This window comes from Actinacidiphila oryziradicis (assembly GCF_005047355.1).
GTDB lineage: Bacteria > Actinomycetota > Actinomycetes > Streptomycetales > Streptomycetaceae > Actinacidiphila > Actinacidiphila oryziradicis.
Genome location: NZ_SUMC01000035.1, coordinates 1 through 57,671, shown reverse-complemented (window position 1 = coordinate 57,671; position 57,671 = coordinate 1). Strand labels below are relative to the sequence as shown.

Annotated in this window: 45 protein-coding genes and 3 pseudogenes (1 of these 48 running past the window's edge); 27 read left to right on the top strand and 21 right to left on the bottom strand. The window is 70.1% G+C overall.

Annotation, left to right across the window (positions count from 1 at the left end; all coding sequences use genetic code 11):
* Both FCI23_RS30375 and FCI23_RS56800 read right to left on the bottom strand, forming a co-directional pair.
* A protein-coding gene (locus tag FCI23_RS30375; RefSeq protein ID WP_246144195.1) for an ABC transporter ATP-binding protein crosses the window boundary here: on the bottom strand, positions 1-759 show its start. The gene continues 1,089 nt to the left of window position 1, outside the view; 759 of the gene's 1,848 nt are visible here — the first part of the coding sequence; its start codon is at positions 757-759; its stop codon lies beyond the left edge, outside the window.
* Positions 760-883: 124 nt separating this feature from the next.
* Positions 884-1,045, bottom strand: a complete 162-nt coding sequence (locus tag FCI23_RS56800) for a hypothetical protein (RefSeq protein ID WP_169317003.1) — start codon at positions 1,043-1,045, stop codon at positions 884-886.
* A gap of 331 nt (positions 1,046-1,376) precedes the next feature.
* On the opposite strand from FCI23_RS56800, the gene FCI23_RS30370 reads away from it, so the two are divergent.
* From FCI23_RS30370 to FCI23_RS30345, 6 genes are all read left to right on the top strand, one after another.
* The gene (locus FCI23_RS30370) at positions 1,377-2,729 is read left to right on the top strand and encodes a DUF1996 domain-containing protein (RefSeq protein WP_136727150.1); all 1,353 of its coding nucleotides are present in this window, start codon (positions 1,377-1,379) and stop codon (positions 2,727-2,729) included.
* Between the two features lie 256 nt (positions 2,730-2,985).
* Complete coding sequence (locus tag FCI23_RS30365; RefSeq protein WP_136727149.1) at positions 2,986-3,156, top strand: hydrophobic protein; 171 nt, start codon at positions 2,986-2,988, stop codon at positions 3,154-3,156.
* Between the two features lie 115 nt (positions 3,157-3,271).
* A complete protein-coding gene (locus FCI23_RS30360) occupies positions 3,272-3,622 on the top strand; it encodes a PRC-barrel domain-containing protein (protein WP_136727148.1) in 351 nt (116 codons plus the stop codon).
* Between the two features lie 232 nt (positions 3,623-3,854).
* Positions 3,855-5,237: a diacylglycerol/lipid kinase family protein gene (locus FCI23_RS30355; protein ID WP_136727147.1), complete on the top strand. Its 1,383-nt coding sequence runs from the start codon at positions 3,855-3,857 to the stop codon at positions 5,235-5,237.
* Positions 5,238-5,298: 61 nt separating this feature from the next.
* Positions 5,299-6,720, top strand: a complete 1,422-nt coding sequence (locus tag FCI23_RS30350) for an NADP-dependent succinic semialdehyde dehydrogenase (RefSeq protein WP_136727146.1) — start codon at positions 5,299-5,301, stop codon at positions 6,718-6,720.
* Positions 6,721-6,790: 70 nt separating this feature from the next.
* On the top strand, positions 6,791-7,033 hold the full coding sequence (locus FCI23_RS30345; RefSeq protein WP_136727145.1) for a DUF5133 domain-containing protein: 243 nt from the start codon (positions 6,791-6,793) through the stop codon (positions 7,031-7,033).
* A gap of 16 nt (positions 7,034-7,049) precedes the next feature.
* On the opposite strand, the gene FCI23_RS30340 is transcribed toward FCI23_RS30345, so the two are convergent.
* On the bottom strand, positions 7,050-9,374 hold the full coding sequence (locus tag FCI23_RS30340; RefSeq protein WP_136727144.1) for a SpoIIE family protein phosphatase: 2,325 nt from the start codon (positions 9,372-9,374) through the stop codon (positions 7,050-7,052).
* Positions 9,371-13,678 carry a HAMP domain-containing protein gene (locus FCI23_RS30335; RefSeq protein ID WP_136727143.1) on the bottom strand — a complete coding sequence of 1,436 codons (4,308 nt, stop codon included), beginning with the start codon at positions 13,676-13,678 and terminating at the stop codon, positions 9,371-9,373. Before FCI23_RS30335 ends, FCI23_RS30340 begins: the two co-directional genes overlap by 4 nt.
* A gap of 349 nt (positions 13,679-14,027) precedes the next feature.
* Between FCI23_RS30335 and FCI23_RS30330 the strand changes: the two genes are divergently transcribed.
* On the top strand, positions 14,028-15,290 hold the full coding sequence (locus FCI23_RS30330) for a hypothetical protein (protein ID WP_136727142.1): 1,263 nt from the start codon (positions 14,028-14,030) through the stop codon (positions 15,288-15,290).
* Here the strand turns inward: FCI23_RS30330 and FCI23_RS30325 are convergent.
* Both FCI23_RS30325 and FCI23_RS30320 read right to left on the bottom strand, forming a co-directional pair.
* Positions 15,262-16,371: a PP2C family protein-serine/threonine phosphatase gene (locus FCI23_RS30325; RefSeq protein WP_136727141.1), complete on the bottom strand. Its 1,110-nt coding sequence runs from the start codon at positions 16,369-16,371 to the stop codon at positions 15,262-15,264. The two genes, FCI23_RS30330 and FCI23_RS30325, sit on opposite strands and share 29 nt — an antisense overlap.
* Positions 16,372-16,497: 126 nt before the next feature.
* Complete coding sequence (locus FCI23_RS30320) at positions 16,498-16,821, bottom strand: 4a-hydroxytetrahydrobiopterin dehydratase (protein ID WP_136727140.1); 324 nt, start codon at positions 16,819-16,821, stop codon at positions 16,498-16,500.
* A gap of 650 nt (positions 16,822-17,471) precedes the next feature.
* On the opposite strand from FCI23_RS30320, the gene FCI23_RS60275 reads away from it, so the two are divergent.
* The 4 genes from FCI23_RS60275 (at position 17,472) to FCI23_RS30295 (ending at position 21,197) form a co-directional block, all read left to right on the top strand.
* Positions 17,472-17,873 carry a BlaI/MecI/CopY family transcriptional regulator gene (locus FCI23_RS60275; RefSeq protein ID WP_246144193.1) on the top strand — a complete coding sequence of 134 codons (402 nt, stop codon included), beginning with the start codon at positions 17,472-17,474 and terminating at the stop codon, positions 17,871-17,873.
* A 3-nt stretch (positions 17,874-17,876) separates the two neighbouring features.
* The gene (locus FCI23_RS30305; RefSeq protein ID WP_136727139.1) at positions 17,877-18,890 is read left to right on the top strand and encodes a M56 family metallopeptidase; all 1,014 of its coding nucleotides are present in this window, start codon (positions 17,877-17,879) and stop codon (positions 18,888-18,890) included.
* A gap of 105 nt (positions 18,891-18,995) precedes the next feature.
* Positions 18,996-19,637 (top strand): DedA family protein, encoded by a 642-nt coding sequence (locus tag FCI23_RS30300; protein ID WP_136727138.1) that lies wholly within the window; start codon positions 18,996-18,998, stop codon positions 19,635-19,637.
* 195 nt (positions 19,638-19,832) lie between these two features.
* Positions 19,833-21,197, top strand: coding sequence for an MGDG synthase family glycosyltransferase (locus tag FCI23_RS30295; RefSeq protein ID WP_246144191.1), 1,365 nt, complete (start codon positions 19,833-19,835; stop codon positions 21,195-21,197).
* Positions 21,198-21,746: 549 nt separating this feature from the next.
* Here the strand turns inward: FCI23_RS30295 and FCI23_RS30290 are convergent.
* Positions 21,747-23,018, bottom strand: a complete 1,272-nt coding sequence (locus tag FCI23_RS30290) for an MFS transporter (RefSeq protein ID WP_136727137.1) — start codon at positions 23,016-23,018, stop codon at positions 21,747-21,749.
* Positions 23,019-23,180: 162 nt separating this feature from the next.
* Between FCI23_RS30290 and FCI23_RS30285 the strand changes: the two genes are divergently transcribed.
* From FCI23_RS30285 to FCI23_RS30270, 4 genes are read left to right on the top strand one after another with little or no spacing between them, the layout of a single operon-like run.
* Complete coding sequence (locus tag FCI23_RS30285; RefSeq protein WP_136727136.1) at positions 23,181-23,798, top strand: hypothetical protein; 618 nt, start codon at positions 23,181-23,183, stop codon at positions 23,796-23,798.
* Positions 23,798-24,481, top strand: coding sequence for an ABC transporter ATP-binding protein (locus FCI23_RS30280; protein ID WP_136727135.1), 684 nt, complete (start codon positions 23,798-23,800; stop codon positions 24,479-24,481). Before FCI23_RS30285 ends, FCI23_RS30280 begins: the two co-directional genes overlap by 1 nt.
* Complete coding sequence (locus FCI23_RS30275) at positions 24,481-25,230, top strand: ABC transporter ATP-binding protein (protein WP_136727134.1); 750 nt, start codon at positions 24,481-24,483, stop codon at positions 25,228-25,230. The genes FCI23_RS30280 and FCI23_RS30275 overlap by 1 nt, the downstream gene beginning before the upstream one ends.
* Entirely contained in the window at positions 25,227-27,869 is a 2,643-nt protein-coding gene (locus FCI23_RS30270) for an FtsX-like permease family protein (RefSeq protein ID WP_136727133.1), read from the top strand. Before FCI23_RS30275 ends, FCI23_RS30270 begins: the two co-directional genes overlap by 4 nt.
* 489 nt (positions 27,870-28,358) lie before the next feature.
* On the opposite strand, the gene FCI23_RS30265 is transcribed toward FCI23_RS30270, so the two are convergent.
* Positions 28,359-29,645 carry a HAMP domain-containing sensor histidine kinase gene (locus tag FCI23_RS30265; RefSeq protein ID WP_169317002.1) on the bottom strand — a complete coding sequence of 429 codons (1,287 nt, stop codon included), beginning with the start codon at positions 29,643-29,645 and terminating at the stop codon, positions 28,359-28,361.
* Position 29,646: 1 nt separating this feature from the next.
* Positions 29,647-30,342: a response regulator transcription factor gene (locus FCI23_RS30260; RefSeq protein WP_136727131.1), complete on the bottom strand. Its 696-nt coding sequence runs from the start codon at positions 30,340-30,342 to the stop codon at positions 29,647-29,649.
* Positions 30,343-30,465: 123 nt separating this feature from the next.
* Between FCI23_RS30260 and FCI23_RS30255 the strand changes: the two genes are divergently transcribed.
* Positions 30,466-31,134: a response regulator transcription factor gene (locus tag FCI23_RS30255; RefSeq protein WP_136727130.1), complete on the top strand. Its 669-nt coding sequence runs from the start codon at positions 30,466-30,468 to the stop codon at positions 31,132-31,134.
* Between the two features lie 7 nt (positions 31,135-31,141).
* Positions 31,142-32,554 carry an ATP-binding protein gene (locus FCI23_RS30250; RefSeq protein WP_246144186.1) on the top strand — a complete coding sequence of 471 codons (1,413 nt, stop codon included), beginning with the start codon at positions 31,142-31,144 and terminating at the stop codon, positions 32,552-32,554.
* A gap of 507 nt (positions 32,555-33,061) precedes the next feature.
* Here the strand turns inward: FCI23_RS30250 and FCI23_RS30245 are convergent.
* Complete coding sequence (locus FCI23_RS30245; protein WP_136727129.1) at positions 33,062-33,718, bottom strand: DedA family protein; 657 nt, start codon at positions 33,716-33,718, stop codon at positions 33,062-33,064.
* A gap of 68 nt (positions 33,719-33,786) precedes the next feature.
* Entirely contained in the window at positions 33,787-34,596 is an 810-nt protein-coding gene (locus tag FCI23_RS30240) for a COG4705 family protein (protein ID WP_136727128.1), read from the bottom strand.
* 274 nt (positions 34,597-34,870) lie between these two features.
* On the opposite strand from FCI23_RS30240, the gene FCI23_RS30235 reads away from it, so the two are divergent.
* The 3 genes from FCI23_RS30235 to FCI23_RS60270 all read left to right on the top strand — a co-directional run bounded on the left by FCI23_RS30235 (position 34,871) and on the right by FCI23_RS60270 (position 36,996).
* Positions 34,871-35,692 carry a hypothetical protein gene (locus FCI23_RS30235; protein ID WP_136727127.1) on the top strand — a complete coding sequence of 274 codons (822 nt, stop codon included), beginning with the start codon at positions 34,871-34,873 and terminating at the stop codon, positions 35,690-35,692.
* Positions 35,689-36,120, top strand: a complete 432-nt coding sequence (locus FCI23_RS56795; RefSeq protein WP_169317000.1) for a hypothetical protein — start codon at positions 35,689-35,691, stop codon at positions 36,118-36,120. The genes FCI23_RS30235 and FCI23_RS56795 overlap by 4 nt, the downstream gene beginning before the upstream one ends.
* Positions 36,121-36,219: 99 nt before the next feature.
* The gene (locus tag FCI23_RS60270) at positions 36,220-36,996 is read left to right on the top strand and encodes a polysaccharide lyase (protein WP_246144184.1); all 777 of its coding nucleotides are present in this window, start codon (positions 36,220-36,222) and stop codon (positions 36,994-36,996) included.
* On the opposite strand, the pseudogene FCI23_RS30225 reads toward FCI23_RS60270, so the two are convergent.
* Positions 36,948-37,655 (bottom strand): annotated as a pseudogene (locus FCI23_RS30225) (TerD family protein); the annotation flags it as partial. The gene FCI23_RS60270 and the pseudogene FCI23_RS30225 sit on opposite strands and share 49 nt — an antisense overlap.
* Before the next feature lie 120 nt (positions 37,656-37,775).
* Positions 37,776-37,922 (bottom strand): annotated as a pseudogene (locus FCI23_RS64640) (IS256 family transposase); the annotation flags it as partial.
* Between the two features lie 557 nt (positions 37,923-38,479).
* On the opposite strand from FCI23_RS64640, the gene FCI23_RS30215 reads away from it, so the two are divergent.
* Complete coding sequence (locus tag FCI23_RS30215) at positions 38,480-39,277, top strand: serine hydrolase (protein ID WP_246144183.1); 798 nt, start codon at positions 38,480-38,482, stop codon at positions 39,275-39,277.
* Positions 39,278-39,385: 108 nt separating this feature from the next.
* On the opposite strand, the gene FCI23_RS30205 is transcribed toward FCI23_RS30215, so the two are convergent.
* The 3 genes from FCI23_RS30205 to FCI23_RS30195 all read right to left on the bottom strand — a co-directional run bounded on the left by FCI23_RS30205 (position 39,386) and on the right by FCI23_RS30195 (position 45,041).
* On the bottom strand, positions 39,386-39,916 hold the full coding sequence (locus FCI23_RS30205; RefSeq protein WP_136727124.1) for a hypothetical protein: 531 nt from the start codon (positions 39,914-39,916) through the stop codon (positions 39,386-39,388).
* 118 nt (positions 39,917-40,034) lie between these two features.
* The gene (locus FCI23_RS30200; RefSeq protein WP_136727123.1) at positions 40,035-43,040 is read right to left on the bottom strand and encodes an SdrD B-like domain-containing protein; all 3,006 of its coding nucleotides are present in this window, start codon (positions 43,038-43,040) and stop codon (positions 40,035-40,037) included.
* Between the two features lie 228 nt (positions 43,041-43,268).
* Positions 43,269-45,041 (bottom strand): MFS transporter, encoded by a 1,773-nt coding sequence (locus tag FCI23_RS30195; RefSeq protein ID WP_136727122.1) that lies wholly within the window; start codon positions 45,039-45,041, stop codon positions 43,269-43,271.
* A gap of 348 nt (positions 45,042-45,389) precedes the next feature.
* Here FCI23_RS30195 and FCI23_RS30190 point away from each other — a divergent pair, with 348 nt between their 5' ends.
* From FCI23_RS30190 to FCI23_RS30165, 6 genes are all read left to right on the top strand, one after another.
* Positions 45,390-46,484 (top strand): alpha/beta hydrolase, encoded by a 1,095-nt coding sequence (locus FCI23_RS30190; protein ID WP_136727121.1) that lies wholly within the window; start codon positions 45,390-45,392, stop codon positions 46,482-46,484.
* A gap of 277 nt (positions 46,485-46,761) precedes the next feature.
* On the top strand, positions 46,762-47,340 hold the full coding sequence (locus tag FCI23_RS30185; RefSeq protein ID WP_136727120.1) for a YncE family protein: 579 nt from the start codon (positions 46,762-46,764) through the stop codon (positions 47,338-47,340).
* Between the two features lie 29 nt (positions 47,341-47,369).
* Positions 47,370-47,576, top strand: coding sequence for a hypothetical protein (locus FCI23_RS30180; RefSeq protein ID WP_136727119.1), 207 nt, complete (start codon positions 47,370-47,372; stop codon positions 47,574-47,576).
* 66 nt (positions 47,577-47,642) lie between these two features.
* Entirely contained in the window at positions 47,643-48,194 is a 552-nt protein-coding gene (locus FCI23_RS30175; RefSeq protein ID WP_136727118.1) for a hypothetical protein, read from the top strand.
* Positions 48,194-48,364, top strand: coding sequence for a hypothetical protein (locus tag FCI23_RS30170; protein ID WP_246144182.1), 171 nt, complete (start codon positions 48,194-48,196; stop codon positions 48,362-48,364). Before FCI23_RS30175 ends, FCI23_RS30170 begins: the two co-directional genes overlap by 1 nt.
* Before the next feature lie 81 nt (positions 48,365-48,445).
* Entirely contained in the window at positions 48,446-48,853 is a 408-nt protein-coding gene (locus FCI23_RS30165; RefSeq protein WP_136727117.1) for an FAD-dependent oxidoreductase, read from the top strand.
* Here the strand turns inward: FCI23_RS30165 and FCI23_RS30160 are convergent.
* The 5 genes and pseudogenes from FCI23_RS30160 to FCI23_RS56780 form a co-directional block, all read right to left on the bottom strand.
* Entirely contained in the window at positions 48,847-49,254 is a 408-nt protein-coding gene (locus FCI23_RS30160; RefSeq protein WP_136727116.1) for a transposase domain-containing protein, read from the bottom strand. The genes FCI23_RS30165 and FCI23_RS30160 overlap by 7 nt on opposite strands.
* 293 nt (positions 49,255-49,547) lie before the next feature.
* A pseudogene (locus FCI23_RS56785) lies at positions 49,548-49,697 on the bottom strand (IS3-like element ISMyma3 family transposase); the annotation flags it as partial.
* Positions 49,698-49,914: 217 nt separating this feature from the next.
* The gene (locus FCI23_RS30155) at positions 49,915-50,199 is read right to left on the bottom strand and encodes a hypothetical protein (protein WP_136727115.1); all 285 of its coding nucleotides are present in this window, start codon (positions 50,197-50,199) and stop codon (positions 49,915-49,917) included.
* Between the two features lie 99 nt (positions 50,200-50,298).
* The gene (locus FCI23_RS30150) at positions 50,299-56,133 is read right to left on the bottom strand and encodes an RHS repeat-associated core domain-containing protein (RefSeq protein ID WP_246144205.1); all 5,835 of its coding nucleotides are present in this window, start codon (positions 56,131-56,133) and stop codon (positions 50,299-50,301) included.
* A 1,343-nt stretch (positions 56,134-57,476) separates the two neighbouring features.
* Positions 57,477-57,671 (bottom strand): hypothetical protein (locus FCI23_RS56780; protein ID WP_169316996.1); only part of this gene is annotated, 195 nt, incomplete at its 5' end.

The following is a 57,671-nucleotide window of genomic DNA, read 5'->3' as shown; positions in this document are numbered from 1 at the left end:
CTGGAACCGGCTGTGTTCCCATTCCTGGCGGTTGTACGCCTGCACCAGGGCGATGTTGCCGAGCACCTCCTCGCTGATCGCGCTGATCGAGCCGGTGCGGCGCCGTCGCTCCCGTGACACGGCCTTGATCAGCCGGGAGAAATGCCGCGCCGCGAACCAGAACATCGGCGCGATGACAAGCGCGAGGAGGGTCAGGTCCCACCGCAGGTAGAAGAGCAGACCGACGAAGATGCCCAGCCGCATCACGTAGTAGAGCGCGTCCGCCACCCCGGAGAGGAGGAACGTCTCGACGGCGTCGACATCGCCGGTCACACGGGAGAGCACATCGCCCAACCGCCGCCGTTCGAAGAAGCCGAGCGAGAGTCCCTGGACGTGCCGGAACACTTCCGACCGCAGAGCCAGCAGGAAACGCTCACTGACCCACGTGGACGTCACGCTGTCGGCGAAGTTGAGAATGCCGGAGCCAAGGGTGAGCCCGACATACGCGAGGGCGATCGGCAGGAAGAGGCTCAGGTCACGCGGGACGAGCACGTCATCGATCACGAGCTTGAAAAGCCAGATCTCAGCGGCGTCGAAGGCCGGCCCGACCACGCTGAAAACGGCGATCAGCACCAGCCAGCGCCGACCACCGCGGGTGTAGGGCCAGAAGCGCCGGAACACCTCCTTCAGAGGGACCGGCGGCGCGGCGGCGACAACGGCGTCGGGGTCCTCGGCAACAGACAGCAACCGACGCAGCGCGGACCGCAAGGTACGCGTCATCTCAGGCGTCCTTACCGCTCACGGGATGACATGGCTTAGAGGCCGCGAGAACAGGTGGGGCGGCGTCTTGGATTTGACCGGGCCTGGAACCCGATCCCGGGCCCGGTCGGACCGACGAGCGCGGTCAGCGGTGGGAGTGGTGGTGGTGGTGGTGACCGTGGTGGCCGTGATGACCGTGGTGACCGTAACCGCCGTGACGCTCCCTGTCCCTCTCGTCACGCGACCTGTTGTCCCGCTTGTCGCCGTGGCCGCTGCGCGCGGGAACGACGTGGCTGAAGATTGCCATGGTTCTCCCCTTTCAGAGGAAGCGACTAGTCAAGATACGTTTCGAACCGGTAAATAGATGGGCGTTCCGGGAGATTTCTCGCACTGCGGCAGGGTCGGGCTCCACGCACAGTAATCACACTGGCGACGCAAAGTTTCCTGACCGGAAACGGACAGGCCCTCACGCCAGAAATCTTGAATTCGGTTGAGCAACGCCGCCTCCTCCGCACGTACGCGTGAGAGGTGGCCCGGGTGATCAAGCCGGGCCGCCTGTGCCCCACCGGATGTCCGCGCTCCCCGGCAACCCGGAGGCTCCGACCAAGCCCACCGTGGCCCGCAGAGAAGGATGTGTCATGTACACAGAGCACCGTCGCGGTCGCACCCGCAGAAACGCTCTCATTGCTGTCGCTGCGATCGCCGTAGGAGGTGGTGGCATCATCGTCGTCAATGTCGCCGCCAACGCGGCCAACTCGACGCCATCTGCTGCCCAGACCATCACCTGCCCAGCCGTGGAAGGCAGCCTGCCGGCGATCCCCTCGCAGGCACAGGCAGAGGTCACCAGCAATCTGCAGCTGCTGCAGACGCAGATCGCAGAGGCCAACAAGCGCCTGGCCTCCTCCGCCGGCCAGGGTGGCCCCAATTTCGTCAACAACGCGATCCTCGGTCCGCTGAAGGACAAGCGGGTCGCCACTCTCAACCGCATCGCCACCGCCATCGGCCGTAATGCCGCACGGCCGCAGGGCCTTGACGCTCTGGCCCCCTGCGCCCTCACCAATGCCGCACAGGCGTCCGCCAGCGCCTCCGCCACCTCCGGTGCCGGCGCGGCCAACGGCGCGCGCGCCAACGGCCCCGTCGCTGCCGACTTCGTCGACATCAAGTCCGTCACGCCCAACGTGGTGAAGCCACCGAACCAGGGCGGTGCCTCCAAGGGCTCGTTCATCGCCCGCTGTGGGCGCAACCAGAACAAGCACTTCAACCCCGACAACTTCATCGTGGCGCCCGGCGTCTCCAACGGCGCCCAGCACACCCACGACTACGTCGGCAACCTCACCACCAACGGCTTCTCCACCAACCAGACACTCGCCGCCGGCGGCACCACCTGCGCCAACAACGACAAGTCGGCGTACTTCTGGCCGGTGCTGCGCAACCTGAGCGCCAACGACAAGCCCGGCGCCGACAACAACACCGGAACGATCCTCACGGCGAGCAGCGTCACCATAAAGTTCAAGGGCAGCACCGTCTCCAAGGTCACGGCGATGCCCTCGACCCTGAAGATCATCACGGGTGACGCCAAGGCCCTCACGAACGGCACCGGCAACGCCAAGGCCTCCTGGAGCTGCACCGGCTTCGAGAACAAGGTCCAGCTGACCGACAAGTACCCGCTGTGCCCGAGCGGCAGCAAGGTCGTCCGTACCCTGGACTTCCCCAGCTGCTGGGACGGCGTCAACACCGACAGCGCCAACCACCGCACCCACGTCGTCTTCCCCGACGGCGCGGGCCAGTGCCAGGTGGGCTTTAAGGCCATTCCGAAGCTGGAGTACCGGCTCACCTACAAGGTGGCCTCCGGCGCGAACTTCGCGGTCGACAGCTTCCCGGACCAGAACCACAAGCCGGTCACCGACCACGCGGACTTCGCCAACTTCATGCCGGCGAAGCTGATGAACAAGGTCGTCAGCTGCATCAACACCGGCAGGAACTGCGGCTGACAGCTGCAGGCCGCACCGTCAGCGTTCGCCGGACGGGCCGGGTCGCCCCGGCCCGTCCGGCTTCGCGCCGGATGCGGTTGCTTCATGCGGACGGTCCCGCACGTACACCCGGCATTCCCCGTGGATCATACGGACCGTCATGAATCCGTATTCCCCCCGAACCGCCGATCCATAAGAGACGGACTCCCAAAAATCTGGTTCCGGGATGCGTGAGTGCCTTCGAGCGGGGCAGACGGATGCCAGGAGGTTGATAGATATGGTTCCCCTGCTTCTCGTTCTGCTTCTGGCCCTGCTGCTTTTCGGTGCGGGCTTCGCCCTCAAGATTCTGTGGTGGGTGGCAGTCGTCGTGCTTGTCGTATGGCTGCTGGGATTTGTCGCCCGCTCGGTGGACTCCGGTGGCAGGCGCGGACGCTGGTACCGCTGGTAGAAAGCTGTCCAGCCACGTCCAGCGTGTGGGGGCCCGACCAGGAAGTACTGGTCGGGCCCCCACACGCACGCTTGCGATGTATCCAGGGAAAAGCGCTGAAACGAAGGGCTTTACTGTGACGGACAACATATGGAGTTTCCGGCCGTCGTCGGGTCACCGAGGCGGTACCGATCTGAGCGGCTTCAAGGTCCAGGCCACTGACGGTCATATCGGCAAGGTGGACAAACACTCCGACGAAGTCGGTGCGGCATATCTCGTCGTCGAGACCGGCGTATGGATCCTCGGTAAGCACGTCCTGCTGCCTTCCGGCACGATCGCCCAGATCGACGCGGCGGCAAAGACGCTCTATATCAACCGCACCAAGGACGAGATCAAGAACGCCCCGGAGTTCGACAAGGAAAAGCACGCAGCCGACCCGGGATACCACCAGCGGATCGGCAACTACTACGGCTACCCACACACTTGAGGAGCCGCGCGAGCCTCCCGATGCCGGGCCGGGGCATCTCGGTACGACTGTCCACGGGCCCCCGCCTACCCGGAGGGCCCAAGCCGTAATCGAACGCCTCTGCCGTCCGGCTCGTGCCGGTCCGGCGGCAGGGGCCCGGGCGGCAGGGGCCCGGCGTGTGGGACACCGTCAGATGCCCCCGCCTGTCTCGTATCGACAGAGTGTTCGCCCCCGCGCCGGGTAGTCGGGCGGCATGGCACAACTCCGCGAACTCGATGTGCGACTGCTGGAACCGGTCGGCCGCGCCGCCGACTACGGCGCGCTGTGGCTCACCGGCGCGGCCGTACTGGGCCTGTCCCGCAACCGCGCCGCGCGCCGCGCCGCCCTACGCGGCCTCGGCTCGCTGGCCCTGGCCTCCGCCGCCGCCCATCTCGCGGCCACGCCGCTCCCCGGCGCCCGCCGAGCCTCCCGACGGCCCGTCAGGAGCCCTTCCAGGTACGGTGGCTCGGCCGCGGCTGCGGCCTTCGCGACCGCCGCCACCCTGGAGTCGCCCTGGCTGGGGGCCGCTCTCGTCCCCGTCGCCGCAGCAGTCACCGCCGCGCGGGTCCGCACCGGCTCGCGCTCCCCCCGGGATGTCCTGGTGGGCGTCGCGGCCGGCGCCGGCATCGCGGCGGCGACCTGTCGCTGGTGGCCGCTGCGGGTGGATGAGCCCGCCGAGTCCGCCAGGCCGAGCGTCCCCGTCCCGGCGCTGCCCGCCGGGGAAGGGCTGATCGCGGTCATCAACAGCGGCGCGGGCAGCGCCGAAGGCGTCGAAGCCGAGCTGCGCACCCTCCTGCCGGCGGCCGAACTGCGGATCTGCGAGACGGGCGACGACCTGCCGGAAGTGCTCGGCCAGGCCGCCAAGGACGTCCTCGACCGTGGCGGCGCGCTCGGCGTCGCGGGCGGCGACGGGACGGTCAACGCGGCAGCGGTACTGGCCGCCGAAGGAGGCCTGCCGCTGGCGGTCTTCCCCGCCGGCACCCTCAACCACTTCGCCGCCGACCTCGGGATACTGACCCTCAAGTCCACCGCCGACGCCGTGGAGGCGGGCTGCGGCGGAGGCGTCGACCTCGGCCGGGTCACCGGCGACGGCCCCAGCACGTACTTCCTCAACACCTTCAGCATCGGCGTCTACCCCGAGCTCGTCCGGGTCCGCGAAGCCCTGGAGGCACGGCTCGGAAAGTGGCCCGCGCTCGCCGTCGGCCTGGTGCGCGTGCTCGCCGACGGCAAACCCAGGAAGGTCACCGTCGACGGACAGCCGCGAAGGCTCTGGTTGCTCTTCGCCGGGAACAGCCGCTATGACCCGCCCGGCTTCGCCCCTTCCTACCGCCGCAGCCTCGACGACGGGCTGCTCGACATCCGCGCCGTCGACGGCAGCTCTCCCTTAGCCCGCACCCGGCTCATCGCGGCCTTCCTCACCGGGACCCTCGCCCGCTCCCGCGTCTACCAGGCCGCCACCGTGACCCGGCTGCGCATCGACGGGGTCGGCGAGGAGGGGGACTACGCCCGCGACGGGGAGGTGAGCCCCGCCGCCGACACGCTCGTCCTCGACAAGGCGCCGCACCTGCTCACGGTCTACCTGCCGCCGCCGTCATGACACATCAATGGCATCGCACGGGGCAGGCGAGGGGTGTCGTCAACCGGAGGGAATGACTCAGATGCCCATCGCGACCGTCAACCCGGCTACCGGGGAGACGCTGACAACGTTCGACGAGTTCGATCACAAGGAGATCGACAGCCGCCTCGCCCGTGCGAGGTGGGCCTTCCTCGATCACCGCAAGACCACGTATGCGTACCGGGCGGAACGGATGCGCCGGGCAGCGGATCTGCTGGACGCCGAGCGGGACAGCATCGCCGCGACCATGACCACGGAGATGGGCAAGACACTGGCCGCCGCGCGTGCGGAGGCCGCGAAGTGCGCCAAGGCCATGCGCTGGTACGCCGAGCACGCCGAGGAGCTGCTGGCCGACGAGCATCCGTCGGCGGCCGACATCGAGGACTCCGGCGGGACGGCGGCCTTCGTGCGCTACCGGCCGCTGGGCCCGGTACTGGCGGTAATGCCGTGGAATTTCCCGCTCTGGCAGGTCGTGCGCTTCGCGGCTCCCGCGCTGATGGCGGGTAATACGGCGCTGCTGAAGCACGCCTCGAACGTCCCGCAGACGGCCCTGTACCTGGAGGACCTGTTCCGCAGGGCGGGCTTCCCGGAAGGCTGTTTCCAGACGCTGCTGGTCGGCTCGGCCGCCATCGAAGGCATCCTGCGCGATCCCCGCGTCGTGGCGGCGACACTGACCGGCAGCGAGCCGGCCGGCCGGTCGGTCGCCGCCATCGCCGGTGACGAGATCAAGAAGACGGTGCTGGAACTCGGCGGCAGCGACCCGTTCGTGGTCATGCCGTCGGCCGATGTGGCCAGGGCCGCCGAGGTGGCGGTCACCGCCCGGGTGCAGAACAACGGGCAGTCCTGTATCGCGGCGAAACGGTTCATCGTGCACGCCGACATCTTTGAGGACTTCGCCGCCCGGTTCACGGAGGGCATGAAGGCGCTGCGGGTCGGCGACCCGATGGAGGAGACCACCGACGTCGGACCGCTCGCCAGCAAGCAGGGCCGCGCCGACCTGGAGAGGCTCGTCGACGAGGCGGTGGCCAGCGGAGCGACCGTGCTCTGCGGCGGTGAGCGGCCACGGCACCTGCGCGCCGGGTGGTTCTACGAGCCCACGGTGCTCGCGGACGTCACCCCCGAGATGCTCATCCACCGGGAGGAGACCTTCGGCCCGGTGGCCACGCTCTACCGGGTCGACAGCCTGGGCGCGGCGATCGAGCTCGCCAACGACGTCCCGTTCGGCCTCAGCTCCAACGCCTGGACCGAGGACCAGGAGGAGCAGGAACGATTCATCCGCGACGTGGAGGCCGGAGGCGTCTACTTCAACGGCATGACCGCCTCGCATCCGGCGATGCCGTTCGGCGGTATCAAGCGCTCCGGGTACGGGCGCGAGCTCGCCGGGCACGGCATACGCGAATTCTGCAACGTCACCACGGTCTGGTACGGCGCGAAGCCCGGCGACGGCGGACCGGCCGCCAAATAGGTGTGCATGCCCCGGCAAGAACGGGGCAGACGAGGCCTCGACCTGGTAGCCGACTCAAAGGAGTACGTAGATGCTGATGGCGCACCCCGCAGTCCTGCGCGGCCTGCTTCAGCGGTACGAGGCCCTCCAAGCACTCGCTCACGACCAGAGCGCCGACCCACACGCCCACCGCCAGCTCCAGGACACGGCCTACACGCTGTGCGTATCCACCGGCACACGGGACATCGAGGCAGCGCTGAAAGCGGCCCGGGAACAGCTGGAGCGGAGCTTCGCCGACGCCGACCCCGCGCTCCGGACCGCCACCGCGGCGTGACATCGCCGACGCGGGGTCAGTACAGATGAATGCCGATGAGGCAGGTGTCGTCGTCGGTGTCGGACCGGCTCTGGGCCAGCAGGTGGTCCAGCTGCTCGTCCAGGTCGGGCAGCGGGCCGCCGGCCGAGGCGAGGAGCTGTTCCAGGGAGCGTTCGACGGAGACGCCGCGGCGCTCGACCAGACCGTCGGTGTACATCAGCAACCGGTCGCCGGACACGAGGGTGAGCCGCTGCTCCTCGTAGGCCGCCTCGGCGATCGCCCCGAGGAGGATGCCGCGGGGCAGCGGCAAGGACCGGGCCTCGCCGTCGCGGATCAGCAGCGGCGGCGGATGGCCGGCCCGCGCCCAGCGCAGGACACCGGTCTCCGGGTCGTACAGGCCGCAGACGGCGGTCGCGGTGACCTGCTCGGTGAGGTGGTGGGCGACGGTGTTGAGCCAGCCCAGCAGCTCCGCGGGCCCGGCACCGGTGGTGGCCAGCCCGCGCAGGGCGTTGCGCAGGACGACCATGCCGGTGGCGGCCTCGATGCCGTGCCCGGCGATGTCACCGACCGCGAGCAGTACCTGCTTGGTCGGCAGGACGACCGCGTCGTACCAGTCGCCGCCCACCAGGTGTTCCTTCTCGGCGGGCCGGTAGCGCACGGCCGCCCGCAGACCGGCGGCGTCGATCGGGGCCGGGGCGGGCGGCATGATGGCCTGCTGGAGCTGGAGAGCCAGGCGGTTGCGTTCGGCGGCCCGCTCCTCGGTGTCGGCGAGCCGGTCGCGGGTCGCGGCGAGGGCGACCTCGGTCCAGTGCTGCGACGACACGTCCTGGAAGACGCCCCTGACGGCGAGCAGGTCACCGGCGGGATCGGTGACCGGTTCGGCGATGACGCGGATGTGCCGGACGATGCCGTCGGCGCGCTGGAGCCGGAAAGCCGTCGACCCGCCGCGGTGGCGGCGCAGCAGGGTGCTCTGGAAACGCCGGACGGCGGTGGAGTCGTCCGGGTGCGCGTGCCGGTGCAGCCGCTCCAGCGGGACCGGGGAGGACGTGGGCGTAAGCCCGTAGAGGGCGAACAGCTCGCTGCTCCAGGCGATGTCGCCGGTGACGAGGTTCTCCTCGAAGCCGCCGATACGGCCCAGGCGCTGGACGTGGTCCATGAGGGCGGCCAGCCGGGTCGCCTCGTCCTCGGTGCGCCAGCTGAGCAGCACCTCCTCGCCGTACCGGCCGATGCTCACCGCCGCGACGGCGGTGAGCGGTACCGAGCCGACCAGCGCGGCCAGGGTCATCCGCTCGGTGCGGAACGGCTCTCCGGTGGTGTACACCCGGAGTATCTGGTCATACAGGTCGTCGTCACGGGCGGCCAGCGGATAGGCCTCCAGCAGCCGCATGCCGATGAGGGAGACGCGGGCCAGGTCCGCCCGGCCGTCGAGGTGCTCGTTGACGTGCGTGATCAGGAAGTCGCAGACCTCCTCCCGGCCGTCGAAGAGCGGCTGGAGCACCAGCGCGGGATCGGGCAGTGCGTCGGCGAGACCGGCGAGGGGACCGGGGCCGCCGTCCGGTGCCGCGGCGAAGCCGGAGGCGTCCGCCGGAGCGGTGGCGAAGGTGTACGCGCACAGGTCGGCGAGCGCTTCGAGCTGACGGTGTTCGGCCGCGTCCAGCGGCGGCCTGGGGCCGGGCCAGCACATTTCCAGCACGCCGAGGACCCGGCCGCCGAGCCGGGCGAGCAGGACCGCGCGCGCTCCGCCGGTGCCGTCGCGTCTGCCGATTCCGGGTACCGCCGACGGCAGCGTTCCGTACCAGTTGGACCGGCCTTCGCCCAAGGCCCGCTGCGGCAGGGTGCCGACGCCGGGCGGCACATGTCTCCACTGTCCGGCTTCTGTGGCGGTGAAGCCCGCCTGGCCGGCGAGGCTCAGCGAGCCGTCCGGGGCGGCACGCCACACGGCGAGCGCGGTGCCGCCGAGCGGGGAGAGCGCCTGGGCCAGCAGTGCCTCGGCCGCCGTCTGCGGATCGGCGGACAGGGCGCCGGCCTCGGCCGTGCGCAGCCGCAGTACCGACGCGGAGTGCCGCCGGTCGCCGCCGGGCTCGGGCGCCCTGGCGGGCAGCGCCTCGGAGAGGCTGTCGTGGGCGGTGGCGTGCACGATGTCGGCGGCGACCTCCTGCAGTGGCAGTCCGGCCGTGTCGGCCAGCTCCCGCAGATACCGGGCGGCTTCGGCGGGGCCGCCGTGGCCGCGCTCGACCAGGATGCCGGTCGCGACGTCGGCCAGGGCGCGGGCGTCGGCGGACTCCTGGACGCGTCTCAGCTCGGTGCGCAACTGTTCGATCGTGATGGCCAGCGCGTCGACGCCGTGCCGGTCACCGCTCACAGATTGAGCCAGTGGTGCATACGGCCGACGAGTGCGTCTATGTCAACGGGCTTGGTGATGTAGTCATTGGCACCGGCGGCGAGGCACTTCTCCCGGTCACCCTCCATGGCCTTGGCCGTGACCGCGATGATCGGCAGGCCGGTGAACTCTGGCATGGCCCGGATGGCGGCGGTGGCGGCGTACCCGTCCATTTCGGGCATCATAATGTCCATGAGGATCAGGTCTATGTCCCTGTGGCGGGAGAGCGTCTCGATGCCCTGGCGGCCGTTGTCGGCGTGCAGGACGCGCATTCCGTGCAGTTCGAGCATGCCGGTCAGGGCGTAGACGTTACGGGTGTCGTCATCGATCACCAGGACATTGCTGCCGGCCAGCGCGCTCCGCTGCTCGGCGGCGCCCTGTGCCGCCCCGTGCGCCTCCGGCCCGGCCTGTGCGGCGACCAGGGGCAGGACGTCCGCCGGCCGATCGGCCGTCAGGTGCAGGGCGATGCGCTCGCGCAGCTCGTCGAGGCTGGGCAGGAGTTCCAGCGGCTTGGCCCGTGCACGGTCCCGTAGCAGCCGCTCCTGGGCGGGATCTAGCCGACGCGTGTGGTGGGCCAGCACCGGGACCTGCCGCATGGCCGGGTCGCCGTCCAGGGCGTCCAGGATCAGCAGGGCGGCCCCGTCGGGCATGTCCAGATCGAGGACCACGCAGTGGCAGGGTTCGCCGGTCAGCGCCACAGCGGCTTCGTCGGGGCTGGTGGCCGTGCGCACCTGCACGGGCCCGCGCGGGTCGGTGAGGGTGCGGCTCTCGGCCAGGTCCGTCACGACGCTCTCGGCGACGAGCGACAGCAGGCCCCGCGGCCGGTCCTCGACGACCAGCAGACGGCGCTGGGCCGGCGGCGTCACAGCAGGCGGCTCGGCCGCTTGCGCGGCCGGCGGCTCCTGCTCCTGAGGGGCTGTTTCGCCGGCTTCACCGACGTCGAACCGGGCGACGGGCAGGTGGAGGGTGAAGGTGCTGCCCTCGCCGAGCGTGCTGGACGCGGTGATCGCTCCGCCGAGCAGCTGGGCGATCTCCCGGCTGATGGACAGGCCCAGTCCGGTGCCGCCGTACTTGCGGCTGGTGGTGCCGTCGGCCTGCTGGAAAGCGCCGAAGATGGTTTCGAGCTGCTGTTCCGCGATCCCGATGCCGGTGTCCAGGATCTGGAAGGCGATGACCGGGCCGTGGCCTCGTACGCTGACCGGGATGTCCGCTTCGGCCGCCGGCGCGATACACAGCTCCACGCTGCCGGTCTCGGTGAACTTCACCGCGTTGGACAGCAGATTGCGCAGCACCTGGCGCAGCCGGGAGTCGTCGGTGATCAGTTCCGAGGGGACCCCGTTGGCGACATTGATCCGGAAGTCCAGGCCCTTCTGTCCTGTCAGCGGACGGAAGGTGGCTTCGACGTACTCCAGCAGCCGGCGCATCGGCAGGCGCTCCGGGGAGATGTCCGTCTTGCCGGCCTCCACCTTCGACAGGTCGAGGATGTCGTCGATCAGCTGGAGCAGGTCGGAGCCCGCCGAGTGGATGACCCCGGCGTACTCGACCTGCTTGGGCGTCAGGTTGCGGCCGGGGTTCTGGGCCAGCAGCTGAGCCAGGATCAGCAGGCTGTTGAGCGGGGTGCGCAGCTCATGGCTCATGTTGGCCAGGAACTCCGACTTGTATTTCGAGGCCAGCGCGAGCTGGTGAGCGCGCTCCTCCAGCTCCTGCCTGGCCTGCTCGATCTCCAGGTTCTTCGCTTCGATGTCGCGGTTCTGCGACACCAGCAGCGCCGCCTTCTCCTCCAGCTCGGCGTTGGAGCGCTGCAGTTCGTCCTGCTGGACCTGGAGCTCCTCGGAGCGGGCCTGGAGCTCGGTGGCCAGCCGCTGCGATTCGCCGAGCAGCTCATCGGTACGGGCGTTGGCGACGATGGTGTTGACGTTGACGCCCACCGTCTCCATGAGCTGCCCCAGGAAGTCCCGGTGGACCGGGGTGAAGGAGGCCACCGACGCCAGCTCGATGACGCCGAGCACCTGGTCCTCGACCACGATCGGCAGCACGATCAGGCTGCTCGGCGTGGCGGAGCCCAGCCCCGAGGAGACGGTGACATACCCGGCCGGCAGATCGTCCACGGCTATGATCCGCCTGCTGCGGGCGGCCTGCCCCACCAGGGACTGGCCCAGCCGGAACCGTACGGCCTGGCCGGAGGCGTCCGGGTGGCCGTAGGAGGCGATGAGGCCGAGCTCGGTGCCCCGCTCGCCGTCCTCGGCGAGGTAGAAGGCGCCGTACTGGGCGTCCACCAGCGGGGTCAGCTCGTCCATGATCAGCTCGGCCACGACGGCGAGGTCGCGGCGGCCCTGCATCAGGCCGGAGATCCGGGCCAGGTTGGTCTTGAGCCAGTCCTGATCCTGGTTGGCGCGGGTGGTCTCGCGCAGCGATCCCACCATCGAGTTGATGTTGTCCTTGAGCTCGGCGACCTCTCCGGAGGCGTCGACGGTGATGGAACGGGTCAGATCGCCCTCGGCGACGGCGCTGGTGACCTCGGCGATGGCCCGGACCTGGCGGGTGAGGTTGCCGGCCAGCTCATTGACGTTCTCGGTGAGCCGTTTCCAGGTGCCGGACACGCCCTCGACCTCGGCCTGGCCGCCCAGCCGGCCTTCGCTGCCGACCTCGCGGGCGACCCGGGTGACCTCGGCCGCGAAGGACGACAGCTGGTCGACCATCGTGTTGATCGTCGTCTTCAACTCCAGGATCTCGCCCCGGGCATCGACATCGATCTTGCGGGTCAGATCACCCTGGGCGACCGCCGTGGTGACCTGGGCGATGTTGCGGACCTGGTTGGTCAGGTTGGTCGCCATCGAGTTGACGTTGTCGGTCAGGTCCTTCCAGGTCCCGGCCACATTGGCCACCTGGGCCTGGCCGCCGAGCTGGCCCTCGGTGCCGACCTCGCGGGCGACGCGGGTCACCTCACCGGCGAAGGACGACAGGGTGTCGACCATCGTGTTGATCACTCCGGCGAGCGCCGCCACCTCCCCCTTCGCCTCGACCGTGATCTTCTGCGACAGGTCGCCCTTCGCGACGGCCGTCGCCACCTGCGCGATGGACCGCACCTGGCCCGTGAGGTTCGACGCCATGACGTTGACGTTGTCGGTCAGGTCCTTCCAGGTGCCCGACACTCCTCGTACGGTGGCCTGCCCGCCCAGATTGCCCTCGGTGCCGACCTCGCGGGCCACCCGGGTCACCTCGTCGGCGAACGCCGACAGCTGGTCGACCATCGTGTTGATGGTCTCCTTGAGTTCCAGGATCTCGCCCCGGGCGTCCGACCGGATCTTCTGCGACAGGTCGCCCTGGGCGACGGCGGTGGTGACCTCGGCGATGGAACGTACCTGGGCGGTCAGGTTGTCGCCCATGACGTTGACGGACTCGGTGAGGTCCTTCCAGGTGCCGGAGACGCCCTTGACGTCCGCCCGGCCACCCAGCCGTCCCTCGGTGCCGACCTCGCGGGCAACGCGCGTCACTTCGGCCGCGAAGGAGGACAGCTGGTCCACCATCGTGTTGATCGTGGTCTTCAGCTCCAGGATCTCGCCCCGGGCGTCCACGTCGATCTTGCGCGTGAGGTCACCCTGGGCGACCGCGGTGGTCACCCGGGCGATGGAGCGCACCTGGGCGGTGAGGTTGCCCGCCATGAAGTTGACCGAGTCGGTCAGATCGCGCCAGGTACCGCCGACGCCCGGCACCTGGGCCTGGCCGCCGAGGATGCCCTCGGTGCCGACCTCGCGGGCCACCCGGGTCACCTCGTCGGCGAACGCCGACAGCTCGTCGACCATCGTGTTGATGGTCTTCTTCAACTCATGGATCTCGCCGTGGGCGTCCACCGTGATCTTCTGCGACAGGTCGCCCTTCGCGACCGCGGTGGCCACCTGCGCGATGTCACGGACCTGCGTGGTGAGGTTCCCGGCCATCGCGTTGACCGAGTCGGTGAGGTCCTTCCAGGTGCCGTCGACCCCCGGGACGTCCGCCTGCCCGCCCAGCCGTCCTTCTGTGCCCACCTCGCGGGCCACCCGGGTCACCTCGGAGGTGAACAGGGACAGCTGGTCGACCATCCCATTGAACACCTGTGCGATTTCGCCGAGCAGGCCGTCGTCATAAGCGGGCAGACGGGTCCCGAAGTCACCGTCCCGGACGGCGGTGAGTCCCGCGAGCAGCTTCCGCAGCTCCACTTCCCCGACCTGCCCGGGCGGGGACGTCGCCCTACCACCCCGCCTCGGCCTCGCCGGCCGGTCCTCACGAGGACCCACAACCTCTGACATCTCTGAACCTCACCCTGCTGATCTCGTATGACCGGCCAAGATGAAGCCGCCGGCCCTGCGGGGCCGCCGCTTGCATCCAACATCCCAACGAACGTCACCGGAATGTTCTCATAGTTGTCGCCAGGCAAACATCCCGCGGTCAGGGGCCCGGGCGCGCCCGCCGACATGACGCGACCCCGCTCCGGCGCAGGTGCCCGACTCCCCCCGAGCACCCCCATGTACTAACTCAAAGTGACCGCATAAATACGGTAATTAGGATATAAGCAGTATTCCACACGCCTAAGTGCAACCTCCGCCCCCCAGAAACCGTCTTCGCGGGGAGACGCCCACCCGGGGATGGAGGCAGAGCATGGCGCGATGGAACATGGAGCTACGGGACATCCTGTCGCCGCGCGACGGCCGACCGCGCCGCCCCCGGTACCACACCGCACTCGCGGCATGGGCTCTCGTCTGGTTTCTCGCCGAGCTGCCCAAAGGCGGCTATTCCTGGCACTACTTCGTGCACGGCAGCGCCCTTCTCTTCAGCGGATCCGGCGCCTCCCCTCCCGGCGGCCTCCACATCTACGCCAACTACCCCGGCCTCCAAATCGGACCGGTGGCCTTCCTCGCCGCGCAGATACTGCGCTTCCTGGGCCCGGCGAACGGCACCTTCCTCGCCCAGCTGGCGATGATGCTGCTCGGTCTGCTGATCCTGCACACCGTGGAGCGCGCGGTCCGAACCGCCCGGCCCGGCTTCGCGCAGGAGCGCGGCCCCCTGCGCACCACGCTGCTCGCATCGGGCGCTGCGTTCATCGTCGTGTGGGCCTCCCTGGCCGTGCACTACTCCCACCTCGACGACGTCCTGGCCCTGCTCTTCGCCACCCTGGCCGTACGCGCCCTGCTCACCGACGCCCCCGCCCTGGCCGGGATCTGCCTGGGCCTCGCGATCGACTCCAAGCCCTGGGCGCTCGTATTCCTCCCCCTGGTCATGGCCGTCGGCCGGACCCGCCGGCGGCACGTGGTGGTCTGGGCGCTGGCCGTGGTCGCCCTCGCCTGGACACCGTTCGTCATCGCCGATCCGGGCACCCTGAGCGCCACCCAGTTCACGATCGTCAACGAGCCCTCGTCGGCACTGCGCGCCCTGGGCGTCTCCACGCCCGGCACACCGTCCTGGGACCGGCCCGCCCAGGTCCTCGTGGGGTGCGCCCTGGGGGCCCTGGCCATCCGGCGCCGCAGATGGCCCGCTGTCCCGCTACTGGGGGTGGGCGCCCGGATAGCCCTGGACCCGGGCGTCTACGACTACTACACCGCCGGCGTCCTGCTGGGCACCCTGTGGTGGGAAACCCTCGGACTGCGCCGGCCCGTCCCCGCCTGGTCCCTCGTATCCTTCGCGGCCCTCTACCTGGCCCCCCGGCTGACCAGCGACGCCGCCGTCCTGGGCGACCTGCGGCTGTGGCTGGTGCTGCTGCTCACGGCCGCCGTACTGCTGACCCCCGACAGCTGGTGCGCCGACATACCCGAGTTCGACACCCCGGAACCGGAACCGGCGGCCGGGCCCGCGTCCAGGCGTGATGACGGAGGCCTCGTGCCCCCCTTGCAGCGGCTCAGGTGCGAACAAGGCCCCCCTCGCTGAGTATTTTGCCCGGGTGCCTGGTCAGGAGGTGGGCAGGGGTGCGTTCTATGGCCAGGAGGGCAGCGTCATCGTCGAGCCGCTCACCCAGATGGGCCAGGAGGTCGCGGCGGGTGTGTTGCAGCAGGGCCTCCGGGCTGGACGTGTGCAGGGCGGCGACCCGCTCGATGAGCGGGTAGAAGTCCCCGGCGGGGGAGCGGGCCTCGATGACGCCGTCGGTGTAGAGCAGGAGCATGCCACCGGCTTCGAAGGTGAACGTCTCGGTGCAGTGGGCCGGGCCGGGCAGTCCGCACACACCCAGCGGGGGCGCGGGACAGCGGGAATGCAGGGCTGTGACCTGGTGATCGTGCAACAGCAGCGGTGGCGGATGACCACAGCTGACCATCTCGGCCTGCGAGCCTTCGTCGGGGATGTTCAGGATGACAGCGGTGACGAAGTGCTCACCGGCATCATGGTCCGTCTCGGCGGTCTCCTCCAGGTACCTGCAGACGCTCTCTTCCAGGGCGTCCGCCAACTCCCGCAGCGTGGCATAACGGTGGGCTCCCTCACGGAACGCCGCCAGCACCACCGAGGCCTCGCCGATGGACGCCAGACCCTTGCCCCGTACGTCCCCGATGATCACCCGCGTGGCCGCCCCGCCGGCGCGGGCGACCGCGAACAGGTCACCCCCGATCCTGGACTCGTCCTCCGCGGCCAGATACATCCACGCCACGCGCAACGGTCCGATCCGGCGGGGCGGCGGCCGCAGCAGCACCTCCTGCGCGGCTTCGGACACCGACCGCACCCGGGTCAGCTCCCGCTGACGCCGCTCCCGCACGGCGCAGAAGAAGACCACCAGAGCGGAAAGGACCATCAGGGCGCTCAGCTGCGCCACATGGTTCGCCGTGCTCAGCCCACCGTGGAACACGGCGGTGAACACCTCGGCCAATACCGCCAGGATCCCGAGCAGCCCGGTCAGCCGTGGCCCGGCAAAGGAAGCGGTAATGGTCGGGGCAATGACCAGCAAGGGGCCCAGATGGACATCCGCCGGGGAGCGGACGTCCGCCACGGTGATCGCCACGATCAGCACAAGAGGGATCACCACCAGCGCACGACCCGATGGCCATACCGGGAGCCGATTCTGCAAATGCTGCCAAACACCCACCTTTCGCTCCTACCCCCAGGCCAGACACGACACACGCCCCGGGACAACCCCGCGCGCGTACGCTCCTCAGCCGGTGGACCTGGCGGTGACAGTGGCGTCGTGGCCTGCGGCCAGGGCGGCGATCGTCGAGGCGAGGGCGGTGTCCTTCTCGGTGATCGCGCCACCCGCGTCATGGGTGTTGAGGGCGAAGCTGATCGTGCCATACAGGATCGTGACGCGGGCATGATGATCGGCCTCGTCCTCAGCCGCGGCCACCGCAGCGTAGAACGGCACGATGTCGGCGCGGCCTGACTTATAGGCCGCGGTCAGCTCTCCGTTCTCGACGTGCCAGCCGGGCAGCCCTTCCAGGGCCTTGGCGATCTGGTCATCGGTCAGCGGCGTTGCGGGCACGAGGATTCCCTTCGGACGGCCTGTTCCGGTCCGCCAGTGTCCCCCTCGCCGGTGGCCCGCCGGGCCGGAGACACGCCGGTTTCCCGGCGGGCGGCCAAGGCCGGGGCGAGGACGTGAAGTACCTGCTGATGGTTCTGGGGAAGCAGTCCGGCCACGAGGCCATGAGCGGGCGGCCCACCGATGGGTTTGTCCGGACCGAGAAGAACATCGCGGCGATGGCCGGCTTCATGGAGGCGGTGAACAAGGAGGCGGTGAACAAGGATCTCGCCGGACGGGCCGTACGGGGAGGCCAAGGAGGTGCTGGCCGGGTACTGGGTGGTCGACTGCGGTCGTCGTGCAGCCCCTCTCGGAGCGGCCCGGGGCCGGCCTGGATGATCGACAGCGGCGCGGGTCGTCCCGGACGGAGCGCAGGCAGGGCACAGTGCCGGCGAGGAGGCTTGCCGTACCGCCGTGCGGATCATTCCGGACAGTCTCCGCTACCGTGTGCGGGCCGCCCAACTGCCTGCGGAGTTCGGCCGCTTCAAAGCGTTCGACGCGATCGACGCGCTGCTCTGAACGCCATCGGCGGCCTGGGCCGCCCCCCGTGTCCCGTAGTAGCTTGGTCCTCCCGGCCGGGTGCGGCCGGAAGCCCCGCGGGAGAGGAAACCAGCGTGGACGGCAGCGTGGGCGGCGGCGCGAGCGGTCAGGGCGCAGCGGGGCGGCGGGCGCGCGGGGAGCTGGAGAGCGAGGTGCTGGCGGCCCTGTGGGCGGCCGGCGAGCCGCTGGAGGTGGGGGTGGTACGCAAGCGCCTGGCGGGTGATCCGGCGTACACCACAGTGCTGACAATCCTGACGCGGCTGCACGCCAAGGGCCTGGTGACCCGCAAGCGGACGGGCCGCAGCCACCGCTACGCGACTGTGCGCGACGAGGCCGGGCACGCGGCGGCGGGGATGCGGGCCCTGCTGGAGAAGGGCGGGGACCGGGCCGCGGTGCTCGCCCGGTTCGTCTCGGAGCTGCCGGCGGAGGACGAGCAGTTGCTGGAGCATCTGCTGCGCGGGCAGTCGGAGGGCTGACCCGTGCGGATCGCCGTGTACATACCACTGCTGGTGAGCATGGTGCTCGGACCGGCCGCGTCATGGGCCGGGCGCAGGCTGCCGCCGCGGGTCGCGACCTGGTTGCTGACCTGCGCGGGCGTCGTGGCGGCGGGTGCCTGGACGACGTCGCTGGCGCTGCTGGCGTTCACCCGGGTGGGGCAGATCCCGCTGGTGGCGGCCGAGGGACCGTGGTCCGCCGGGGTGCTGGCGGCGATCGACCCGGTCAGCTGGACGGTGGCCCTGGTGTGCGGGCTGGTGCTGCTGGCGTCGGTGCTGGCGCTGGTGGTGGTGTCGTGGCGGCGGGTGCGGGTGCTGGTGGGGGCGCGGCGGGAGTGCCGGGAGCTTTCCGTGGCCGGGGATCTGGCGGTGCTGGACGATCCGGTGCCGGCCGCTTTCGCCCTGCCCGGGTCGCCGGGGCGGGTGGTGGTCTCCTCCGGGATGCTCCGGGCGCTGGCCGCCGATGAGCGCCGGGCGCTGCTGGCGCACGAACGGGCGCATCTGCGGCACCGGCATCATCTGTTCCTGCTCGTACTGCAGCTGGCGGCGGCGGTCCATCCGCTGCTGCGTCCGCTCGCCCGCGCGGGCGCGTTCGCGGCGGAGCGGTGGGCGGACGAGGAGGCCGCCGCCGAGGTGGGCGACCGTCCGCTGGTGGCCCGGGCCGTCGCCCGCGCGGCGCTGGCGGTGAAGCGGGCGCCGCAGCCCGCGCTGGCGGTCACGGGTGGTCCGGTTCCGCAGCGGGTGCAGGCGCTGATGGCCCCGCCCGCTCCCATGCGGCGGGGCCTGGTGACGGTGTTCGGCGCGGTGATGCTGGCCTGCTGCCTGAGCGTGGCGGAGGCGACCCATGACACGGAGGAACTGTTCGAGACGGCGATGCAGGCCCAGGCCGTCGGCGCGCACCTGCCGCAAGGCCACCATCGGCCACACGACCACCATCGGCCACACCTCCATCGGACGCACCTCCGTCGGCCGCACCTGACCCACCTCGCAGGTGGGTGAGGGCCTTCATCTCCCATATCTACTACGTGTTGTAGAGTCAAACGCGAGGCCGCGCCCCCGCCGCGCCCCGCCTTTCCGCCCGCTTCCGCGAGGGAAGGTGGAGCAATGAACTCGGTCACCAGCTGGCTCGCGGGGCTCTCCGGTCCGGTGATCTACGCCGTTGTCGCAGCCATGGTCTTCTTCGAGGACGCCCTCTTCTTCGGCTTCGTCCTCCCCGGCGAGACGGCCGTGGTCCTGGGCGGCGTGCTGGCGAACCGGCACCACGGGGTCTCCGTGTACTGGCTCGCCCTGGCCGTGGTGATCGCGGCGATCGCCGGTGACTCCGTCGGTTATGAGATCGGCCACCACTTCGGGCCCCGGATTCTGACCACCCGCCCGCTGCGGGGGCACCAGGACCGCATCGGTGCCGCGCAGGACACGATCCGCCGCCGGGGGCCCATCGCGGTCTTCTTCGGCCGCTTCATCGCCTTCTTCCGCGCGATGATGCCCGCCCTGGCCGGCATCTCGCACATGCCCTACCGCACATTCCTGCTGTTCAACGCCCTGGGCGGACTCACCTGGGGCCTCGGCTTCACCCTGGTCGGCTACTTCGCCGGCTCCGCCTACACCCAGGTCGAGCACACCGTGGGCACGGCCCTCGCCCTCGTCATCGCCGGCCTTGTCGTCGTCGCCCTGGTGGTCTGGCATCTGCGCCGGCGCCGCGCCCGCCCGGACGCCGGGGAAACGAACGGTCCGGACGAGCCCTAGACGGACACGGCCCTTCGGCCCCAACCTGAACCGTACGTTCACGTGCCCGACACTGCTCGGGTGCCCGGTCGACAAACCGTTGACGTGTCCGATACGCAGTCTGCGACAACGAGGCGTTCCATTATTTCTACATCATGTAGTAGCTTCAGCCTTCGGCCCTCTCCGCGCATTCATCAGTCTGGAGGCTGATCGGCTGTGTCCTTCCGCGACAACCCGGTGGACAAGCATGCTATGGCGCATGCCCTTCCGCCGTCGGCCGCGACGCGGCACAGCCCCGGCCACGGCCCCGGCACGCAGCGCATTGTCATCATCTCGGCAAGCGTGGGAGCCGGGCACGACGGCGCCGCCGCCGAGCTCGCCCGCCGCCTCACCGCCTCCGGATTCGTCGTGGACCGGCACGACTTCCTGGACTTCCTCCCCGCCGGGCTGGGGAAAATGATCTCCGGCAGCTACCACCGACTGCTGACTGTGGCGCCCTCCGGCTACCAGCGGATCTACGCCGCCACCGAACACGCCGGGCGCCCCGGCCCGGCGGTGCGCGCGATGTTCCGCAGCACCGAGCGCCGCATGCTGCGGGCGATCACCCCCGACACCCGGGCCGTCGTCTGCACCTACCCCGGGGCCAGCCAGGTCGTCGGCGCGCTGCGGCTGCGCGGCCGCCTGACCATACCGACCTTCACGTACCTCACGGACTTCTCCGTCCACGCCCTGTGGGTCGCCCCCGGTATCGACACCCACCTCGCCGCCCACGCGATACCCGCCGGCCAGGCCCACGCCCAGGGCGCCGCCGGGGTCACCGTCACCGGCCCGGTGGCCGACCCGCGCTTCGCCCCCGCCACCCCGGCGCAGCGGCAGGCCGCCCGCGAGCGGTTCGCTCTGCCCGCCCACGCGCCGCTGGCCCTGCTGGTCGCCGGCTCATGGGGCGTCGGCCCGGTACGGCAGGCCGCCGCCGAGATCCGCGACAGCGGCGCCGCCGCACCCGTCGTGGTCTGCGGGCGCAACGAGGCCCTGGCCGACCAACTGCGCTCCGACGGCATCGAGCACGTGCACGGCTGGACCCAGGACATGCCCGGCCTCATGCACGCCTGCGACGTCCTCGTCCAGAACGCCGGCGGCCTCACCTCGCTGGAGGCCCTCGCCAGCGGGCTCCCCGTCGCCAGCTACCGCTGCATACCCGGCCACGGGCAGACCAACGCGGCCGCCCTCGACGAAGCGGGCCTGGCCGTATGGATCCGCGAGGCCGGCCAACTCGCCGCCGTGCTCACCGAGCTCCTGGACGGCCCTCGCGGCCAGGCCCAACGCGAGGCCGGCCTCGCTCTCCACCAGTCCCACCCCGGCCCCGCCGAAACGATCGCCGCCGCAGCCGACGACCTCACCACCACGCCCTCCGGACAGGGCCGCCGTCCGGCCCGGCGCCGCATCAGGACCCTGGCCGCCACCGCGGCCGCAACTCTCTCCCTGGGCATCGGCGCGCCGGTCGGCTTCGCCTACGTCCACCACGGCGAGACCGCCGTCCGGCACAGCGCGATCATCGAGAAGATCGAGGGCGTCGGCCACTAAGAGGCCGCGCGAATAGGTGGGGCAGCGTCGCGGGCCGATGGCTCTCGCCTGGCGGCGTTGTCGTCGGTCGACGACGCTCCGCGTCGCCTCCTCCCCCAGCTACCGCTGGGAGGTGCCCCCACCTCCGCCTTGCCACACTCGGCCCTCGGCCCGCTCCTTAACCCGCCCCACCTATTCGCGCGGCCTCTAAGCCGTTCCCGGCGGCCAGCCGGGTCGCCTGCGGCGCTCTCCCCTGACCCGCCCCTTCCCTGCTCCGTCCAATATGCGGCTGGCGCCGCGCGGGGGCCCCGCCCCAGACCCGCCCCCTACGCCCCGGCGGGCGTGGGGGGGACCCCCAGTCCCCAAACGCCGGACGGGCTGGGGTGCTGCCAGGGCTCCGCCCCCGCCCGACGGGCTGGATTGTGCTGACGTTGTGGGCAGGCGTGCCGCAGGGCCGAGCGAAGCGAGATGGGGGCACCTCCCGGCCGAAAGCTGGGGTAGGTAGCCGGGGGAGGGTGGGCACAACGCCGACCACCGGCCCGCACGAGGCAACCGTGCCCGCGGCAGCGGCTACGCGGCGGGCGCAGCCGGGCGGACGCGAGCCACTGCGGCGACCGCGCACGCGCTCACCGCGCCAAGCACAACCAGCGCGAACCACAGCAGCCCAGGCCCCCCGGCACGCTTCCCGGCGTCCCACGCAGCGCCGGTCGCGAAGTCCCCAACAGCCATGCCAATGCCGGAGATCGTGTTGTAGAACCCGTAATAGCTGGCGAAATATGTGCCGTCCGACAGCAGAGTGATCATCTCCAGCTCGAACGGATAGATGACGATGCCGCCTACCGCCAGCAGCAGCACGGCAGTCAGCGTCGGGGCCAGATCAAAGGGCTCGCCGAGTGACTCGGGCAGCCCGTGGTCGAGATCGCCGTACGGGAACGCCGCCGCGAGCGCGAGCGGCAAAAAGCCGAGCCCCATGATCACCAGCCCGCGCACCAGCGCCTGGGAAGGCGTCCAGCGGCGCCGCGCCCACGCGGTGACGCGGACCTGGCCGATCACCACCACGGCAGCGGACAGCACAAGCAGCGCGGTCATCCCGGCGCCGGAGTACGCGGGCCCCAGCACCCGGCGGACCTGGAGCGGGACGGCGAGGTAGACCTGGAAGGACAGGACGTACGAGCCGGTCATCGCGGCCGAGAAGCACAGGAAGCGGCGGTTGCGCAGCAGCGTGGGCAGACAGCCGCGCAGCGGCTGGGCCGCCGCTTCGACCTCGTACGGACGGCGGGGCAGCGTACGGACCTGTAGAACCGTCAGGGCCAGGAAGAGCCCGGCCGATACCGCGCACGCCAGCCGGAAGTCCAGGGCGATGAGCGCGACGCCCGCCAGCGGGCCGATGACCACGCCGGACTGCCGGAAGACATTCGACAGGGCGAAGACCTCCAGCCGCCGCTCGCCCGCGTGTTCGCTCAGGCAGCCGCGCACCGCCGGGCTGAAGAGCGCCCCCGCCAGCCCGGTCAGCCCAGCCGCCACCAGCAGCGACGGCAGGGAGTCGACGAACCCGAGCATCCCGAAGCCGACCGTGCGCAGCAGACAGCCCGCGATCACCAGCCGCCGCGCGCCGTAGCGGTCGGTGAGCATGCCGCCGAGCACGTACAGCCCCTGCTGGCTGAAGCTGCGCACTCCCAGCACCAGTCCGGCCACCCAGGTGGCGGTGCCCAGACCGGAGGTCAGATGCGTCGCCAGATACGGCATGAGCATGTAGAAGCCGGCCTTCATGAAGAACTGGTTGACCACGAGCACCTGAACCGCTCGCCCCACCCGCCGAAACTCCCGCAATGTGCTGATCATCAATGGATCTTAACCATGAGTGATCGGTTGGTGACAATCAGCGAATCGTGGCGTTAACCGTGCGCTAACCGCACGCGGCCCGGGCGCTGGCCGGCCGGCTCGTAGCGTCGGGCCCAAAGACGGTGGCCCTGCCGTCCCACTTTCGCGCGGAGGTGTCGCACCATGCGTCGTCGTCCCATTACCGCAGCGGCGGCCGGTCTGGTACTGCTGACCGGAACCGCTGTGGCCTGCTCCTCCTCATCCGGGTCATCCGGAACCTCGTCGGCGCCCCCCTCGTCCTCGGCCTCCTCCCCGGCCCCAGCCCATGAGTCGGCTCCACCCGGCGACATCCCCGATACCCAGGCGTACGTGCCGTGGTCGCCGTCCGCCGGCGGATTCACCGTGAAGGTGCCCGAGGGCTGGTCCCGTACGACGCAGGGCTCGGCGACGGTCTTCGCAGACAAGTTCAACAGCATCCGGATCGACAGCCTCGCCGCCGCCAAGGCTCCGACCGCCCAGTCCGTACGCTCCACCGACATCCCCGCGATCCAGGGCAAGAGCACGGGCTTCGCTCTCCGCCAGGTCACCGTCGTCCAGCGCAAGGGCGGCAGCCCGGTCATGGCCGAGTACCTCGCCGACTCCGCGCCCGACCAGGTGACCGGGAAGAGCGTCCAGCTGGACGTACAGCGGTACGCGTTCTTCAAGAGCGGCAAGGAGACCGTGCTGACCCTCTCCGGGGCCGTCAACGCGGACAACGTCGACCCCTGGAAGATCGTCACCGACTCCTTCCGGTGGTCCTGATGACCGCGACCACGGCCACGACCACGGCCACCGCACTCAGCGCCCACTCCCTGTACCGGTTCTTCCGGGCCGGCGACGAGGAGACCTTCGCGCTCCAGGGCGTCAGCTTCGACGCCGCCCCCGGCGAGATCGTCGCCGTGACCGGCCCTTCCGGATCGGGCAAGACCACGCTGCTCAACTGCCTCGCCGGGCTCGACGAGCCGGACGGCGGCACGGTGCATGTCGCCGGTGAACGGCTCAGCCATCGCGGTGAGCGGGAGCGCAGCAGCATCCGGGCCCGGCACATCGGAGTGCTCTTCCAGTCCAACAACCTCCTGGAGCATCTGACAGTGCGGGACAACATCGCCCTCGTACAGCGGCTGGCGCCCGGACCGGCGCCCGTGCCGCCCAAGGAACTCCTCGACCGGGTGGGTATCGGTGAGCGCGCGGGCGCCCTGCCGAACCAACTGTCCGGCGGCGAGGCCGCCCGCGCCGGCCTCGCCGTCGCCCTGGCCAACACACCCGCCGTCCTGCTCGCCGACGAACCGACCGGCGAGGTCGACGGCGAAACCGAACGGCGGCTGCTCACGCTGCTGCGCGAACGTGCCGCCGCCGGCACGGCGGTCGTCGTCGTCACCCACAGCCGCGCTGTGGCCGCCGTCGCCGACCGGGTGCTGCGGATGCGCGACGGGAGGTGGGTGTGATGGCCGTGCTCGCCAAGGACCAAGAACCCCTCGTACGCTGCGACGACGCGGCCCGCACCTACGGCCGCGGAAGCGGCGCCGTCGTCGCCGTCCACGGCGCCACCTGCACGGTGCCCCCAGGGGCCAGGATCGCCGTCGTCGGGCCCTCCGGCTCCGGCAAGTCCACGCTGCTGCACCTGATGGCGGGCCTCGACCGCCCCACCGCCGGCCGGGTCAGCCACCCTGGCCTGACGACGACGGGCGACGGGCTCGCCCGGCACATCGGCATGGTCTTCCAAGGCCCCAGCCTGCTGCCGCCGCTCACCGCCGTCGAGAACGTCGCCCTGCCGCTGCGCATCGACGGCGTACCCGAGGCCGAGGCAACCGCCCGTGCCCGGGCCGCCCTCGACAGCCTCCACCTGGACAGCCTGGCCGAGAAGCTGCCGGACGAGCTGTCCGCCGGCCAGGCCCAGCGGGTCGCCGTCGCCCGGGTGCTGGCCCGCAGGCCCCGGCTGGTCCTCGCCGACGAACCCACCGGCCAGCTCGACCGCGAGACCGGCCGCCATGTGCTGGCCGTCCTGCTCGCCGCCGCCGCCGAACTCGGTGCGGGCGTCGTCATCAGTACCCACGATCCCCGTGTCGCCGACGAGCTCGACACCCGCTGGCACATGGCCGACGGCCGCCTCGTCCGGCCGGGCGAGAAGACGGAAGCGGAACCGGAAGCAGAACCGGTTGGCGATCAGCGCAAATCACTTGGAGGCCCACGATGATCCGGATCTGGCTCGCCGGACTGCTGCGAAGGCGCGGCGGCAGACTGTTCGGCGCCGCGCTGGGCGTGGCCACGGCCGTGGCCTTGCTGGCCACCCTCGGCAGCTTCCTCTCCTCGACCCGGGCAACGATGACCGCCCAGGCCGTGCGCGAGGTCAACGTCGACTGGCAGGTGCAGGTCGCGACCGGCGCCGACCCGCAGTCGGTACTCACCACCGTACGGAACACCCCCGGCACCCGGACGGCGCTGCCCGTCGGATACGGCGACACCAGCGGCCTCAACGCCACGACCGGCGGCACCTCGCAGGCCACCGGGCCCGGTCAGGTGCTGGGGATCCCGGCCGGCTACGCATCCGCCTTCCCAGGGTCGATACGGGTGCTGGCGGGAAGCGGCAACGGCGTACTCCTCGACCAGCAAACCGCCGCCAACCTGCACGCCGCACCCGGCGACACCGTCAGCATCGCCCGGGCGGGACTGCCCGCCGTACCGGTGCGGATCGACGGCGTCGTGGACCTGCCGCACGCCGACTCGCTGTTCCAGAAGGTGGGCGCACCGGCGCAGTCACAGCCGTCCGCGCCGCCGGACAATGTCGTACTGCTGCCGCAGGACCGCTGGCACTCGGTGTTCGACCCGCTCGCCAAGATCCGCCCGGACCTGGTGCACCAGCAGGTGCACGTCCTGCGCAGCCACACCCTGCCGCACGACCCGGCGGCCGCGTACGGCTCCGAGACCGGCGCCGCGCACAACACCGAAGTGCGGCTGACCGGGGCCGGGCTGGTCGGCGACAACCTGGGGGCGGTGCTGGACGCCGCCCGGTCCGACGCCCTCTACGCCCAGCTCCTCTTCCTCTTCCTCGGCGTGCCCGGAGCACTGCTCGCGGGCGCCCTGACAGCGGCCGTCGCCTCGGCAGGCGCAGGACGGCGGCGCAAGGAACAGTCCCTGCTGCGCACCCGCGGCGCGACAGCGGGCCGACTCCTCGGGCTGGCCGCCGTCGAGGCCACCGTGGTAGCCGTACTCGGCGGCGCCGTCGGCCTGGCGATCGCGGCGGTGGTGGGGCGCACCGCCTTCACCTCGTCCGGGTTCGCGCTCAGCTGGGCGCTGACCGCGCTCGTGGTGGGCGCCGTCATCGCCGGCGCGACCGTACTGCTGCCCGCGCACCGCGACCTGCGCGGCGCGACGATCGTCTCCGGGCGGTCCACACTGGAGCGCCGCCATGTTCCGCGCTCGGCGGGCTGGGCGCTGGCGGCGGCACTACTTGCCGGTTCCCTCGCGATCTTCAGCGTCACCAGCCGCACCAACTACGCACTCGTCCTCGCCCCCGAAGGGACACCGGCCCTCTCGGTCGACTACTGGGCGTTCGCCGGCCCCGCCCTGCTGTGGGCGAGCGGCGCCCTGCTGGCCTGGCTGCTGATGGACCTCCTCCTACGGCGCGGACGGCCCGCCCTGACCCGGCTGCTGCGCCCGGCGGCGGGACCGCTGTCCGGCACCGTCGCCGCGAGCCTGTCCCGGCAGCGCGGCACCGTCGTCCGGGCCGTGGTGCTGTTGGCGCTCGCCGCCGCGTTCGCCACCTCGACGTCCGTCTTCAACTCCACGTACCGCCAGCAGGCCTGCGTCGACGCGGTGCTCACCAATGGCGCCGACGTCACCGTCACCGAGGCCGCCGCCTCCACCACCGGCCCCGCCGACACGGCCCGGGTCGCCGCGCTGCCCGGCGTACGACACGTCGAGCCGCTGCAGCACCGCTTCGCGTACGTCGGCGCCGACCTCCAGGACCTCTACGGGGTCCGGCCCTCCACCGTCGTCGGAGCCGGGCGTCTCCAGGACGCCTACTTCTCCGGCGGCACCGCCCAGCAGCTCATGGACCGTCTGGGGCAGCAACAGGACGGCCTGTTGGTCAGCGCCGAGACCGCGAAGGACTTCCAGCTCCACCCCGGCGACCAGGTGCGGCTGCGCCTCCAGGACGCCCGCACCCACCAACTGCGGCCCGTCACCTTTTACTTCACGGGTGTGGTTAAGGAGTTTCCCACCGCACCCAAGGACAGCTTCCTCATCGCCAACTCCGCGTACGTCGCCCGGATGACCGGCAACAACGCGGTCGGCACCCTCCTCGTCGACACCGGCGGCACTGGCCAGAACGCCGTCGCCGCGCACGTACGCTCCACCCTCGGCCCCACCGCCCACGTCACCGACCTCAACTCCGCCCGCACCGTCGTCGGCACCAGCCTCACCGCCGTCGACCTCAGCGGCCTCACCCGCGTCGAGCTCGGCTTCGCCCTCGTCCTCGGCGCCGCCGCCGGCGGCCTCGTCCTCGCCCTCGGCCTCGCCGAGCGCCGCCGCACCCTCGCCCTCGCGTCCGTCCTGGGCGCCCGGGGCCGCCAACTCTCCGGCTTCGTCTGGAGCGAGGCTGCGCTGGTGGCCGTCGCGGGCGGGGCATGCGGCGCGGCACTGGGTTGGGCCCTGTCCCAAATGCTGGTCAAGGTCCTCACCGGCGTCTTCGACCCGCCCCCGGACCGGCTCGCCGTGCCCTGGTCCTACCTCACCGCCCTCGTGGTCGCCGTCGCCCTGGCCCTCGCGGCCGCCGCGTACGCCGCCGCCCGGCACGCCAGGCAGCCCCCGCTCACCGAACTCCGCGAGCTCTAGGGCCTGTCCGGCCGATCTCCGTGGGAGAAGGAGCGGGGTCTGGCGCCTGTGATCGCAAGGCGGAGGTGGGGGCACCTCCCAGCGGTAGCTGCGGGAGGAGGCGACGCGATGGGGGTCCCCCCTGCTCGAGCGGAGCCGAGAGCTTGGTGGGGGCACCTCCCGGACGGAGTCTGGGGGAACGACAACGCCGCGAGCTCCCCCAGCTACCGCTGGGAGGTGCCCCCAGTGCCAGGGCACGCGACGCCGCGGAGATCGGCCGGACAGGCCCTAGGCCCGGGGACCGCCTGCGGCGGGCCTTCTCCCCCAACCCTCACCCTCCCCTTCCCGAACCTGGGCAACACCCCAGCCCGTCCGGCGTCTGAGGACTGGGGGTCCCACCACGCCCGCCAGGGCGTAGGGGGCGGTCTGGGGCGGAGCCCCCCACGCGGCGCCAGCCGCAAATCGGACGCAGCCAGGAAGGGGCGGGGAGGGGGAAAGCGCCGCAGGCGCCTAGCCGCCCGGCGCGGCGACGAGCCAGGTGAAGCGGGGGCCCGGCCCGGGCCGGGAAAGGAAGAGGCGGCCCCCTTCCGTGTCGACAAGCGAGCGGGCCAGCGCAAGACCAATGCCGTGACCATCCCCATTGCCTTGCCGACGCCCGAAGGGGTCAAGGTCATCGGGAACCCCAAACCCCTCGTCCTCGACGTCGATGGCAAGAACACCGGCAGTCTCCCGGGCCCGCACCGTCACAGCCCCACGCCCATGCGCCGCAGCGTTCCCGACCAGAACATCAAGCACCTGCCGCCCCGCCCGCTGCGAGCCGACCGCCCCGGGCAGCTCGTTGTCCGTGACGATACGCAAGGGCCGCCCGGCAGCGGCAAGCTCCCCGTGCCAGCGACTCTCAACCTCCGCAAGCAGAGCCCCGACATCAAGAGGCGCGCGCTCCGGAACATCCCGGGCCAAGGCGAGCAGGTCGGTGAGAGTGGCCTCCATACGGTTCAGGGACTCCAGGGCGGAGCCCATCGCTCCGTAGGGATCGGCGCGGTCGCGCGCCGCCAGCGCGCTCTCCAGCTCCAGGCGGGTCCCGGTGAGAGCGGTCCGCAGTTGATGGGAGGCGTCCGCGCTGAAGGAGCGTTCGCGCTGGACCAGCCGGTCGATGCGTTCGGCGGCGCGGTTGAGCGCGCCGCCGACCTCGTCGGCCTCGGGGAGGCCGGAGGGGGCGGCGCGGGCGGCGAGGTCGCCGGTCTCCAGGCGTCCGGCGGTCGCCGCCAGGGCCTCGAGCGGGTGGGCCAGTCGCCGGCTGGACCGTACGGCGACGAGCACGCCCACGCCGACCGCGAGCGCCGCCAGCCCGCCCATGGCGGCCCAGGTGAGCACGGCCCGGTGCACCGGCTGGGCGGCGGAGGAACTCACCCGTACCACCGCCCGGATCTGCTCCCCGGAGCCCACCGGAACCGCGACCACCAGCCTGCCGCCGAGGGTCGCCGAAGAGGCCCGGCCGGCCATCGCCCCGCGCACCGGCCCGTCCCCGGTTGCGGGACCGGAGCCGGTGACAAGGCGCGCGCCGGTGTCGTACACGGCGATTCGGGTGCCGCCCTCGGTGCGGGGCAGTTCCATCGGATCGCCGGAACCGCGCAGCTGCCTGGGCACGCTCACCGCGACCTGGTCGGCGGTCTGCTGAAGCTCACGCACCTCGTCCTGGCGGTACAGCCGCAGCGCCGCGACGCCCAGGGGCACGGCGAACAGCAGCACCGCGCACACCACGGCCGCGACGGTCGCCCGCAGGATGCGGCGGCGCATGTCAGCCGCCGCCCGTGCCCTGGTTCGGCGGTTCCAGGCGGTAGCCGAAGTGCCGCAGGGTGGTGATCGGGAGCCGGTCGCCGAGCTTGCGGCGGAGCGCCGCGACATGCACGTCGAGGGTCTTGGTCGGGCCGAACCAGTTCTCGTCCCAGACCTGGCTCATCAGCTCCTCCCGGCTGATCGCCTCCCCGGGCGACGCGGCCAGCCGGGCTAGCAGGTCGAACTCCCTCGGCCGCAGCTCAACCTCACCTGTAGGGGTGAAACAGCGACGCGAGGCCCGGTCCACCAGCAGCGACCCGACACGAATCCGTGCCGCCGCACCGTCCTTGCCCGGCGCGGCCCGGCGCAGATGCGCGGCCAGCCGGGCCTGGAGTTCGGCGAGCCGGAACGGTTTGGTCAGATAGTCGTCCGCGCCGGATTCCAAGGCCTGTATGACATCCATCTCATCCGTACGGGCGGTCAGCACGACCAGAACCGCGTCGGGCGCCCGCTCCCGCAGCCTGCGGCACAACTCGAAACCGTCCATGTCGGGCAGCCCGAGATCGACCAGCATCAACTCCACGGGCTCCCGGGCAGCCCGGGCCAGGGCGGTCGCGCCATCACGGCACCACTCGGCGTCGTGGCCGAGGGCGTGCAGTGTCTCCGCCAGCCTCCCGCCGATGGCGGGATCGTCCTCGATCACCACGATGCGTGCCACGGCACCACGCTAGCGCGACGGCCGCGACAAACACGGTGCTCACAGCGCACCGGAACCTGTACAGAACCTGAGCACGTACACCGCCGATCCGGTGTTCCGGGGGCGGCGGGTAATACTGGCGGGGTGACCGCCCACCGCGTTCTGGTCGTCGAGGACGACCACGGACTCCGCGACGTACTCGCCCGTGGCCTGCGTGAAGAGCACTTCGAGGTGCTCACCGCCGCCGACGGAGCCGGTGCGCTGCGCACCGTCCTCAACCGCGTGGTGGACGCGGTAGTCCTCGACGTCGGCCTGCCCGACTCCGACGGCCGCGACGTCTGCCAGGCGATGCGCGCCGCCGGGATAGACGCCCCGGTCGTCTTCCTCACAGCCCGCGACAACCTCGCCGACCGGCTCTCCGGCTTCTCCGCGGGCGGCGACGACTACCTGGCCAAGCCCTTCCACCTGGTCGAGCTCGCCGCCCGGGTGCGGGCGGCACTCCGCCGCGCCGGGCGCGAATCCTCCGTCGAGGTCGAGGAGCTGCGGCTCGACCCGGTCCAGCACGTGATGGAGGTACGCGGGGTGCCGGTGGCCCTCACCCCCACCGAGTTCCGGCTGATGGCCTGCCTGATGGCCGCCCCCGGCGCGGTGGTCCGCCGACGGGTGCTGCTACGTGCGGCCTGGCCCGAGGGCGCCCAGGTCAGCGACAACACCCTCGACCAGTACCTGGCCCGCCTGCGGCGCAAGCTGCGTGACGCGGACAGCCCGCGCAGCATCGGCACGGTACGAGGCGTGGGCTACCGCTTCGCATGAGGCGGCCATGAAGCGAGCCACAAGCCGGGCCGCAAGACGGCTCCTCCTTATGCGGATGCGGCTGCCCGGACCGGCCACCCTGCGGGGCCGCCTCGCACTGCTCGCGCTGGTCACCACAGCGGCCTGGGTCGTGCTGCTCACGGTCGGCTTCAACCTCGTCCTCGCCACCCGGCTGCGCGAACAGGCCGACGGACTGCTGCGCACCCGGGCCGCCGCCGTCGCGGCGACCATCGAGGTCCAGTCGGGTGGGCGTCTCACCGTCAACGAGCCGACGGACGACCGCGCCCTCGACGTCGGCACCTGGATCTACCAGGGCCATCGCGCGATCGAACGCCCCGTCGCGCCCAGCGGCCTCCAGCAGCGGGCGGATCTGCTCGCCGGGCACGGCCACCACTTCGTACAGACCTCGGAGCCCTACGCCTCCCGGCTCTACGCCCTGCCCGTCCAGTCCGGGGGACACCAGGTCGGCACGGTGGTCGCCTCCGTCAACCTCGACCCCTACCGCAGCACCGCCGACTCCGTCCTGGCCGGGTCGGCGATCCTCGCGGCGCTGCTGCTCGGCGGCATATACCTCGTCACCCGTACGGTCGTCGGGCGGGCGCTGCGGCCCGTCGCCGAAATGAGCGCCCAGGCCGCGCAGTGGAGCGAGCGCGGCGCCGCCGAACGCTTCGGCACCGCCGCCGGTACCGCCGCCCGCCCCGCCGAGCTCACCGCCTTCGCCGCCAACCTCGACGAACTGCTCGACCGGCTGGCCGCCGTACTCCGCCACGAACAGCAGCAGTCCGCCGAGCTCTCCCACGAACTGCGCACCCCGCTGGCCCGCATCACCGCCGAGACCGACTGGCTCACCGCCCGCAAACGGAGCGCGTCCGAACAACGCGCCTCCCACGAGGCCATCGCCGCTGCCGCCGCCACCATGCAGCGCATCTGCGAAACCCTGCTCTCCGAGTCCCGCACCCGCACCGCCCAGGTCCCCGGCCGCTGCGCCCTGCTCGACCTGGCCCACGCCCTCGCCCGCCGCGCCGCCGCCGAACACCCCGGCGCCCCGCCCATCTCCGTACGCGGCACCCACGTCACCGCCGGGGTCTCCGCCGCCGTCGCCGAGCGAATCCTCACCCCCCTCCTGGACAACGCCCGCCGCTACGCCGCCCACACCATCACCGTCCACTGCGCCCCCGTCCCCGGCGGCATCCACCTCACCGTCTCCGACGACGGCCCCGGAGTCCCCGCCTCCATCGGCCCCGCCATCTTCGAACCCGGCCGCCGCGCCGACCCCTCCGACAACCACGACGGCGCCGGCCTCGGCCTGGCCCTGGCCCGCCGCCTGGCCCGCGCAGCCGGCGGCGACATCGACCTCGACCTGGCGCCCCCAAAACCCGGCACCGGCGCGCGCTTCGTCGTCCGGCTCCCTGCGGGGTAAGGCAGCCGCCTCCACGACGCCGACGCCGCTGCCGCCAGGGACCACACGGCTACGGCCTCGCCCCCTGCCCTGACAGCGACAAGCTGCCCCGGACGACCCGAGCGCCACGCTCGCCGGTCAGCCCGACGTCGCCCGGCCCCCTCGACCAGGCATACGAGGCGGCCCCGGAGACGGTCCGCTAGAACGGGGTGAATCGAGGCGTCGAAGTCGTACTACCCCACCCTGCTCGCACTCCAGCGTCCAGCGCGGTGTACCCGCCGGGCACAACGAGCGCGGCTGCTGGGACGGCCAGCCCGTGTACGCACCCACCGCACCGAACGCACCCAACGCACCCAACGAAGACAAACCCATCCCACGCGTGACCTGCGACCACGACTGCGGCTGCCGACGCCCGGCGATCAGCGGCGTGTAAGAGGCCGCGCGAATAGGTGGGGCGGCCTCTAAGCGCGACTGTCCACACGGTCGTAGGCGGCCGCAGGCGGAACCCGCACCGGCAGCGACGCGGCGTCAGCTCACGGAGTCGCGCGTCGCCTCGCGGCGCTCGGCGCGGGCGCGGCGCACCTCAAGCACGACCGGGATCAGGGAGAGGATCACGACGACCGCGATGATCGGCAGCAGGTACTGGTCGATGCCGGGAATGGACGCACCAAGGATGTGACCGGCGATCGTGACGCCGAGCGACCACCCGAGGCCGCCGATGACCTGCCAGAGGGTGAAGACCCGGGCCGGCACCTCGAGGGCGCCGGCCAGCGGATTGAGCACCGTACGCACAAGCGGAATGAATCGGGCGAGGACGATCGCCTTGCCGTAACCGTAGCGCTCAAGGAGCTGGGCGGAGCGCTCGGCGGCCTCATGGAGCCTGGCGTTCTTGGACCGGGTCAGCAGGGCGGGCCCGGCCCGGCGGCCGAGGAGGTAGCCGGTCTGGGCCCCGGCCACGGCGCCGACCGCCGCCGCGAGGAGCACGTACGGCAGCGACAGATGCACGGTGGCAGTCGCGCTGGTCGTGGTGAAGAGGCCCGCCGTGAAGAGCAGCGAGTCGCCCGGCAGGAAGAAACCGACGAGCAGACCGGTCTCCGCGAAGAGCACGGCCATGATCCCCAGTGCGCCGAACGTGGACAGCAGCGACGTCGGATCCATGATGTTCACCGCGAGTGCCGACCCCATGCCGCGTTCCTCACCGTAGTCCTGCGATACCTAACTTCTACAACAACGTAAATACTACTGCCTCTGGCTCAGGCTTCTTCCGCCGTCCGGAGAACAGTCAGGTCCTTGCGCGTCACGGTCAGGTAGACAACGAGAGCAAGAATTGTGACGAGGAAGATCGCGCTGGTCCCGACGGTGCCGAGGCCCAGGCCGCCGTCGCCGGTCGGCTGGGACAGGTAGTCGCCGATGGAGGCGCCGAGCGGGCGGGTCAGGACGTAGGCGATCCAGAAGGCCAGCACGGCGTTGAGCTTGAACTTAACGTGTGCGACGGTCACGACCGCAATCAGCGCGCCGAAGAGCAGGGCCGACGGCCAGTAGCCCACGTTCAGCCGCTCGGCGGTGAGGTCACCGGCCGAGGTGCCGAGGGCGAAGGTGAAGAGGATGGCCAGCCAGTAGAAGGCCTCCCGCCGGGGGGTGCGGATGCTGTGGATGGAGAGCGTCTTCTCGCTGGCGTACCAGGCACCGAAGGAGATCGCCAGCAGTATGGCGAAGACGATGGTGGTCGTGGTGAGGGCCACGCCGAAGTTGTCGGTCAGGTTGTCGCTGACCAGGGTGCCGACGACGCTGATCAGGACGACGGCGAGCCAGTAGATGCCGGGGACGTACTTGGTGGCCTTGAACTGGAAGAACAACGTGATGAGCAGTAGGACCGTCATGACGTAGGACGTGTTGGTCAGGCCCATGTTCAGATTTGTATTGAGGAAGTCCGCCGCGGTCTCACCCACCGTGGTGCACAGGATCTTGATGATCCAGAAGTAGATCGTGACCTCGGGGACCTTGCTCAGCAACTGCTGGCTGCGGGACGCGGTGGCCCCGAGCTCTTCCGTGTTGGTGGTCATGATGCGCCACGCTGGCACAGACCACCTGAACACAACCTGACTGCTTCTCGCTCACCCGCCACCCGGGCCCCGCATGCTTCAAGGGCCCCTCGCCGACGACAAGAGTGACACCCGCGCCCGAGAAGGTTCGTACTCCCGTCGGACTCCCGTCGGACGGCCACCAGACGCCCACCGGACGTCAAACAACGTCAAACAACATGGCCGGCGGCCCGTGACCAGCGGCGGAGGGCAGGTTCCTCGACCTGTTCCGGCCGCGGAAGCCCCCATCTTTGCTGTGCTGCTCACCCCGGGCACCACCCTGAGGATCGGGCCGGTGACCAAGAAGGTCCTGTTCACCGCCGGTACGACGGCGGCCTCGGGGACCTGGATACGCGGCAGCCGCGCCACCCTGGACGTACGCGGCACCACCCTCGGCTCGGTCGACACGAACGGCCGTGAGACCTCGGCGGCGGGTACCGCCGGGAGCCCGTACATCCTCATGGGAGCGGGCGGACAGCTGGACATCACCGACAGCACGATCACCGGCTTCGGCCTCCCCGGCACCGGCCACGCCGGATTCTCCGGCGTCACCTGGGGCAAGGGCAGCACCGGTTACGCGGTCGGCTCCTCGTTCGTCGGCAACCGCACCGGCCTGCGGCTCGCCGGATCCAGCGGCGTGCGGCTGTCCAAAGTCACCGTCAAGGGCTCCGTCGGCGACGGCGTCGTACTGAACGGCGACACCGGCACCACCGTCCAGAACCTGACCTCACAGGGCAACGGCCGCAACGGCCTGGCCGCCGGCGGCACCGACCAGCGGAATCTGAGCGGCATCTCCACCGGCGTACACCAACTCCACCGGCCGCCCGACGAACCTCACCTTCAGCGGGAACTCCTTCAACGGCTCCGGCAGCAACGCGATCAAGCTCAACCAGAGCGACGGCACGGTCTTCACCGGGAACACCTTCACCGGAACCTTCGGCTCCGGGGTGCTCACGCAGCACCGGAACCGTCTTCTCCGGCAACACGGCACCCTCCTCGCTGGGCTACTCCATCAAGGGGGACGCCACCACTCCCGGCAGCGTCATCTTCAAGGACGCCAAGGCGCCCACGACGGTGACCGTCGACAGCGCCAGCTCGGCGTCCTTCACCAGCACCAAGGGCACCGTCTACAAGGTCGGCGCCTATCCCTCCGTCACCACCGCGCTCACCACAAGCGGCGGCACCACGACACTGACCCTGGCATCCACCAGCGCCTCCGCCGTGACCGTCACCCCGCTGCCGCTGGCCGTCCTGCCCGGCAGCGGCAGCGCCACCGCCCGGGTCCCGAGCGGAGCGGCGTCGTACGAGGCCGTCGTCGCATCCGGTACCTCCGGCACCGACCTGGCCTTCAGCGCCTCCGGGCTCACCCCCGGCGCCGCGTACGCCCTCACCGCGGGCGGCACCACCGTGGCCACCGGCACCGCCTCTTCCACCGGTGACCTGACGCTGCACGCCACCACGTCCAGCACGGCAGAGGTGGACTACCGCATCGTCAGCGCCGCCTGAACGGAGGCGTAAGCGCGCAGGCACAAGCGCGCACGCAGTACGCAGTACGCAGCAACGGGGGACGGGGCACTGGCGCCCAAGGACAGGAGCATCAGCACCATGCGCAGACGGCAGATCATCGCAGCGAGCGCGACCGCGGTCACGGCAGCCGCCGCCGCTCTCGCCGGATGCTCCACGAGCGGGTCCCGCCCGCGCGCGTCCCAGAGCGCCACCCCCACCTCCGGCACTCCGCTGAGCCGGGACGCGGCCTCCGTGTCCCGGTTCTTCGGACCCAAACTGCTCGCCCGCAGCGACGGCTCCTTCGGACTCTCCCGCGCCCTGCTGCTGGACCAGCCGCACTCGGCCCTCGGCCGCCTGCTCCGGGTGCGGTACCCGGCCCGCTCGGCCAGCCCGACCGTCACCAGGCAATACCACGACCCCGAGGGCGGGGCCCAGCTCTACCTCGCCCTGCGCTCCGGGCCGACGGACACCCTTCACCTGCGCTACTACGTCCGCTTCCCGCCGGAGTTCGACTTCGTCAAGGGCGGCAAGCTCCCCGGCCTCTACGGCGGATCCGTCACCGGCGGCAGGCACATCCCGGACGGTTCGGACGGCCTCTCCACCCGCTACATGTGGCGCAAGGGCGGCACCGCGGAGGTGTACGCGTACCTCCCGACCTCCGTCGAACACGGCACCTCACTCGGCCGCGGCGAGTGGCTGTGGCCCACCGGCCGCTGGACCTGCGTGGAGCAGGCCGTACACCTCAACACCCCCGGCCGCGCCGACGGTTCGGTCACCGTGTTCCTCGACGGCGCCCGCGTACTGCGCAGCGCCGGCCTGGAATTCCTGTGCTCCGCGATCGTCAGATACGCGTACCCGCTCGCCGCCACCCGGTGAAAGAGCGAAGTCCCGTCCGGCCCTTCCGCCCCCAGCTGCCCCTGCGCCGCCATCACCCCGGCATGCGCCCGCGCCGCAGCGACCAGCCGCGCATCCAGCGCCAGCGCCGGCACGCCGCTGCGCGACCGTTCGGCATTGACCAGCCCCACGAAGCCCCCGTCAGCCCCACCAGAGCTACCGTCGTCCGCCACATCGACCCCGAAGTCCCGCGCCACTCCGGCCAAGCCGTCCGCGTACCCCTGCCCGAGAGCCCGCAGCTTCCATTCCGTCCCGCGCCGGTAGATCTCCGCCAGCAACAACACGGTCTCCTGCGTCGGACGCGGCGGAATGAACCGCGCCACCAGCATCCCGTCGCTCCCCATCACACTCATCACCGGCACCGGCAACCGCCCCATCGGCGTCCCCGGCTCAGCCGGGCTCACCACCACCGTGACCCTGCTCGCCCCCGCCCGCAGCCGCCTCGGGTCCACCATGACCGTGTCCCCGTCCAGCCGAGCCCCGGGCGCGACAGGCTGGTTGAAGAACACAAAGTCCTCGTCCCCCGCGACCTTCCCTCCATGACCCGTGATCAGCACCGACACATCGAACGGCCCCCGCACCCGTATCACGAGCACGCCGACCGGCATCGCCTGATTGCCTCCGGGAACCAAGTCGCCCATCGCCGCCCCTCGCTTTCACCCCCTCCTTCGACCAACGTCCCCGCCCCGCAGCCGGTTCCGGCGGGGTGCGGCGGGGTGCGGCGGGGTGGGTACGCGCGGGCATTCCCACCGCCGCGCACGCTCGTCCATCTCGGCTTCCAGCGCGTCCTGCAGCAGGTGCTTGGCCAGCTGCTGCGTCCCGCCCACCCGGGCCTGCTCAGCCGCCGGCTCGGCGACCGACGCCACCACATCCGACCCGGCACCGCCGGCCTTCTTCCTGGGACCCACGCCCAAGACATCGACCGTTTCCGCTTCCGAGGTAACCGATTCCTCAGGAACCGACTCAATGTGGGGGGCGCGGGTCGCCGAGGGGCGGCGGGCGGGCAGGCGCGGTGACCCATGCTTCGGCGACGGTGGCGTGAGGTGCCGCGCCGTTTCGCCCCGCCACCCACCCACCCGACACCCGGCCAACGGACAGGAGGCCCCTCCCCCCTCATCCGTAGCCAGCCGCCTTTGTCTTTGCGACCGCAGGGAGCGACGCCCGCCAGAACCCGGGACTCGTGCACCAGCCAAGTGCCGTGAGGCCCTTCCGCATGCCGAAGCGGCTGGCACAGCCGGGGCAGCCGGGGCAGCCGTAACCACCTTTCCCACCGTCTGCAATCCGCTACCCGGCGGGGCGGAGGCGGTATCGGCCACCGATATGGCCAAGCTCTCGGTCCGGCGGGGGTAGCCGGACAACCTAAGCGTCTGCTGAAGTGTCCTGTTCATGAGCGTTGGCCAAAGCAACACGGAACAGGGACGGAATTTCTGTGCACATACCCCACATATCGCGCATATCGGCGGCCTTGGCCGCCACTTCACTCGTAGGTGTGCTCGCGGCAGCCGGTCCCGCCGTCGCGACCACCCCGACAGTGACCTGTTCCTCCGCGAAGTCGGGTCTGGCCAAGAAACTGACGACGGACATCACAGCCGCACTGAAGGGCCGCAATAGCACGACAGCGGTCGCGCTCTACGACCGCAGCACAAGCACCACCTGCACCTACAGATCGAGCACGAAATACGATTCGGCGAGTGTGGTGAAGGCCACAGTGCTCGCGGCACTGCTGCGGCAGGCGCAGGAAGCCAACCGGGTACTGACGACGCGTGAGAAGACTCTCGCTACCGCGATGATCACGAAGTCGGACAACGACGCGACCACCACGCTCTGGAAGCAGGTCAAGGTCAGTGGCGTCCAGCACTTCCTGACCCTCGCCAAGATGACGTCCACCACCCCCGGCGCGAACGGCTACTGGGGCCTCACCCAGATCACCGCCGGTGACGAGGTGAAGCTGCTGAAGCTGCTGACCGCGAGCAACACCGTCCTGACCACTGCTTCACGGACGTACGAGCTGGGCCTGATGAACAAGGTCATCTCCAGCCAGCGCTGGGGCGTGCCGGCCGGTGCCCCGAGCGATGCGACGGTCCAAGTGAAGAACGGCTGGCTGTCGCGCGCGACACACAAGTGGCGGGTGCACAGCATCGGAGCGTTCACCGGTAAGGGCAATGACTACGGGATCGTGGTGCTGTCGCAGGACGACAGCACCATGAGTTACGGCATCACGAGCATCGAGCGCATCGCCCGCGCCATCCACAGCGACCTGTGACTCCGGCTCCCGCTTCCGCTTCCGCTTCCGCTTCGACTTCGGCTCCGGCTCCGGCTCCGGCTCCGGCGGACGTCAGACGGCCCGGCCCGGCTGAGAGCGACGCAAATCTCACGGCCGGGGCGGCACCGTGCCGTGCAGACGGGCGCCCGTGACGTCCAGCACAACCGGGTGCCGGCTGGTCCCCGTGGGAACCTCGACGTGCCGTGGACGCCCGTCGGCGCCGAGGGTGAGCAGCAGACGCAGGGCGGCGTCGAGCGGGCCGGGCGCGTATCCCCGGCCGGTCCAGGCGGCGCGGGGGAGCTGGCGGCCCTCGCGAAGGGCCTCGGCGGGGGAGCGGAGGGCGACGCCGCTGTGGGCCACCGCGACCCCGGAGGGATCCCAGGCGAGGAGGCCGGAGTCGCCGCCGGGTGCTTCGTAGGAGGCGAGGGCGCGGTGGCGGCGGTAGTCGACGGCGCCGCGCACCACGATCGCGTGGTCACCGGACGGCACCGTGGCGATGACCTCGGCGGGGGTGGCGTCAAGGGCCCGGACGCCGGTGTGGGGCGTGGCCGGGGCGGGGGGCCGGGCGCAGCCGGGGAGGGCGTGCGCCGCCGCGAGGGCGACGACGGCGGCCATGACGTGACGCACGGTGCGGGGCATGGTGCGGTTTATACGGCGCCGAGCCGCCCCCGGGCTGGAGAAGGGGGGCGGTCGGCGTCGCTTTCACCCGGAAGTGTTGCCGGGGACTGTTGCCGGATGGATCACCGGTCCGGTTGGATCACCGGTCTCTCTTGCTGGCGAGGGCGACCAGCAGCTCCTTGCCGTCCGTGAGCCGGTACGGACCCGTCACCGGGTTCTTGGGCTTGGCGTACCCCTCGGGCACCGCCATCTGCTTGAGGTAGTACGTGCCCTTCGGCAGGTCGTGGAAGGAGCACCGCCCCAGCTGGTCGGTTGCGCAGGCTGAGGCGCGCCGGGTGTCGGGGTGGTCACCGCTCGTCTGGAGGCCGGGGGTGCCGTTGGTGTCCTGCCAGAGCTGGAAGACGGCACCCGGCAGGAGGGTGCTCTTCTTCGCGTCCTTGTGCACCAGTGTGAGCCGCGACGCCGCCTTGACCAGCCCGGCGTCGAGAGTGAGGTCCGTCCGGTGGTCCGGGCCGAGGGTGACGGGCTCGGTGCAGCCGTTGGGGAAGGCGGCCGTTGAGCCGTCGCCGGATCTGCCCGTGTCGCGCCCGGCGAAGGAGTATCCATTGGGCGGGAGGAAGCACAACTTGTACGAGCCGTCGCTCAGGTCGGTGAAGAGGTATTTGCCGTCGGCGCCGGTGGTGGTCTTTCCCAGCTCCTTGCCGGTGGCCGGGTCGAACAGCCCGACGTCGGCACCCGCCGCGCCGAACTCGCCGTCGTCCTGGACGCCGTTGCCGTTGGTGTCGTACCAGAGCCGGTCGCCCAGCGTGTTCAGCGGGGTAATGAGGCCGGCGCCGATGGTGTGGTCGACGGTTCCGGCCTTCCCGACGGTGACGGTCGCCTTGCCTGCGGAGTCGGCGTCGGAGTCGACCCGGCGGTCGGAACCGGCGGATCGGAGCGTCCAGCGCAGCCCGGTGGCGGTCGGGGAGCCGGGGAGTCCGGCGGTGGTGGCGGCGGTGTGGTCGAAGGCGAGGTCGTAGGAGGTGCCGGGCTTCAGGCCGTTCTTCGTACCGATGTAGTACTCGCCGTTGGCGTCGGTGGTGACGGCGATGGCGGTGCCGCCTCCTCTTGGCGTCGCGGTGACCTTGACGCCGGGGACGGGGGGCTCGCCGGGATCCTGGATGCCGTCGCGGTCGGTGTCGTACCAGACGCGATTGCCGATCTGGACGGGTGCCTGGTCGCAGACGAGCTCCAGGTCGGCGAGGCCGTTGCCCTTGCCGAACAGGACGCTGCCGGAGTCATGGGTGCTCTGCAGCGCGCGGTTGCCGGTGATGCTGCCGTTGTCGGGGTTCCAGAGCCGGACGCCCTGCTCGAAGGGGGAGTCGTCGAACGGGTCGTAGGCGGTGCTCCAGAGCCGGTTCCGGCCGGGCTGGAGCGCGAGGCCGCCCTCGGTGATCTGGTCGTGGACGGCGTCCTCGTGGGTGGTGCGGTCGTTGTGGAATTCGCCGCCGCCGGGGCCCTGCTCGTTGTCCGGCAGAGCGCCCTTGAGCGCGCCGCAGGAGTCGTTCTTCTCCAGGCTGAAGGACCTACGGGAAGAGCGGAAGGAGTCGGCGGAGCCTGAGGAGCCGGGCGATCTGGGGGAGCCGGGGGATCTGGGGGAGCCGGGGGAGCAGGCGCGCAGTACGTCTCCGGCGGCGACCGCGCTGACCAGCTCGGTGCTGTGGTACGCCTGGGTCATGTTGCCCTGCATGTCGGCGAAGCGGTCGCGCAGGCCGAGGATCAGGTCGCCGTTGTCGGCGATTTCGATGTCGGAGAGCATCGGCTGTGGCGCGCTGACGAACAGGTGCGATTCGGTGCGCGGCACCCGCTCGTTCCAGGCCTCCCAGTCGGCGCTCATCCGCTGCCCGGCCGTGGTGGTGTCGTCGCACCGGTAGGCCGTGGCCGGGGCGCCGGTGAAGCGGTAGGCGCAGCCGCGTGGGTAGTCGAGGCCGAAGTCGAACAACGGGGTGAAGCCGGAGCCGGTGAAGGTGTAGACGAAGCCGCGCATCCGGGAGGGGTCGCCCCAGGGCTCGGCCTTGGACACGGTGTTCTCGGCGCCGCAGACGCCGCCGACCAGGACCCGCGAGCCGCGTACGCCGAGGCCGAAGGGGTGCCATTCGCCGGCGCAGCCGGTCGCCGGCTTCGGGATGCGGTAGGAGCCCGCCGTTCCGGCGGTGACCGCGTCGCCGGTGCCGTTGATGGGCACGGCGTACAGCTTGTTGTCGTTCAGGTTCACCGCGTAGAGCAGGGTGCCGTCACCGGAGACGTCGACATCGCCGATGCCCTCGCGGCCGACCTTGCCGTATACGGCGTCGTCGGCGAGATAGAAGGGCGCGGTGCCCTTGGTGTGGGCGGTGAGGGTGCCGGGGAGCGTGGTGAAGGTGGTGACCTTGTCGCTGGTGCGGTTGTAGCGGTAGATCGCGTTGACGGCGCCGGCCGGTCCGTACTCTGTGTGCCGCTTCACGTACGTGCCCAGGTAGGCGTTGCCGGTGCGGTCGGTGCCGATGCCGAAGACGGCCTGCTGTTCCTCGTTGTGGGTCAGGGTTGCCGTCGTGGCGGCGGTCCCGCCGGGGTGTGCCGGGCCGAATGAGCCGTCGAAGGTGACCAGGCCCTTCTGTCCGGTGGCGTTCCCTCGGGCGAGGCCGCAGGTGAGCAGCTTGGCGTTGGCCTGGCAGTACTGCGACGGGTCCCACAGGCCGGTGGTGACCTGGGCGGCCTTGCCCCCGGAGACGTCGACGAAGGAGGTCGGCGCGGACAGCGCGGGCGGCTTCCCGCCGGCCGGGGCGGGCAGCAGTGCGCCGCCGGGCGGCGGCGACAGCTGTACGCGGTACTTGCCGCCGCTCAGCCCGGTGAGGTCGGGGGTGACCGTGCCGTCCGGGCCGGTGGTGGCGGTGGCGGTATGTCCGGCGGCGTCGGTGACTACGGCGCGGGCGCCGGGGATGCCGGTGTCGAGGGCGGCGTCGTAGCTGCCGTCACCGTCGACGTCGCTGACGGTGCGGATGGTCAGCGTCCCGTCGCCGGTCCCGGGGGCCGGGACGGGGGTGGACTGGTGGACGGTCGAGGCGCCGGTGAGGCCGGCCGGATGGACGGTGGCCACGATGATGGCGGCTGCGGCTAGCCCGATCATGCGCGGGAGCGTGGTGTGTCTCCGCAGGTGCGCGCGGTGCGGTGTTCTCAGCACTGCACTCCTCATTTCTGACGTGCGCGAGCCCACCGTCATCGGTGCGCACCATGAGTAAATGCGACGAACTGAAAAAACTCACAAACCGCCACATAGGGGCGTCCGAAAATCGCACTAATGGATCACGGAGACACGGGCGCCGCGCGGTCGGGGGCCGGCGCGGCGCCCGGATGGTCAGCGCGGCGGCTCGTCCGGCACCACGAGCTCGCTGAGGCTGAGCGCGCCCTCGCCGGCGACGGCGGCCAGTTCCGAGCCGAGCGATTCCGCCGGCCAGTCCGGAGCCGGGTGCTTGCGGCCCACCCGGTCGGTGAGCAGCGAGGAGACCGCGGCGATCAGGCAGGCGGTCACGGCGAACCAGAAGGCCACAACGATGCCCTTGTGGAAGGGCTCGGATATCAGGTGCGGGAAGAACTCCTTGCTGGTGATGTGGGCGCCGCCGTCCGGGAGCTTGGCCAGGCTGTTGCCGAGCAGCTGCTGGAACGGGTTGTAGCCGAGGAAGGCCGCGAAGAGCACCCCGATCGGCGGCAGGTGGGAAAGCGCCGACGCCTGGGAGGCGGGAACGCCCTGCTGGATGAGCCCGTCATGCAGCGCGGGGGGCAGGGTGTGGGTGAGTCCGGTCACCATCAGGCTGAAGAAGATGCCGATGGAGAGCACCGACGCCGCGTTCTGGAACGTCGCGTTCATCCCGGCGCCGACGCCGCGTGACTCGGCCGGGACGGAGTTCATGATCTCGGCCCGGTTCGGCGAGATGAAGAGCCCGGAGCCGACGCCGTTGAGGACAAGCAGGAAGGCGAAGATCCAGTAGTTGAAGTCGGTGGGCAGCACCATCAGCGCGCCGAAGCTCGCGGCTATGACCAGCGCCCCGCCGACGGTGAACGCCCGGGGGCCGAGGCGGTCCGAGAGCCAGCCGGAGACCGGCGCGGCGAGCAGCAGCCCGATGGTGAGCGGGATCATATAGATGCCGGCCCAGAGCGGGGTGTCCTGGAAGCTGTAGCCGTGCAGCGGCAGCCAGATTCCCTGCAGCCAGATGATCAGCGCGAACTGGAGCCCGCCGCGCCCCAGGGAGATGAGGAGATTGGCGATATTGCCCGCGGTGAAGGCGCGCAGCCGGAAGAGGCTGAGCCGGAAGAGCGGCTCGGGGACCTTGTTCTCGATCACGACGAAGAGCACGAGGACGAGCGCGCCGCCGATGAGCGCCGCGAGCACCCACGGGCTGCTCCAGCCCATGGCGCTGGAGCCGTAGGGCTGGATGCCGTAGGTGATGCCGACCAGGATGGATATCAGCCCGAGGGCGAAGGTGATGTTGCCCCACCAGTCCATCCGCGCCTTCCGGCGCACTCCGGTGTCGTGCAGCTTCACGTACGCCCAGATGGTGCCGAATATCCCGACCGGCACCGACACCAGGAAGATCAGTTTCCAGTCGACCGGCGCCAGCACGCCGCCGAGCAGCAGCCCGAGGAACGAGCCGGCGATGGCGGCGATGGAGTTGATGCCCAGCGCCGTGCCGCGCTGGTCGGCCGGAAAGGCGTCGGTGAGGATCGCCGTGGAGTTGGCGAACAGCAGCGCGCCGCCGATGCCCTGGACGATCCGCCAGCCGATCAGCCAGAGGGCGCCGGCGCTGCCGTCCATCCAGCTGACGGAGAGCAGCACGGAGCAGATCGTGAAGACGGCGAAACCCATGTTGTACATGCGTACGCGGCCGTACATGTCGCCGAGCCGGCCGAAGGTCACCACCAGGACGGCGGTGACGACCATGAAGCCCATCATCATCCACAGCAGATAACCGGTGTTCCCGGGATCCAGCGGATTGAGGTGAATGCCCCGGAAGATGTCCGGGAGCGCGATGAGCACGATCGACTGGTTGATCATGACCATCAGCACGCCGAGCGTGGTGTTGGACAGTGCGATCCACTTGTAGTGCGGGTTTGGCGGCCCCGACGCGTCCATCGATATACCCCTCCCCTGAGATAGTTGGTTGTCACATCCAACATATCCCGCCCAGGTGACAGCCGCGTGTCGAGAATCCGTGGATCGGACACCGGAGCCGCCGGCGAGTGAGCTCTGAGCTGCCGCGAGCGCCAGGGCTCCGATAGAGGTGGTCCAACGTGATACGAGGTCCGCCCTTGAGGGTCCGCATATCGGTGACCATCTGTCACGGAAACTGACCATCGGTGCGGCCCGAAGATTACCCGTCGTTTTCATCACAGCTGAAACACCGGCGAAACCCGGCGGCCCGGCCTCCCGTCTTCTTGAACGGATTCCTTTAGGAAGCTCCAGGAAGGCCGAGGTCACCTCATGAGTCTTACGGGCACGTCGTTCTTCGCCCTCGCCGTCATTCTCGTACTGGCAGTGCCGGCTGTCATGGTCCTGACCTGGAACCGGGTGCCGGGTCCCGGGCCGGTCCGGATCGCCGCAAGGGTGGGGATGACCGTCCTCAGCCAGGCAGCCGCGGTCCTGGTGGTGCTGGTCTGGGTGAACAACAGCTACGGCCTGTACGACAACTGGGGCGACCTGCTGGGCAGCGGAAACACCCAGGTCCACATGGATTCCGGCAGCCACCTCAGCGCCACGGGCGCACTCGGGAGCGGCGGTGAGGGATCCGTGCGCCCGCTCACCTTCGCGAATTTCAAACCCGACGTCCTCACCGCCACCGCCACCGGCGCCCGTTCTCACATCACCGGCGACATATACGTATGGCTGCCTCCGCAGTACAACCAGGCGGCCTACCGCCACACCCGCTTCCCCGTCGTCGAGCTGCTGCCCGGCTACCCCGGAACCCCACGCGCCTGGTTCACCGCGATGGACGCCCAGCAGGAGCTGGCGTCGCTCATCACCGCGCACAAGGCCAAGCCCATGATCCTGGTCGCCGCCAAAATGAACGTTCTCGGCCACAACGACCCCGGCTGCGCCAACATCCCCGGCGGCAGCCAGACCGCCACCTGGCTCGGCCAGGACGTCCCCGGCCTGGTCAAGAAGGACTTCCGGGCCGACACCGCCGCCAAGGACTGGGCCGTCATGGGCTACTCAGCCGGCGCCTACTGCGCCGTCAACCTCACCGTCCACTACCCCCGCACCTTCCACTCGGCCGTCAGCCTCTCCGGCTACAACGCCCCCCTAGCGAGCCTGGTGACCCACCACCCGGCGCTGGCCCGCGCCAACAACCCCTACCTGGTGCTGCGCTCCGAGAAGCACCAGCCCGGCATCGCCCTCCTCATGGCCGGCAGCGACCAGGACGGCGACACGGTCTACGCCGCCCGCATGATGCTCGGCGTCCTGCACCACCAGGGCACCAGCCAGCTGCTCACGCTCACCCGGGGCGGCCACAACTTCAAGGTCTGGCGGGAGATGCTGCCCGCTTCGCTCAGCTGGATCTCCGCCGGGATGAAATAAAACCCGGCGGCGGCAAGGGCGTTGGGGGGGTGGTGTGTACGCTGCACAACCCCCCACAGCGTTGTCACAGGGATAGCGGAATCTTCCGCTGTCGATGGCCGGATCACACGGCCACTCACCTGTGCCTGGGGGGCATCAACCAGCTTGCTTACACATCGCATAGCCATCGGGACGGTCCGTCCACCGTCCTCGCATCGGTCTCACCGCTGCCGCTGCCACTGCCGACGCCGCGGACAGCAGCACCAAACTGCCGATCACCTCGGCGTCGGACATCGTGGTGGACGCCGTCCACCAGCACTTCTTCATCAGCGACCCGACCGGCGGCAGCGTCGTCGTCACCGACTACGGCGGCCAGGTCGTCGGCCAGATCACCTCGGAGCCGGGTGCCGCCGGGCTCGCTCTCTCATACGACTCGGGCACGCTGTACGTGGCGCTGCCGAACGCGGACGCGATCTCCGCGATCGACACATCGGCGCTGGCCGAAACTGCCCGGTACAAGACCGGCCCGGGCACCGCGCCGCTGCACCCGGCGGTGGCCGGGGGGAAGGTGTGGTTCGGCTACGGTACGGCCACCCAGGGCAACATCGGTTCGCTCGACCTGTCCGGCGCCGACCCGGTTGTCACGCTGGGCCAGGAGGGCAGCAGCCACGGCTTCTACTCCGCGCCGCTGCTGGCGTCGTCCCCGGCGGACCCGGGGGAGTTGGTGGCCGGGGTGGAGGGGCAGAGCCCGGTCGAACTCCAGGTCTACGACGTCTCATCGGGCACCGCCGCTTCCAAGGCGTACGCCTGGGACCGGGCGGCAACGCCAGCAATCTCATGGACCTGGCCATCACGCCGGACGACAAGGACGTCGTGATGGCCAGCGGCGCACCCTAATACCACCAGGTGTTCTCGACTGCCGACCTGTCGGCCGACGGCCGCTACGGCTCCGCCGCCTACCCGAACGCGGTCGCCATCGCCGACGACGGTACGGTCGCTGGCGGTATCGACGGCTCGTCCGAGCCGGACATCTACCTCTACGAGCCGGGCAACAGCAGCGCGTTCCGCGAGTACGAGCTCGGGACGAACCTGGAGAGCGCCGGCCTCGCCTGAGCGCCGGACAGCAGCAAGCTCTTCGCCGTCACCGGGACCGCCGGGTCCTCCAACCTGACCCTGCGCGTGCTGGACGCCCCCACGAAGGCCGCCAGCAGCCTCACCCTGACGGCCCCCGCCACCGGCACCACGGGCAAGCAGCTCACCGTCAGCGGAAGGCTTTCCTCGGACACCGCGCTCGCCGCCGGGACGACCGTCGCCGTCACACGTACCGACTCCGCCGCACCGGGCGGCACCGGCACACCGCCACCGGCCGTGACCGTCGCGGGCGACGGCACCTTCTCCTTCACCGACACCCCGCCCGCCCAGGGCACGGCCACCTACACCGTCAGCTACTCGGGCGACGCCCAGCACGCCGGCACGACCGCCCAGGCCGCCATCCAGGTCTCGCGCGCCGCCGCCAAGCTGACCCTGAAGGCCCCGGCCACGGCCACCCGCGCCAAGCCGCTCACCCTGACCGGCACACTGACCTCGGACCCCGCCATCGCGGCCGGCGCCACCGTCGCCGTGACGCGCACCGATCTCGCGTCGCCGGGCGGCGTGAAGGCCGGCAGCGCGACCGTCGGCGCCAACGGCACGTTCTCACTGACGGACACCCCGCCGCGGCGGCGTTCGTGATGATCCTCGCGGCACTGCTGGACATGATCGACGGATCGATCGTGAACACCGCGCTGCCCTCCATCGGCAAAGGACTGAAAGCCACCCCGGCCGAACCGCAGTGGACGGTGTCGGCCTACATGCTGGGCTTCGCCGCCACGCTGATCATCGCCGGGCCGGTCGGACCGTGATGGTCCGACCGGCCCGGCCCGGTGAGGAACACAAGCGTGCCCTCTTCGGTAAGCGGAACTCTCACCAGGAAAGTGACCCTCATGCACGTTTTGATCATCGGCGGCGGAACCAGGGGAATGTGCCTGGCCCACGGCCTGAAGAAGGCCGGCGTCTCGGTGGCGGTCTACGAACGCTACGGTTCGCGCCGCGACGGGCTGTACGGCTACCGCCTCGGCATAGACCCCACCGGCAGCCGCGCGCTCAACGAATGCCTCCCGCCCGAGCTGTTCGACACCTTCGTGGCCACCTGCGCCCGCGACCCGCGGCACTTCAACGTGCTGACCCAGTCGATGCGCACCACCGCCACCTTCGCCCTGCCCCGGGCGCGAGACGCGGTCAACAGCGAACGCTCCGTGTCCGCTCCAGTTCGACCGCGAGTGCGGCCCCCATTGCCCCCGGTTTTCCGCGGGGTCTTCGTCTGCGGAATCATCATGACGCGTCTTCAGTGAACGGTACCGTTCACTGAAGACGCGCGTGTACCGCACTCGACCAGGGCCACCAGACGTATCAAGGGGTACCCGAATTCGAGGACGCTGCCGATGTGCTTGGGGTAGTACCAGGTCACCGCCTTCTCGTCGGGGGCAATGAGGGTCGTTCCGTCCAGGGCGACCACTAGCAGCCCCCGGTAGAAGGAACCGGGCTGTGCCGGGGTGGCCACCGGCCCCGCGAGTACCTCGAACAGACAGCGCAGCGGGACGCTGCCCAGCCGGCGCCGGGCCCGCGACAGCGAAGAGGCGCACGGGCGGGTCACGGCCAGTCCGCGCAGTCCCACGGTGAGCTTGTTCCATACGTCCCCGAAGGACGACCCCTCGAAGAAGGCGAGAGCGCGATTACCGGCTCGCGATGGCATCGGAATCTCACGATGCGGACGCCGGGCTGGGGTCCGCTTCTACCTCGAACCCCACCGATCCAAGCATTCGATCTTCACTCTCCCGAGTGACGTGCGGAGGACGGGGCTAGCCTCTGCCTTTCGCTTGGGGCCTGTTGCGCTGGGCTGATCGCGCAGGAGAGCGAGGTCGGCGATGGCCTCGCCGCCGTCGGCGAGGCCACCGAAAGTGCCTTCCCGCTGTGGTGGCAGAAGCCCTAGACAAGCGTCGTCGTCCCCGGACGCGTCCCCGCGTCGATCTCGTGCTGCCTCACTCAGTTCCGCAGCGTCTCGCGGGACCCGATGCCGAGCTTCTCGGTCACCGCCTGCAAAGCGGCCGTCTCGTTCGCATGGTCGTCGCGCACCTCGGCGACCATGCGAACCGCACGGCGGCGGAGCTCAAGGGGGTAACGGGAAGGTCTTGCCATGACTCGATCCTTTCATGAAATCGAGCCTCTACTCGAACCGGGGCGGTTCAACAATGATCATGAAGCCGATTCTGGAGGTCTGGGGCCGGGCTGGGTTACTTCTCGTCGGTCTGCTTGCGGGTCCCGGTCCGGGGCTTCGCCTCGGCCTCGGCGTCAGAGCAGAGCGATCTTGAGGAAGCCGCCTTTTAACCCCGCGGCACCCGGATTCCCACGCAGGTTAGCGACTTGCCCCTATGCGCAGGAAGAAGTACACACTGAGGAGCACAAGCACCATGCTCGGCGGCAAGAGTATCGAGTCCCAGAGCAGCCGATGGGTCGAGGGGACACCGGAGAGCGCCCCGATGCCAATCCCGGCGCTCAGGAGCAGGACGGGCAGCGCCGTTCTCTGCGGGCGGTCCTTCCAGGGGCCGACTCGCGCTAGGGAGAGCACACTGATGACAATGCCGGCCGCGGCGACAGCGAACAGGAAGACGTGGCTGGCGTCGAGTCCATGGCTGGTCATTCCCGGAATCCTATCCTCGATCAGCATCAGTATTTGTTGTCGGTGTCGCCGAACGCCCGGGGGTGGGAAGGGTTTTCCCACCCCCGGGTACGTCTCAGATCACTGGTGCGCCACCGTTCCCCAGTAGGGGATCCAATGGCGGACCCACTTCCAGTGCCTGACGCTGAACTGCCAGTCGGCGAAGAAGTCGACTTCCAGGTAGATACCCCGGTTGTGGCCGCGGTCGTCGATCCACTGGACCGTTCCCTCGCTCATCCACAAGAAGGCGGAAATCAAGCCGATGACTATCGCCGCGCCCTCTCCTCCCGCGGCCCCGACGGCGATGGCGAGGCCGGTGGTCACCGACGCGCCCCAGTTGAGCGCGTCAATGAGCTGGTGGGTGTCGTATTCGCTCAGGTAGAGCCGGCAGTACTTCCACATCTTGCCGTTCCGGCAGTACGAACCGCTCCTGGTGCCGTCGAGGTCTTGCCCGGTGACGGGGTTCTGGTCCACATAGTCGTAGGCGTTGGCAGATCCCTGGAAGACCGGGTCGGTCTGAAGGAAGCGGCCGAGTGACGGGTTGTACAGGCGGGCGCCCATGAGTACGTCGCCGGTGGGCGTTTCGCTGGAGCGCTGCTTGCCGCCCAGCCAGCCATAGCGCGAGGTGCTGGTACCGGTGAGTGGTATGCCGTACTCGTCGGCCGCCATCACCAGGACCGGGGTGGCGCTGTCGTTGATGGGCAGCACCATGTTGATGTCACCGTGCAGATTGGTGAGTTGCAGCAGGATGTCTCCCTTCGCCGAGGAGTAGATGGCGCTGAGGTCTCCAGCCATGTCGTTGATGTTGCGCGTGTAGGCGCTCGTGCTCTCGCGAATCCAGGAGGGCGAGTCCGCGGAACCGTCGTAGTGGTTGGTGCGGGCTGCGGTCTGGGCCCAACTTCCGGATGTGTTGGTTTCCGACGTGTAGGACCGGCTGCGGCCCAGGGGGTCCACCTGCCAGGTGACGCGGCTGGCGCCGGAGGTCTGCTGGTAGGCCAGGTCGTTGGCATAGTACGCGGTCGTCGTTCCACTCGGCTCAGCGGTCGTGCGGCCGAGGGCGTCGTAGGTGTAGCCGCTGTCGACCAGACGGTCGGCACTGTCGTAGCTGTGGCTGGCCGTGGTTCCACCACTGGTGGGGCAGGCCGCCTTGGCGGCGCCGACGGCCGTGGTCAGGCCCGTGCGGTTGGAGTTCTTGTCGAAGGCGTAGTGCCGCGTGGTGCAGGTGCTGGTCGCGCCAGTGGTGGCGCTGGTTGTGAGGACGGTCTGGCTGACATCGGAGAGGCGATCCGCGGCGTCGTAGGTGTACGTGTTGTTGACGCCAAGGCCTCCGGTGGTGGACTGGGCCCGGCTGATCTCCAGCCCGGTTCCGGAGTAACCCGCCTGGTCGGAGAGCAGCACGTTCCCGTTCGCGTCGGTGTAGACCCGGGAGGCGGCCTGTCCGGTCTCGTCGGTGGCGATCTTGAGGGTGATCGATCCCGGCAGAGACTCGGTACTCACGTTGCCATCGGCGTCATAGGTGGCACTGAAGGCCCCGGCGTTGGAGTCGGTCTGCGTCGTCGGCACACCGCGCGGGTCCTTACTGGTGTCGTAGGTGTAGGTGGTGGTCGACGGCGCCGAGTCGCTGGTCTGCGTGGGGCGGTCCAGGGCGTCGTATTGGACGGCGGCGATGTTCCCGTCCGCGTCAGTGGAGGACATCCCACGGTCGAGTTGGTCGTAACTCCAGCTGTTCACGGCGCCGTCCGGCGTGGAGATCTTCGCCGGCTGGCCGTTGATCGTGTTGTATGTCGTGGTCGTCGTCTGCACAGCGTGGCCGACACCACCGGAGACCGCGAGCGTGCTCTCGCGGCCTGCCGCGTCGTAGCTGATGGTGGTGGTACGGGTGACGCCGTTGGCGGTCTGGGTCGCCGTGCTCGGCATGCCGTACAGAGTGTAAGTGGTCGTTGTGGTGGCCCGCTGGCTCGGGTTGGAGCCACCACCGGTGATAGCGCCGGCAGGGGCGGTCTGGCAGACCAGGTCAGCCCACTCGGGGTGGCCTCCGCAGGGACTGCTGCCGGTAGCGGTGTAGTAGGTGGTCGTGGTGGTACCGGCGTCAGAGCCGGTAGAGGACGGCTGGGAGTTGGAGATCACGTTGCCCGCGGCGTTGTAACCCGTTGCGGTGGTGATCGCCAGGCCTGCCGGGTCGACAGTGGTCTTGGTCGCCTGTCCCAGCGTCCAGTCGTAGGTGGTCTTGGTGGTGCGAGTGTCCGCGTCCGTGGTGTAGCCCGCGATGGCGCTGCCGGTGACGGCAGTGGTGACCAGGCCGGACACATCCGTAGCGCCGTCGGTGGGACGGCCTTCGTCGTAGGTGTTGTGGGTGTGTGTCCGGGCGGCGACGACGGAGCCGGCCAGTCGGGCAGCGCTGGTACCTGAGGCGGCCAACGCGTGCTCCAGAGTGACCTGGTGCAGCGGGCCGTAAGTGTCGGTCAGGAGCTCGCCGCTGCTGTCGCGGACGTCCACCGTGGACAGCAGATTGGCACGCTGCGCGGTGGTCATCGCTGCCAGTCCGAGCACATTGAGCTCAGTGTTGGAACTCGCGGCCAGGGCGAGTTCACGGTTGGCAGCGCTGAGCTGGCGAGCGGAGTACCCAAAAGCGTCATAGTCGGTGGTGGTGATGTGTCCACCGGGGGAGGCGGTGTTGGACTCGCGCCCGTTGACATCAAGGTAGTGGATCTGGGCGCGGGTGTAGGAGCTGGAGGTGAGGTGCCCGGATCCGGTGTTGGAGGTGGGAATCTGATCGGCGGGGAAGATCGCTGTGGCGTCGGTCGGCGCATCGGCCTGAGCCAAGGCGGCCACATCCGAAGCGCCCATCGCGTTGGGGCCGCCCGCGGAGGTGGTGAGGGGCACGTCGTAGACGACGGTGCTGGTTGCCGTGCCGTTGGTCAATGACGCGGAGCCCGGGGTGAGGGTCGGGCGGGAGACGCTCAGCAGGCGTCCCGCGTTGGTGTCGCCGTCGGTGCCCGCGGCGCCGTAGGTGAACGTCCAGGGGAGCTGGCCCGGAGGCGTGAGTGTGGCCACCCGGCCGGCCGAGGTGTAGGTGTACGCGGTCACAAGGTTGGGCGTGATCCGCGGGTCCCACACCTGACGGAGGGCGCCGGTGGAGTCGTACGCGTACTGGGTGACGGTCTTGGATGTCTCCGCACCCGTGGACGGGTCGGTGGCCCACATCACGATCTTGTTGGCCTGACCGGTGTAGTCGCCGAACGTACCGCTGGTCGTGCCCGTCGCGGTGGTTGCGGCGGCATAGCCCAATTCCAGGACCCGGCAGCCCAGCGCCGGCGTCGCCGGCGTGAGGCAGGACGCGTTGAGGTCGGAGATCGCGGACGTGGGCGCGGCCATCCGGGCCAGGCGCATCGAGGTGATGCCGCCGCTGGTCACGGAGTCAAAGCGATAGCGCACCGTGGTACCGCTGCCGGCCGGACTCGTCGAAGCGACAGCCCACACACCCGCCGTGGTGGAGGACTTGGTGAAGACCGTCGTCGTCCCGGAGGTGTCGGTCAGCGTGTAGGAGTCCGCGGAGCTGCTGTAGCTGAGTGTGTACGCCTCAGCGCCGGGCTCCGGAGTCCAAGACCCGTCGCTGTTCTTGGTGAACGAGACCTGTGAGCCGGCTGAGCGGACGAGTTCTACGGCGGTGGAGGTTACCGGACGGATCTCGGTGAAGTCCGTCAACGCCGTCGCAGAGCCGCCGGCCAGTTGCCAGCCTGGCCCGAAGGGCGCGATCTGACCGGCCGGCGGGCTCCCTTGGGAGGTGCGGGAATCGAGTGTCTGGCCGACCAACATTCCGAAGACGGAGGTGTCCGGGCCGGTCAGGGTGTAGTTACCGGTCGACAAATTGAGCGTGCCCGGCCCGACTGAGGCGCTGGCGGTCTGCGTGGCCGCGCGGTCCAAAGTGACGGTTACGGCGGAGGAGTCGTGGATCGCCGAAGAAGTGTCCGTGAACTCGGCACGGACCTGGACCGAGCCGTCATCGCCCAAGGTATCGGCAACGTCCCAGACAAGCGGGGAAGAGGCGCCGCTCGTGACGGCCACTGGCCAGCTGCCCACAGCGTTGCCGCCGGACGTCACATCGGCGACCGGGATAGTCGTCCAGGTGTCCGCGGCGGATCGCCGGTACTGGAACTTCACCGACTGCCACGTCGATGACGGCGCGGCAGCGGTCAGCGTGACACGCCGCGCGGTCCTGATGCCGTCGGTGGGCGAGGTGACGGCGCCGTTACCCGCATTGAAGCTGTAGATCGTTGATGCGGACAGGTTGCCGGCATTGTCGCGCGTGGAGACGGTCAGGGTGTGCGGGCCGTCCGTGGGGGGGGTGGCGGTGATGTTCACGGCGGTACCGGTGGTCGCTACGGTGTTCTGGGCTCCGGAGTCGAGCTGCCAGACGACGCCGGCGGTGTCCGTGCCCCCGGAGGGCGGGGTGATGGTGAAGGTGCCGCTCTGGCCGGCGCCCTTGCCCCAGCCGCCGGAGGGGTAGTCCGTGGAGGTGACCGTCGGCGTGCCGGGCTTGGTGGTGTCGATCGTGAAGACCAGTCCGTTCGGGACAGTCTGACGCGACCACAGGGAGCCGTCGTAGCCATAGGGCCATGCGGTGTAGGTGTGACCGTTCACCAGTGTTCCGGCCGGGACGGAGGCGCTGGAGATGCCTCCGGAGGCGGTCCAGCTGCCGTTGAGGTTGGATATGACCTTGGTGTTGGCGCCGCCAGTGGTGTCGTAGACGTTCCACTGGGCCATGACGTTGCCGCCGTCGGCGTCGGTGACAGCCGCCTGGAGCTGCGGGGTGGCCGTATTGGTGTAGAGAGTCGTGGTGGAGCCGGAGACCGAGGAGACGCCGGGCGCCACTGTGGGGGCGGACGGCATCGGGTACGAGTTGTAGGTTACCGACAGGTAGGGCACGTTGGCAGCGGCGTTGGCGGAGTAGAAACGCTTCCAGCCGCTGCTGTCCGTCTCGTCGGACGCCCTCAACCCCATGTAGGCGACGTCGTAGCCGTTGTCACCGGCGTACTGAAGGAAGGTCGAGGGGTCGATGGAGACCCAACCGGCCGCGATGGGGCTGGCGCAGTCGCTGGAGTAGCCCTTGGTCTGGGTGGTCGAGGCGTACTTCGACTTCCAGACAGGCTGATTCGACCAGACCGTGTCCGAGGAGGACTCTCCGGACTCCCACAACTCCCACGCCGACTGGACGCAGTCACCGGCCCAGTACTCGTAAAGATTCAGCGACGAGGACAGGATTTGCGTGTTGTCGAGCTGGAGGACCGGGAACTCCAGAAACGAGCGGGCGACGTCCGTGCCGCCATCATAGGTGCCCAGCTTCAGGTCGGTCGATGCGTACTCGGCGGTCGTGTCGGTGTTCTCCACGAACGTGTCCAGCAGGGGAGAAAGGCTCGTGGAGGGGTCCACCGTGACCGGGTACCGCGTCTTGGGGTCAGCCAGGAACTTTGTGTCCGGGGTCAGGGTGAGATTCACTGTGTCCCCGGCCTGGGACATGGTCATTTTTACCGGCGCCCGGTGCGGGTGCTCCAGGGACTTGGCGTCCACCTTCGCGTCCCACATCACCGGCGCCGGTATCGTGCCGGCGACCTTGCCGTGGGCATCGGTGAAGGTGATCGCGCCGTTCTTGCGCTGCTTGGCCGTCAGTCCATTCGCGGAGACAGGAATGGTCACCGTGTAACCGGCCTTGGGGCGCGACTTGAGGATCACGTTCTCCTCAAAGCCGGTCCGCGTCGCCTGCACGGTCACATCCGCGCCCGGCGCGACGTTCGCGTAGGTGGCGGTGGTACCCTTGAGAGACGGCTTGGGAAGAGTACCCTTCCAGCCAACCGCGACCCGGTGCTTGCCCGAACCCTCGTCAGCAAGCACGGCGTTTTTGCCACCGGACGCGAGCACCAAGCCATTAGGCTGGGCCTTGGGCGTGACAGAACCCCCGGCATTCACCTGTAGGGTGGTGTCAACATCAACCCATTGCCCGGCTCGCTTAAACCGGATCGGCGCGGCATATGACCGGGTGGTCAGTGAGCCGTTCGGATTCGCCCAGGTTGTCGTCTTGGCGGTGAGTTGGTCGAGGATCTCGACCTTGCGTTTGCGTAGTCGGGCCGTGGCCAATGCTGACGCAGCATCAGGAGCTGAGAGCGGTCCAGTAGAGGCGGAGCCGGACTTCACCGCCGAGATGGTGCGCGCCTTGTGAGCAGGGATGGCGACGGCTTGTCCGGTAGCCGAGAGTGTCATTGCTGCTTCGGTGACCAGTAACAGCGCAAGCGCTGTTGCCATCCGCCGGGTTGAGCCTGACAGGGATCCGGCGCCCGGTCTTCTCCGGAAGCGGACTGTGTGGCTGGTCCTCACGAGACTCCTCTGGTATATCCGGGCGCAGGTGGCACCCACGGTCACAGAAGAGATACAGGCCGGGGATTCTCGCGGTCTAGATCCTCTTCGCGCCACCGAAAGTCAAGAGATGTTCATGTACGGCCAAAAGTGATCGCCAAGATCACTCATGCGCACTCGGATGTCAACTAGATCCAACGTTTGATCACACAGGGTCGCAAATGCACACTCGACACCGAGGGTGGATCGTCATCAGATCGTGATCGAACAAGGGCGTTGTGGTGGTGGTGTGGTGATGATGCGACAGGAAGTCGCGTGATCTGTGTGCCCCAGCACTACAATCCGATCGCTTCAACCTGAATCCCGGAGGCAGCACGATGTAGGCTCTGGACCCTCAGCGGATCGCCCACGCCCAGCGCCCTGGCCATGCGCTACCGACGCCACAGCCTTGGCATGAGCGGTGAGATGCACTTGATGCCAGCGGGACGGACCAGGAAGGCACCGAACACGGCCGCCCCGCGAAGGTGACCGTGAAGGATCAACGTGCCTGCCCGCCTGGCCCGCTACGCCCGCCACCTCACCCTGCACCTGCCCGAACGCTGGCCCTGGAGTGAGGACTTCACCCAACTCGTCAGCACGGTGCATGCGCCGCCAGCCCTCTGACACGCCCTGACCAACCTGCCCGAAAGGGCCCGAGACCTATGGACAAGTGGAAAAGCTGGGCAGACCAGCAACCACACCCTGCCCGAATCCACAACCTAGCCCCGACACGGCCTGCACAACCCTAAACGATCAATCCGGAATCAAATCGGCGATACGGCACGCCATAGCAGTTCACCGCCGCTCCTGCCCGTCCGCGCGCCCGGCTCCGGTCGTCCTGCCTCGGTTCGCGCGCCGGCCGCCCCCGGACGCTACCGGTAGAGCCGCACCCCACCGGCTGTCCCGAGGGCGTTGAGCTCCAGCACCCCGCCGTCCGGGGTCACGTACACCGTGCCTGCGGTGAAGTTCCCGTGGCCGGTGCCGACCGGCAGACGCGCGAGGGGGGTGGCGTGGCCCGTGCGCGGGTCGAGCTGGAGGAGTTGCTGCCGGCCGGAGGTGGAGAGGGC

Coding starts and splice junctions, on each gene's coding strand:
- FCI23_RS30275 (WP_136727134.1), top strand. CDS start 24,481: ATGGCCGTGCTCGCCAAGGACCAAGAACCCCTCGTACGCTGCGACGAC.
- FCI23_RS30300 (WP_136727138.1), top strand. CDS start 18,996: ATGAACTCGGTCACCAGCTGGCTCGCGGGGCTCTCCGGTCCGGTGATC.
- FCI23_RS30190 (WP_136727121.1), top strand. CDS start 45,390: ATGAGTCTTACGGGCACGTCGTTCTTCGCCCTCGCCGTCATTCTCGTA.
- FCI23_RS30250 (WP_246144186.1), top strand. CDS start 31,142: ATGAAGCGAGCCACAAGCCGGGCCGCAAGACGGCTCCTCCTTATGCGG.
- FCI23_RS30285 (WP_136727136.1), top strand. CDS start 23,181: ATGCGTCGTCGTCCCATTACCGCAGCGGCGGCCGGTCTGGTACTGCTG.
- FCI23_RS30205 (WP_136727124.1), bottom strand. CDS start 39,916: ATGCCCCGCACCGTGCGTCACGTCATGGCCGCCGTCGTCGCCCTCGCG.
- FCI23_RS56800 (WP_169317003.1), bottom strand. CDS start 1,045: ATGGCAATCTTCAGCCACGTCGTTCCCGCGCGCAGCGGCCACGGCGAC.
- FCI23_RS60270 (WP_246144184.1), top strand. CDS start 36,220: ATGCGCAGACGGCAGATCATCGCAGCGAGCGCGACCGCGGTCACGGCA.
- FCI23_RS30355 (WP_136727147.1), top strand. CDS start 3,855: ATGGCACAACTCCGCGAACTCGATGTGCGACTGCTGGAACCGGTCGGC.
- FCI23_RS30335 (WP_136727143.1), bottom strand. CDS start 13,678: ATGTCAGAGGTTGTGGGTCCTCGTGAGGACCGGCCGGCGAGGCCGAGG.
- FCI23_RS30290 (WP_136727137.1), bottom strand. CDS start 23,018: ATGATCAGCACATTGCGGGAGTTTCGGCGGGTGGGGCGAGCGGTTCAG.
- FCI23_RS30330 (WP_136727142.1), top strand. CDS start 14,028: ATGGCGCGATGGAACATGGAGCTACGGGACATCCTGTCGCCGCGCGAC.
- FCI23_RS30155 (WP_136727115.1), bottom strand. CDS start 50,199: ATGACCAGCCATGGACTCGACGCCAGCCACGTCTTCCTGTTCGCTGTC.
- FCI23_RS30350 (WP_136727146.1), top strand. CDS start 5,299: ATGCCCATCGCGACCGTCAACCCGGCTACCGGGGAGACGCTGACAACG.
- FCI23_RS30195 (WP_136727122.1), bottom strand. CDS start 45,041: ATGGACGCGTCGGGGCCGCCAAACCCGCACTACAAGTGGATCGCACTG.
- FCI23_RS30170 (WP_246144182.1), top strand. CDS start 48,194: ATGATCCTCGCGGCACTGCTGGACATGATCGACGGATCGATCGTGAAC.
- FCI23_RS30345 (WP_136727145.1), top strand. CDS start 6,791: ATGCTGATGGCGCACCCCGCAGTCCTGCGCGGCCTGCTTCAGCGGTAC.
- FCI23_RS30240 (WP_136727128.1), bottom strand. CDS start 34,596: ATGACCACCAACACGGAAGAGCTCGGGGCCACCGCGTCCCGCAGCCAG.
- FCI23_RS30200 (WP_136727123.1), bottom strand. CDS start 43,040: ATGATCGGGCTAGCCGCAGCCGCCATCATCGTGGCCACCGTCCATCCG.
- FCI23_RS30165 (WP_136727117.1), top strand. CDS start 48,446: ATGCACGTTTTGATCATCGGCGGCGGAACCAGGGGAATGTGCCTGGCC.
- FCI23_RS30280 (WP_136727135.1), top strand. CDS start 23,798: ATGACCGCGACCACGGCCACGACCACGGCCACCGCACTCAGCGCCCAC.
- FCI23_RS30265 (WP_169317002.1), bottom strand. CDS start 29,645: ATGCGCCGCCGCATCCTGCGGGCGACCGTCGCGGCCGTGGTGTGCGCG.
- FCI23_RS30245 (WP_136727129.1), bottom strand. CDS start 33,718: ATGGGGTCGGCACTCGCGGTGAACATCATGGATCCGACGTCGCTGCTG.
- FCI23_RS30365 (WP_136727149.1), top strand. CDS start 2,986: ATGGTTCCCCTGCTTCTCGTTCTGCTTCTGGCCCTGCTGCTTTTCGGT.
- FCI23_RS30160 (WP_136727116.1), bottom strand. CDS start 49,254: ATGCCATCGCGAGCCGGTAATCGCGCTCTCGCCTTCTTCGAGGGGTCG.
- FCI23_RS30370 (WP_136727150.1), top strand. CDS start 1,377: ATGTACACAGAGCACCGTCGCGGTCGCACCCGCAGAAACGCTCTCATT.
- FCI23_RS30270 (WP_136727133.1), top strand. CDS start 25,227: ATGATCCGGATCTGGCTCGCCGGACTGCTGCGAAGGCGCGGCGGCAGA.